This is a genomic window from Micromonospora sp. NPDC047521, assembly GCF_055587305.1.
On the sequence record NZ_JBVJGN010000002.1, the window covers coordinates 689,590 to 745,184 of the forward strand.

Annotated in this window: 56 protein-coding genes (2 of these 56 only partly in view); 19 read left to right on the forward strand and 37 right to left on the reverse strand. The window is 71.8% G+C overall.

The window, feature by feature from the left end:
• The 12 genes from ACZ6N8_RS07155 to ACZ6N8_RS07210 form a co-directional block, all read right to left on the reverse strand.
• On the reverse strand, nucleotides 1-496 hold the 5' portion of the coding sequence (locus tag ACZ6N8_RS07155) for a DUF5926 family protein (protein ID WP_466008182.1). The gene continues 386 nt to the left of window position 1, outside the view; 496 of the gene's 882 nt are visible here — the first part of the coding sequence; the start codon lies at nucleotides 494-496; the stop codon falls past the left edge of the window.
• 61 nt (nucleotides 497-557) lie between these two features.
• Complete coding sequence (locus tag ACZ6N8_RS07160; protein WP_364370829.1) at nucleotides 558-974, reverse strand: ATP-binding protein; 417 nt, start codon at nucleotides 972-974, stop codon at nucleotides 558-560.
• Between the two features lie 61 nt (nucleotides 975-1,035).
• Nucleotides 1,036-2,490 (reverse strand): PAS domain-containing sensor histidine kinase, encoded by a 1,455-nt coding sequence (locus tag ACZ6N8_RS07165; RefSeq protein ID WP_466008184.1) that lies wholly within the window; start codon nucleotides 2,488-2,490, stop codon nucleotides 1,036-1,038.
• Nucleotides 2,491-2,545: 55 nt separating this feature from the next.
• Nucleotides 2,546-3,334 (reverse strand): glycerophosphodiester phosphodiesterase, encoded by a 789-nt coding sequence (locus ACZ6N8_RS07170; protein WP_364370370.1) that lies wholly within the window; start codon nucleotides 3,332-3,334, stop codon nucleotides 2,546-2,548.
• A 10-nt stretch (nucleotides 3,335-3,344) separates the two neighbouring features.
• The gene (locus ACZ6N8_RS07175; protein WP_203174575.1) at nucleotides 3,345-3,680 is read right to left on the reverse strand and encodes a rhodanese-like domain-containing protein; all 336 of its coding nucleotides are present in this window, start codon (nucleotides 3,678-3,680) and stop codon (nucleotides 3,345-3,347) included.
• Between the two features lie 58 nt (nucleotides 3,681-3,738).
• A complete protein-coding gene (locus ACZ6N8_RS07180) occupies nucleotides 3,739-4,806 on the reverse strand; it encodes an LCP family protein (protein ID WP_466008344.1) in 1,068 nt (355 codons plus the stop codon).
• 70 nt (nucleotides 4,807-4,876) lie between these two features.
• Entirely contained in the window at nucleotides 4,877-6,142 is a 1,266-nt protein-coding gene (locus tag ACZ6N8_RS07185) for an LCP family protein (protein WP_466008186.1), read from the reverse strand.
• A 148-nt stretch (nucleotides 6,143-6,290) separates the two neighbouring features.
• Nucleotides 6,291-7,517 carry an LCP family protein gene (locus tag ACZ6N8_RS07190; protein WP_466008188.1) on the reverse strand — a complete coding sequence of 409 codons (1,227 nt, stop codon included), beginning with the start codon at nucleotides 7,515-7,517 and terminating at the stop codon, nucleotides 6,291-6,293.
• Nucleotides 7,518-7,583: 66 nt separating this feature from the next.
• Nucleotides 7,584-8,561: an NAD-dependent epimerase/dehydratase family protein gene (locus ACZ6N8_RS07195; RefSeq protein WP_139582358.1), complete on the reverse strand. Its 978-nt coding sequence runs from the start codon at nucleotides 8,559-8,561 to the stop codon at nucleotides 7,584-7,586.
• 79 nt (nucleotides 8,562-8,640) lie between these two features.
• Entirely contained in the window at nucleotides 8,641-10,332 is a 1,692-nt protein-coding gene (locus ACZ6N8_RS07200; RefSeq protein ID WP_466008190.1) for a solute symporter family protein, read from the reverse strand.
• Nucleotides 10,310-10,675 (reverse strand): DUF485 domain-containing protein, encoded by a 366-nt coding sequence (locus tag ACZ6N8_RS07205; RefSeq protein WP_364370388.1) that lies wholly within the window; start codon nucleotides 10,673-10,675, stop codon nucleotides 10,310-10,312. Before ACZ6N8_RS07205 ends, ACZ6N8_RS07200 begins: the two co-directional genes overlap by 23 nt.
• Before the next feature lie 169 nt (nucleotides 10,676-10,844).
• On the reverse strand, nucleotides 10,845-11,597 hold the full coding sequence (locus ACZ6N8_RS07210) for a flavin reductase family protein (RefSeq protein WP_466008191.1): 753 nt from the start codon (nucleotides 11,595-11,597) through the stop codon (nucleotides 10,845-10,847).
• A gap of 588 nt (nucleotides 11,598-12,185) precedes the next feature.
• Between ACZ6N8_RS07210 and ACZ6N8_RS07215 the strand changes: the two genes are divergently transcribed.
• Together ACZ6N8_RS07215 and ACZ6N8_RS07220 are read left to right on the forward strand one after the other, a co-directional pair.
• A complete protein-coding gene (locus ACZ6N8_RS07215) occupies nucleotides 12,186-12,971 on the forward strand; it encodes a helix-turn-helix domain-containing protein (RefSeq protein ID WP_466008193.1) in 786 nt (261 codons plus the stop codon).
• Nucleotides 12,968-13,174 (forward strand): DUF397 domain-containing protein, encoded by a 207-nt coding sequence (locus ACZ6N8_RS07220; RefSeq protein ID WP_466008195.1) that lies wholly within the window; start codon nucleotides 12,968-12,970, stop codon nucleotides 13,172-13,174. The genes ACZ6N8_RS07215 and ACZ6N8_RS07220 overlap by 4 nt, the downstream gene beginning before the upstream one ends.
• Here the strand turns inward: ACZ6N8_RS07220 and ACZ6N8_RS07225 are convergent.
• Nucleotides 13,171-14,859: an ABC transporter permease gene (locus ACZ6N8_RS07225; RefSeq protein WP_466008197.1), complete on the reverse strand. Its 1,689-nt coding sequence runs from the start codon at nucleotides 14,857-14,859 to the stop codon at nucleotides 13,171-13,173. The genes ACZ6N8_RS07220 and ACZ6N8_RS07225 overlap by 4 nt on opposite strands.
• Nucleotides 14,844-15,608: an ABC transporter ATP-binding protein gene (locus ACZ6N8_RS07230; protein ID WP_357984549.1), complete on the reverse strand. Its 765-nt coding sequence runs from the start codon at nucleotides 15,606-15,608 to the stop codon at nucleotides 14,844-14,846. The genes ACZ6N8_RS07225 and ACZ6N8_RS07230 overlap by 16 nt, the downstream gene beginning before the upstream one ends.
• 157 nt (nucleotides 15,609-15,765) lie before the next feature.
• Between ACZ6N8_RS07230 and ACZ6N8_RS07235 the strand changes: the two genes are divergently transcribed.
• Nucleotides 15,766-16,266, forward strand: a complete 501-nt coding sequence (locus tag ACZ6N8_RS07235) for a SigE family RNA polymerase sigma factor (RefSeq protein ID WP_466008199.1) — start codon at nucleotides 15,766-15,768, stop codon at nucleotides 16,264-16,266.
• Nucleotides 16,259-17,119: a hypothetical protein gene (locus ACZ6N8_RS07240; RefSeq protein WP_466008201.1), complete on the forward strand. Its 861-nt coding sequence runs from the start codon at nucleotides 16,259-16,261 to the stop codon at nucleotides 17,117-17,119. The genes ACZ6N8_RS07235 and ACZ6N8_RS07240 overlap by 8 nt, the downstream gene beginning before the upstream one ends.
• A 24-nt stretch (nucleotides 17,120-17,143) precedes the next feature.
• On the opposite strand, the gene ACZ6N8_RS07245 is transcribed toward ACZ6N8_RS07240, so the two are convergent.
• The 11 genes from ACZ6N8_RS07245 to ACZ6N8_RS07295 form a co-directional block, all read right to left on the reverse strand.
• Entirely contained in the window at nucleotides 17,144-18,784 is a 1,641-nt protein-coding gene (locus tag ACZ6N8_RS07245) for a sodium/solute symporter (RefSeq protein ID WP_466008203.1), read from the reverse strand.
• A 1-nt stretch (nucleotide 18,785) separates the two neighbouring features.
• Nucleotides 18,786-19,193, reverse strand: coding sequence for a DUF485 domain-containing protein (locus ACZ6N8_RS07250; protein ID WP_466008346.1), 408 nt, complete (start codon nucleotides 19,191-19,193; stop codon nucleotides 18,786-18,788).
• A 50-nt stretch (nucleotides 19,194-19,243) separates the two neighbouring features.
• The gene (locus tag ACZ6N8_RS07255) at nucleotides 19,244-21,115 is read right to left on the reverse strand and encodes a DUF4153 domain-containing protein (RefSeq protein ID WP_466008205.1); all 1,872 of its coding nucleotides are present in this window, start codon (nucleotides 21,113-21,115) and stop codon (nucleotides 19,244-19,246) included.
• Nucleotides 21,112-22,185: a HAMP domain-containing sensor histidine kinase gene (locus ACZ6N8_RS07260; RefSeq protein WP_466008206.1), complete on the reverse strand. Its 1,074-nt coding sequence runs from the start codon at nucleotides 22,183-22,185 to the stop codon at nucleotides 21,112-21,114. The genes ACZ6N8_RS07255 and ACZ6N8_RS07260 overlap by 4 nt, the downstream gene beginning before the upstream one ends.
• Entirely contained in the window at nucleotides 22,182-22,859 is a 678-nt protein-coding gene (locus ACZ6N8_RS07265) for a response regulator transcription factor (protein ID WP_466008208.1), read from the reverse strand. The genes ACZ6N8_RS07260 and ACZ6N8_RS07265 overlap by 4 nt, the downstream gene beginning before the upstream one ends.
• Before the next feature lie 167 nt (nucleotides 22,860-23,026).
• Nucleotides 23,027-25,102, reverse strand: a complete 2,076-nt coding sequence (locus tag ACZ6N8_RS07270; RefSeq protein WP_466008209.1) for a carboxypeptidase regulatory-like domain-containing protein — start codon at nucleotides 25,100-25,102, stop codon at nucleotides 23,027-23,029.
• A 143-nt stretch (nucleotides 25,103-25,245) separates the two neighbouring features.
• Complete coding sequence (locus ACZ6N8_RS07275; RefSeq protein WP_466008211.1) at nucleotides 25,246-25,908, reverse strand: DUF5701 family protein; 663 nt, start codon at nucleotides 25,906-25,908, stop codon at nucleotides 25,246-25,248.
• Nucleotides 25,909-25,973: 65 nt separating this feature from the next.
• Nucleotides 25,974-26,732, reverse strand: a complete 759-nt coding sequence (locus tag ACZ6N8_RS07280; protein ID WP_354814853.1) for a LytR/AlgR family response regulator transcription factor — start codon at nucleotides 26,730-26,732, stop codon at nucleotides 25,974-25,976.
• Nucleotides 26,729-27,955, reverse strand: a complete 1,227-nt coding sequence (locus ACZ6N8_RS07285; RefSeq protein ID WP_364370427.1) for a sensor histidine kinase — start codon at nucleotides 27,953-27,955, stop codon at nucleotides 26,729-26,731. The genes ACZ6N8_RS07280 and ACZ6N8_RS07285 overlap by 4 nt, the downstream gene beginning before the upstream one ends.
• Before the next feature lie 38 nt (nucleotides 27,956-27,993).
• The gene (locus ACZ6N8_RS07290) at nucleotides 27,994-29,565 is read right to left on the reverse strand and encodes a sugar transferase (protein WP_387117708.1); all 1,572 of its coding nucleotides are present in this window, start codon (nucleotides 29,563-29,565) and stop codon (nucleotides 27,994-27,996) included.
• A gap of 264 nt (nucleotides 29,566-29,829) precedes the next feature.
• Entirely contained in the window at nucleotides 29,830-30,690 is an 861-nt protein-coding gene (locus tag ACZ6N8_RS07295; RefSeq protein ID WP_387117477.1) for an Fpg/Nei family DNA glycosylase, read from the reverse strand.
• 135 nt (nucleotides 30,691-30,825) lie between these two features.
• Between ACZ6N8_RS07295 and ACZ6N8_RS07300 the strand changes: the two genes are divergently transcribed.
• Nucleotides 30,826-32,094 (forward strand): glycosyltransferase, encoded by a 1,269-nt coding sequence (locus ACZ6N8_RS07300; protein ID WP_466008214.1) that lies wholly within the window; start codon nucleotides 30,826-30,828, stop codon nucleotides 32,092-32,094.
• A gap of 304 nt (nucleotides 32,095-32,398) precedes the next feature.
• Here the strand turns inward: ACZ6N8_RS07300 and ACZ6N8_RS07305 are convergent, their stop codons facing one another.
• From ACZ6N8_RS07305 to ACZ6N8_RS07325, 5 genes are all read right to left on the reverse strand, one after another.
• Nucleotides 32,399-33,121, reverse strand: coding sequence for a CDP-alcohol phosphatidyltransferase family protein (locus ACZ6N8_RS07305; protein WP_466008216.1), 723 nt, complete (start codon nucleotides 33,119-33,121; stop codon nucleotides 32,399-32,401).
• A complete protein-coding gene (locus tag ACZ6N8_RS07310; RefSeq protein WP_466008218.1) occupies nucleotides 33,096-34,163 on the reverse strand; it encodes an iron-containing alcohol dehydrogenase family protein in 1,068 nt (355 codons plus the stop codon). Before ACZ6N8_RS07310 ends, ACZ6N8_RS07305 begins: the two co-directional genes overlap by 26 nt.
• The gene (locus ACZ6N8_RS07315; RefSeq protein ID WP_466008348.1) at nucleotides 34,151-34,882 is read right to left on the reverse strand and encodes a phosphocholine cytidylyltransferase family protein; all 732 of its coding nucleotides are present in this window, start codon (nucleotides 34,880-34,882) and stop codon (nucleotides 34,151-34,153) included. Before ACZ6N8_RS07315 ends, ACZ6N8_RS07310 begins: the two co-directional genes overlap by 13 nt.
• Nucleotides 34,883-34,960: 78 nt before the next feature.
• Nucleotides 34,961-35,728, reverse strand: coding sequence for a hypothetical protein (locus ACZ6N8_RS07320; protein WP_466008220.1), 768 nt, complete (start codon nucleotides 35,726-35,728; stop codon nucleotides 34,961-34,963).
• Nucleotides 35,725-36,063, reverse strand: coding sequence for an NUDIX hydrolase (locus ACZ6N8_RS07325; protein ID WP_466008350.1), 339 nt, complete (start codon nucleotides 36,061-36,063; stop codon nucleotides 35,725-35,727). Before ACZ6N8_RS07325 ends, ACZ6N8_RS07320 begins: the two co-directional genes overlap by 4 nt.
• 224 nt (nucleotides 36,064-36,287) lie before the next feature.
• Here ACZ6N8_RS07325 and ACZ6N8_RS07330 point away from each other — a divergent pair, with 224 nt between their 5' ends.
• The 4 genes from ACZ6N8_RS07330 (at nucleotide 36,288) to corA (ending at nucleotide 39,880) form a co-directional block, all read left to right on the forward strand.
• Entirely contained in the window at nucleotides 36,288-36,680 is a 393-nt protein-coding gene (locus ACZ6N8_RS07330) for a CBS domain-containing protein (protein ID WP_364370448.1), read from the forward strand.
• A gap of 81 nt (nucleotides 36,681-36,761) precedes the next feature.
• Nucleotides 36,762-37,220, forward strand: coding sequence for an ester cyclase (locus ACZ6N8_RS07335; protein ID WP_466008222.1), 459 nt, complete (start codon nucleotides 36,762-36,764; stop codon nucleotides 37,218-37,220).
• Nucleotides 37,221-37,326: 106 nt separating this feature from the next.
• A complete protein-coding gene (locus tag ACZ6N8_RS07340) occupies nucleotides 37,327-38,421 on the forward strand; it encodes an aminotransferase-like domain-containing protein (RefSeq protein ID WP_466008224.1) in 1,095 nt (364 codons plus the stop codon).
• A 310-nt stretch (nucleotides 38,422-38,731) separates the two neighbouring features.
• Nucleotides 38,732-39,880, forward strand: a complete 1,149-nt coding sequence (gene corA, locus ACZ6N8_RS07345; protein ID WP_357994263.1) for a magnesium/cobalt transporter CorA — start codon at nucleotides 38,732-38,734, stop codon at nucleotides 39,878-39,880.
• A 64-nt stretch (nucleotides 39,881-39,944) separates the two neighbouring features.
• Here the strand turns inward: corA and ACZ6N8_RS07350 are convergent, their stop codons facing one another.
• A complete protein-coding gene (locus tag ACZ6N8_RS07350) occupies nucleotides 39,945-40,712 on the reverse strand; it encodes a hypothetical protein (protein ID WP_364370461.1) in 768 nt (255 codons plus the stop codon).
• 84 nt (nucleotides 40,713-40,796) lie between these two features.
• On the opposite strand from ACZ6N8_RS07350, the gene ACZ6N8_RS07355 reads away from it, so the two are divergent.
• A complete protein-coding gene (locus tag ACZ6N8_RS07355) occupies nucleotides 40,797-41,327 on the forward strand; it encodes a peptidylprolyl isomerase (protein ID WP_466008226.1) in 531 nt (176 codons plus the stop codon).
• A 94-nt stretch (nucleotides 41,328-41,421) separates the two neighbouring features.
• Nucleotides 41,422-42,333, forward strand: a complete 912-nt coding sequence (locus ACZ6N8_RS07360) for a rhomboid family intramembrane serine protease (RefSeq protein WP_466008228.1) — start codon at nucleotides 41,422-41,424, stop codon at nucleotides 42,331-42,333.
• 4 nt (nucleotides 42,334-42,337) lie between these two features.
• Here the strand turns inward: ACZ6N8_RS07360 and ACZ6N8_RS07365 are convergent, their stop codons facing one another.
• A complete protein-coding gene (locus ACZ6N8_RS07365) occupies nucleotides 42,338-42,766 on the reverse strand; it encodes a PH domain-containing protein (protein ID WP_466008230.1) in 429 nt (142 codons plus the stop codon).
• A 97-nt stretch (nucleotides 42,767-42,863) separates the two neighbouring features.
• Here ACZ6N8_RS07365 and ACZ6N8_RS07370 point away from each other — a divergent pair, with 97 nt between their 5' ends.
• From ACZ6N8_RS07370 to ACZ6N8_RS07395, 6 genes are all read left to right on the forward strand, one after another.
• The gene (locus ACZ6N8_RS07370; protein WP_466008232.1) at nucleotides 42,864-44,036 is read left to right on the forward strand and encodes a thiolase family protein; all 1,173 of its coding nucleotides are present in this window, start codon (nucleotides 42,864-42,866) and stop codon (nucleotides 44,034-44,036) included.
• Between the two features lie 46 nt (nucleotides 44,037-44,082).
• On the forward strand, nucleotides 44,083-45,090 hold the full coding sequence (locus tag ACZ6N8_RS07375) for a protein kinase family protein (protein WP_377602062.1): 1,008 nt from the start codon (nucleotides 44,083-44,085) through the stop codon (nucleotides 45,088-45,090).
• Between the two features lie 111 nt (nucleotides 45,091-45,201).
• Complete coding sequence (locus tag ACZ6N8_RS07380; protein WP_364370844.1) at nucleotides 45,202-45,714, forward strand: hypothetical protein; 513 nt, start codon at nucleotides 45,202-45,204, stop codon at nucleotides 45,712-45,714.
• Between the two features lie 78 nt (nucleotides 45,715-45,792).
• Complete coding sequence (locus ACZ6N8_RS07385; RefSeq protein WP_466008234.1) at nucleotides 45,793-46,485, forward strand: response regulator transcription factor; 693 nt, start codon at nucleotides 45,793-45,795, stop codon at nucleotides 46,483-46,485.
• Nucleotides 46,478-47,944: a sensor histidine kinase gene (locus ACZ6N8_RS07390; RefSeq protein WP_466008235.1), complete on the forward strand. Its 1,467-nt coding sequence runs from the start codon at nucleotides 46,478-46,480 to the stop codon at nucleotides 47,942-47,944. The genes ACZ6N8_RS07385 and ACZ6N8_RS07390 overlap by 8 nt, the downstream gene beginning before the upstream one ends.
• 56 nt (nucleotides 47,945-48,000) lie before the next feature.
• Nucleotides 48,001-48,600 carry a hypothetical protein gene (locus tag ACZ6N8_RS07395; protein WP_466008237.1) on the forward strand — a complete coding sequence of 200 codons (600 nt, stop codon included), beginning with the start codon at nucleotides 48,001-48,003 and terminating at the stop codon, nucleotides 48,598-48,600.
• Nucleotides 48,601-48,643: 43 nt separating this feature from the next.
• On the opposite strand, the gene ACZ6N8_RS07400 is transcribed toward ACZ6N8_RS07395, so the two are convergent.
• Entirely contained in the window at nucleotides 48,644-50,245 is a 1,602-nt protein-coding gene (locus ACZ6N8_RS07400; protein ID WP_466008239.1) for a ricin-type beta-trefoil lectin domain protein, read from the reverse strand.
• Nucleotides 50,246-50,409: 164 nt separating this feature from the next.
• Nucleotides 50,410-52,563, reverse strand: a complete 2,154-nt coding sequence (locus ACZ6N8_RS07405) for a hypothetical protein (protein WP_466008241.1) — start codon at nucleotides 52,561-52,563, stop codon at nucleotides 50,410-50,412.
• 124 nt (nucleotides 52,564-52,687) lie between these two features.
• On the opposite strand from ACZ6N8_RS07405, the gene ACZ6N8_RS07410 reads away from it, so the two are divergent.
• Complete coding sequence (locus ACZ6N8_RS07410) at nucleotides 52,688-53,395, forward strand: glycosyltransferase family 2 protein (RefSeq protein ID WP_139587811.1); 708 nt, start codon at nucleotides 52,688-52,690, stop codon at nucleotides 53,393-53,395.
• Here ACZ6N8_RS07410 and ACZ6N8_RS07415 read toward each other — a convergent pair.
• Nucleotides 53,381-54,274 carry a transketolase family protein gene (locus ACZ6N8_RS07415; protein ID WP_466008243.1) on the reverse strand — a complete coding sequence of 298 codons (894 nt, stop codon included), beginning with the start codon at nucleotides 54,272-54,274 and terminating at the stop codon, nucleotides 53,381-53,383. The genes ACZ6N8_RS07410 and ACZ6N8_RS07415 overlap by 15 nt on opposite strands.
• Before the next feature lie 4 nt (nucleotides 54,275-54,278).
• Nucleotides 54,279-54,974 carry a transketolase gene (locus ACZ6N8_RS07420; RefSeq protein WP_466008245.1) on the reverse strand — a complete coding sequence of 232 codons (696 nt, stop codon included), beginning with the start codon at nucleotides 54,972-54,974 and terminating at the stop codon, nucleotides 54,279-54,281.
• 47 nt (nucleotides 54,975-55,021) lie between these two features.
• Between ACZ6N8_RS07420 and soxR the strand changes: the two genes are divergently transcribed.
• A complete protein-coding gene (gene soxR, locus ACZ6N8_RS07425) occupies nucleotides 55,022-55,480 on the forward strand; it encodes a redox-sensitive transcriptional activator SoxR (protein WP_466008247.1) in 459 nt (152 codons plus the stop codon).
• Here soxR and ACZ6N8_RS07430 read toward each other — a convergent pair.
• Nucleotides 55,463-55,595, reverse strand: the final stretch of a protein-coding gene (locus tag ACZ6N8_RS07430; RefSeq protein WP_466008249.1) for an NAD(P)H-quinone oxidoreductase. Its footprint extends 845 nt past the window's final position; only the last 133 of its 978 coding nucleotides appear in the window; its start codon lies off the right edge, out of view — the gene reads right to left on this strand; the stop codon is at nucleotides 55,463-55,465. The genes soxR and ACZ6N8_RS07430 overlap by 18 nt on opposite strands.

Consider the following 55,595-nt stretch of genomic DNA (forward strand, 5'->3'; position numbering starts at 1 on the left):
GGGACGCCTGGACGGTCGGGTCGTCCGCCGCGCCGGGGTCGAGCCAGAACTCGAACCCCTCGTGCATGCTGATCTCCAGCGGGCCGTCCACCAGGATGTCCTGGAGGCGGGGGCCGGGGCCGGGCAGCGGAGGAACGGCCACCTCGTCACCCGGCTCGGTCCGCAACGCGCACAGCAGCGCCTCGGCCAGGTCCCGCGAGACGTCGCCGGACTGCTGGTGGCGTTGCAGACCGATCAGCACCCGGCCGTCCGGCTTGGTGATCGCCGGGGCGGCCATCGGCAGCACGGTGGCCACCGTGGCCGGCCGGTCCCCGAATTCGTCGATCAGGGCGGGCGTCAGCCGCAGCGGCGCCGACGCGGCGGGCACCAGCTCGCGCAGGGCGATCCACTCGGGCTCGTCGACCAGCCCCTCGAACGGTCGCGGGACGAAGATGTCCCGCACCTTGTCCCGGCGGGGGGCGGTGTCGGCGCGCTGGCTCTTTCGACGCTTGCTCACGGCGTCACAGCCTAGAGGCCCAACCGGGCCGTCGTGGGCCGGACCCGTCCCGACGCGTCGTTCAGCCCGCCGCCACGAGGTCGGACCGGGTCGTTGGCGTCGGGTCGAACTCCGCCCAGACGCGCTGGCCCATGCCGTCGCGCTCCACGCCCCAGCGGGTGGCCAGGCCGGCCACGATGTGCAGGCCGCGCCCGTCCGCCGCCTCCAGGCTGGCCGTGCGCAGCCGCGGACCGCCGGCCGCGCCGCCGTCGGTCACCCGCAACTGGATCCGCGGACCCTCAAGCGAGGGCCGCAACCGCCAGGCCACCCGGACCACGCCGCCCGGCAGCGGCCGGGCGTGCCGCACCGCGTTGCCCACCAGTTCGGCGAGGACCGCGATCAGATCCGCGAGGAGAGCCGGGGGTACGACCTCACCCAGCTCGTCGGCGAGCCGGTGCCGGGCCAGCCGCGCCCCGGCGGGGTGGTGCGGGACCACCACACACCACGCCCGTTCCCTCGCTGCCGTCGCCACCGTCGCCTCCACGTCGCGCCACCGTCGGTCAACCGCGCGGTAGCCGCACCTCTGCGACCGTACCGCCGCCGGTCCTCGGACGTAGGGATACCCATCCATTCTGCTGTTCAACGATCCGGCGGACGAGATAGAGCCCGAGCCCGGCACCCGGGTAGCCGCGCCGGTCGCCGGACTCCCCCTGCCAGAACCGGTCGAAGGCCCGCTCCACGTGGTCGGGGCGGATGCCGATGCCCCGGTCGCTGACCCGGAACGCCACCAGCTGACCGTCCACCCCCGCGGTGATCTCGATTGGTGAGTCCGGGGGCGAGTACTTGCCCGCGTTCGTCGTCAGTTCGGTAAGCACGGTGGCCAGGCTGGCGCGATGGCCCAGCGCCTTGGGCAGGCCGGACGGGAGACGCAGCACCAGCCGGCGGCGCAGCTCGGCCGGCAGGTCGCCGACCGCGGCGCGCAGCGCCTCACCGAGGTCGAACGGGGTGGGCGGGTCGTCCCCGGGCCCAGCCTCGGCGGCCGAGGAGAGCAGCCTGTCGACGAGCCGGGCCAGCTCGTTGGCCCGCTGGCCGATCACCCGCGCCGCCTGTCGTCGGTCCGCGTCGGTGAGCGACTCCCAGTGGTCGGTGAGGGTGTCCGCGTACCCCTTGATCACGGTGACCGGCGTCCGCAGCTCGTGGCTGGTCACCGCGACGAACAGGTCGCGGTCGTGGTCCCGGCGCTGCTGGTCGGTGATGTCGCGGAAGGTCACCACCCGCAGGGCGCCGGGGCCGGGCAGCTCGCCGGAGGTGATCCGCAGCCAGCGCCCGTCCGGCAGCCGGTGGTCCCGGACCTGGCCGGACGGCGGCAGCGGGAACGGAAGCGGACGGCTCAACGCCTGTTCGGCCTCCCGGCCGGTGACCTGCGCGGCGGCCGGGTTCCAGAGGCGGACGTGACCGTCCCTGTCGACAACGGCAAGCCCGTCGGCGAGCGCCGCCACGACCGGCCCGTCGCCGTGCACCGGGAGCCCGCTCTGATCGCCGTACATGTGCCCCACGCAGGAGGCGAGGTAGGCGACCACCCCCTGCCGCTCGGCCCCCTGCTCGTCGTCGTCCGGGTAGAGGGCGTGCAGGCTGCCGACCGTGTGCCCGCCGATCTCCGCGCGGGACACCACCATCCGGCGCAGGCCGCTGCCGGCCAGTTCGCCGCCGAGTTTGCCGTTGAGGTCCGCCACCCGGACCTGACGTACCCGTGGGCCGGAGAGCAGGCAGACGGTGTCCGGGTCGTCGACGGCCAGCGGACGGCCGAGGGCCCACTCCGCCGCGCCGGTCGCGGCGATCACCCGGCCGCCTGTCGGGCCGAACTCGACGAAGGCCATCCCTGTCGCGCCGAGCGCCGGCTGGGCCACCCGGAGCAGCTGGGTGAGGACCGGCAGCCCGGCATCACCAGAATTGATCATCTCGATGACGACTGTGTGGCCGGCGATGAGAGCGGGGAAGTCGATTCGCTCCGGCATGGGCCGAGTCTGCCCGGTCGGCAGGCGTTTGGGCACCCCCGCCGGTCGGTGCCGGTCACCGGTCCAGCCGGGCCAGGGCGTGCGCCGGCCGGTCGGTGATGATCCCGTCCACCCCGGCGGCCAGCACCAGCTCCAGGTCGGCAGGCTCGTTCACCGTCCAGACGTACACCTGGTTGCCGGCCGCGCGCAGCGCGGGCAGCAACTGCGGACGGGCCCGGACCAGGCCGATGCCCGGCCCCGCGATACGGGCGCCGAACGGCAGACGACCGGGCCGCACCAGACGCGGGAGCACCTCCAGCAACAGCACCGTGGGCAGCGTCGGGGCCAGCTCGCGGATCCGCCGGATCGCCAGCGGGGAGAACGACATCACCGTCACCTGGACCGGGTCGTCAGGCGCCGGGTCGGCCAGCCCGTACCGGCGCAGCAGGTCGACCAGGCGGCGCTCCACGGCCGAGCCGTAGCGGGACGGGTGCTTCGTCTCCACCAGCAGCCGGACCGGCCGGCCGGCGGCGAGCACCGCGTCGAGCAGCCGGGCCAGGGTCAGCAGCCTGGTGTGCGAATCGTCAGGTGGCAGGTCGCCGTCCGCCGCGCTGCCCGGATGCCAGGAGCCGAAGTCCAGTGCCTCCAACTCGGCGAGGGTACGCGCGCTGACCAGACCGCGACCGTTGCTGGTGCGATCCAGCCGCCGGTCGTGGACGCAGACCAGGTGCCCGTCCCGGGTCAGCCGGACGTCGCACTCCAGGCCGTCGGCGCCCTCGTCGAGGGCGCGCAGGTACGCGGCGAGGGTGTGCTCCGGAAGGTCGTACGAGGCGCCGCGGTGCGCGAAGACCAGAGGTCCGCCCATTCCGGCCGCCTCAGATGACCTGGCCGGGCTGCCCGTTCGCGTCGACCACCGGACGGCCGACGGCGGCCCACTGGCGCATCCCGCCGTCGGCGTTCCGCACCTGCTCCCAGCCGTTGTTCACCAGGTAGGCGACGACCTGGGCGGACCGCCCGCCGGAACGGCAGATGACCGCCACGTCCCGGTCGGTGGGCACCTCGGCCAGTCGGGCCGGCAGCTCCATCATCGGCAGGTGGTGGGCGGTGGGGGCATGGCCGGCCGCCCACTCGTCGTCCTCCCGCACGTCCAGCAGGTAGGTGTCGTCGGCGATCTCGGTCACGGGCACGGTGGGAACCTGGGGTCCGAACACAGGAAGCAACACTAGATCCTCGCCGGCCGGATCGACACCGACCGGGCCGTCGACACCGTCACAACCGGGACACCCAGCGCGGGTTGGCCTGTGCCCAGGCGGGCACCCGTGTCCCGCGTACGGCCTCGAAGAGCCCGTTGCCGCCGTTGTCCAGCACCACGTACGACACCTCGTCGATGGTCTGCGGCGACGACGGCACCTGGACGCCGCGCAGCCCGTCGGGCGGCAGCGCGCGCAGCGCGAGGAGCAGGTCCTCCAGGGGTACGCCGTTGGTGTCGACTGTCAACGAGCCGCCCACGGCCCGCAGCACCTGGTCCAGTTTGATCGGGTTGCTGCGCAGGTCCGCCTTACCGGCGCTGTCCAGCATCGCCCGTAGGAGCTGCTGCTGGTGGTGCTGCCTGTCGTAGTCGCCGCCGGGCAGGTCGTAGCGCTGCCGTACGTAGTCCAGCGCCTGCGCGCCGTTCATCTGCTGGCAGCCGGTGGGGAAGACCCGGTTGGTGTGGATCGAACGGACTTCGGTGTCCACGCACATCCGTACCCCGCCGAGCAGGTCGATGACCTTCCGGAAGCCGGAGAAGTCGATGAGCGCGGCACCGTCGAACCGGATGCCGGTGAGCCGGTTCAGGGTGGTGGAGAGCAGTCTCGTGCCGGCCTCCCCGCCGCCGCCGTGCTCGTACGCGGCATTGATCTTGTCCGGTCCGCCGGCGAAGCCGTTCGCGGGCGGGATGGCGACCAGCAGGTCACGAGGGATGGAGACCAGGTACGCCTCCCGCTGCCCGGCGGGTACGTGCACGATGAGGATGGTGTCGGAGCGCTGGTCGGGCCCGCTGTCACCGGGGCGGCGGTCGGAGCCGACCAGCAGGTAGTTGAGCGGCCCGTCCAGGTCGGTCCGGCCGGTGCGGGCACCGGAGTCGAGCAGTTGCTCCTTGGTGACGGTGCGGTCGTACCTGTTGCTGAGTGTCTTGAGGCCGACCAGGGTGAGCCCGGCCAGCAGGGCGAGGGCCAGGCCGATGCCGAGCAGGATCCGTGGGCCCCGGGCGCGACGGGACCGGGCGGGTACGGCCGAGCCGGCCGGACCTGCCGCGTTGCGTCCGGACCTGGACGTGACCGCCTCCCCGCAGCCGATACGTGAAACCTGCTCACGTCAGACTACGGACGGTGACCGACCGGTCGCGGCGTTTCCGCGACTTCGGCAGTCACTTGCGGGTGGAGATCACCTCGGGGTGGTTGAAGATGAACTCGGCCAGCTTGTCCTGCTTGATCGCCTGGAACATCGCCATGGTCTCCGGGCTCAGCGCCTCGGCGCCCGCGCCGTTGCTGTTGAAGGTGCCGTTGTTGGTCTTCAACATGGTCAGCTCGTTCGCGGTCACCCCGCGCATGGTGAAGATCAGGTCCTCGATCTTGGCGCCACCGGTGTCCAGCACGAACGCCTTGCCCGCCGCCTTGATCAGCTGGTTCAGCTTCGCCGGGTTGGTGAGCATGCCCCCGTCGGTGGCCTTGCGGGCCATCGCCTTGATCAGCTGCTGCTGGTTCTGCTGGCGGTCGTAGTCGCCACCGGGAAGACCGTAGCGCTGCCGGGCGTAGTCGAGCGCCGCCCAGCCCTCCATCTCCTGGCAGCCCTTCTTGTGCACCACGGGGGTCATCCGCTTGCCGGTCTTCTTGGCGTCGGCGTTCCACATCGGCTTGCCGTCGACGAACGACATGTGCTTGGACTTGACCTCGTGGCTCACGCAGATCTTCACGGTGCCGAGGGTGTCGATGACGTTCTTGAACCCGCCGAAGTTGATGATCGCCGCGCCGTCGAAGCTGACGCCTGTGAGTCGCTTGATGGTCTGCGCCATCAGCTGGGCGCCGCCCTCCCATCCGCCGCCGTTGCGGGCGCCGGCCTGGAACGCTGCGTTGATCTTGTCGGTGCCGCCGGTGAAGCCGCTCGCCTTGAACGGGGGGATCTGTGCCTGCGTGTCCCGCGGGATGGAGATCAGGTACGCCTGGTCGTGCGAGGCCGGGATGTGCAGGATGATGATGCTGTCCGAGCGGACGTCGTCGGCGGCCCAGCGCTCCCGCGCGTCCACGCCGAGCAGCAGCATGTCGATCGGGCCGTCCAGGCTCGCCCCGCCCTCGGCGTCGGACTTGCCTGCCTCACCGAGCAGGTTGCGCTGGGCGATGTCGCCTGTCGCCTGCCCGATCAGCACCTTGCCGCCGACGATCGCCACGCCGCTGCTGAGCATCAGCACGGCACCGAAGATCACGGTCAGTCGGGCCCAGAGGGGATCCTTGCGTCGGGTCCGCTTCTTCGCCGGCCCGCTGCCGCCCGACCGGCCCGCGCCACCACCGTCACCGGGCGGCCGCCCGCCCGACCCGCCGCCTGAGCGGCCCGGCTGCACGGGGATGGACGCGGCGATCCGCCCGCTGGGGGCGGCGGACCCGGTGGACGAAGGGCGACGACTGGCCTGAACCGGCATTCGTGCTCCAGCTCGTGATCAGGAGGGGGCGGCACCACTGTACGTACATCGATTCGACTTGGCGAGTTCATCACTGGTCCATCCGGACGGCATTTTGCGCGATTCGGTCTATCGTCGCTATTCGATGGACCAGGCGGTGGGCGTCTGATTACCCGCCGTCGCTGCCCTTCGGCGGGTTGGCCTTGACCCAGTCCGCCATGGTGTCCGCCGCCATGGCCCGGTACATCGCCAACGCCTTCTCCCGGTCGGAGACCACCACCGACTCGCCGTTGATCGTGTCGCTGCCCGAGTTCGGGCTGGTCACGAAGGTGAGGTTCTGGCCGCGCAGATTTCGGAACTGCAGCGCCATGTCTGTAACCGAGAAACCCTGGTCAACGGTTACGGCCTTGGTCACCGACTGGAGGAAGTCGTTGAGCTTCTTCGGGTTCGCCAGCGTGCCGGTGCTCGCCGCCTTGTCCATCAGCGCGCGGAGGAACTCCTGCTGGTGCCGCATGCGGGCGAAGTCGCCGTCCGGGAACTGCTTGCGCTGCCGGATCCAGTCGAGCGCCTCCGCGCCGTCCATGTGGTTGGTGCCCTTGGTGAACGTCCGGTACGGCTTGTGGATCGAGGTGATGGTCCGCTCCACCTTCAGGTCGACCCCGCCGAGAGCGTCGGTGACCTCCTTGAAGCCACCGAAGTCGATAGCCATCACGTGGTCGATCCGGACGTCGGTGAAGCACTCCACGGTGCGCACCGCAAGCGGCAGCCCACCGAACGCGAACGCCGCGTTGATCTTCGCGCGTTGGCCGGAGCCGCAGTCCGCGCCGGCGCTCTCCGGGATCGGCACGTACAGGTCACGCGGGATGGAGACCAGGTACGCCTCCTGGTGGTCGGCCGGAATGTGCATCACGATGACCGTGTCGGCCCGCCACTGGCTCTTGCTGTCGACAGGGGCGTCCGGGTCCCGGGAGTCGCTGCCGACCAGCAGGATGTTCAGCGCGCCCTCGACGGGCTTGGCCGGACGACCCCCGGTGATCTCCGCGAACGGGTCGGTGCGGGCCAGGTCGCCGTCGAGGTTGCGGGCGTACAGCCACGCGCCGAGGCCGCCGAGCAGCGCCAGGACCAGCACCGTCACGCCGGCCACCAGGCCGATCCGCCCCCAGCGTGGCCGGGGCCCGCGCCTACCCGACCCACCGGAGCCGCCGGTCCGGCCGGGGTCCTTCGGCCCGCCGGGACCGCCGGGACCGGGCTGCTCATCCTCGGGCGACGGGTACCAGCGTGCCTCGGTCGGGCGGGCACGCCCGGAGGCGCCCCGGTCGGGGCCGGGCACCGAGGCGCGCCCGGCGCTGCGGTGCAGGTACGGGTGCGGAACGCCGGCAGACGATGTCGCTGACATGTAACTCAGGGTACGGAGTGCGAGCCACCGCCGCCTTCAGGCGACACTCAGCGATCGGCCGGGCGGTTACCCTAGCCGCGCCCGGAAGTACTCGATCGTGCGTCGCAGGCCGTCCTCGGGCGCCACTGTCGGCTCGTATCCGAGCAGTTCCCGGGCGAGAGTCAGGTCCGGGCGGCGCATCTCCGGGTCGTCCGCGCTGCGGGTGATGTAGGTCACCTGCGAGCTGCTGTCGGAGAGCGACACGATCAACTCGGCGAGTTGCCGCATGGTCAGCTCGTGCTCGGTGCCGCAGTTGACCGGGCCGGTCTCGGTCGAGTCGAGCAGCAGCAGGATGCCGCGCACCAGATCCTCGACGAAGCAGATGGACCGGGTCTGGTTGCCGGTGCCGTGCACGGTGAGCGGCTCGCCGCGCAGTGCCTGGGAGATGAAGGTGGGGATGGCCCGACCGTCGTCCGGGCGCATCCGCGGGCCGTACGTGTTGAAGATCCGGACGATGGCGGCGTCGAGCCCGCGGTAGCGGTGGTACGCCATCGTGGCCGCCTCGGAGAAGCGCTTCGCCTCGTCGTAGACGCTGCGCACCCCGATCGGGTTGACGTTGCCCCAGTAGGTCTCGCGCTGCGGGTGCTCCTTCGGGTCCCCGTACGCCTCGGAGGTGGAGGCCATCAGGAACCGGGCGCCGTCGGCGACCGCGCGGTCCAGCAGGTGCAGGGTGCCCACCGAGCCGACCCGCAGGATCTCCACCGGAAGCTGGGCGAAGTCGGTGGGACTGGCCGGCGAGGCCATGTGCAGGATCGCGTCGAACCGCTCGGCGAGCGCCGGGTGGTGGGTCGGCAGGCCGTCGGAGATGTCCGCCTCGACCAGCGTGAAGGTGGGGCGGTCGAGCAGGTGGGCGACGTTCTCCTTGGAGCCGGTGACGAAGTTGTCCAGGGCCACCACCGTGCAACCGCGGGCGATCAGGGCGTCCACCAGGTGCGACGGGACGAAACCGGCGCCGCCGGTGACGAGGACGCGGTGACCGGGACCGAAGCGCTCAGCAACCTTCATGCCGGTCAGCCTACCGATCGCCGGATACGGGGACGGGCCCCCGCTGACGCGTGGCGTCGGCGGGAGCCCGTCGGGAGTGTCAGTGGGCGCCCGAACCGGTGAGGGCGCGCACCTCCAGCTCCGCGTACTTCGCCTCGTCGTTCTCCTTCGAAATCAACGTGCCGATCCATCCGCAGAGGAAGCCGAACGGGATGGAGAGGATGCCCGGGTTGGACAGCGGGAACCACTGCCAGTCGTGGTCCGGGAACATCGAGGTCGCCGCGCCCGAGACCACAGGCGAGAAGAACACCAGCAGTACGGCCGAGAGCAGGCCACCGTAGATCGCCCACACCGCTCCGGAGGTGTTGAACCGCCGCCAGAACAGGCTGTAGAGGATCGCCGGCAGGTTGCCCGAGGCGGCGACCGCGAAGGCCAGCGCCACGAGGAACGCCACGTTCAGGTTCTGCGCGTAGATCGACAGCAGGATGGAGATCGCGCCGATCACCAGGGCGGAGATCCGGGCGACCCGTACCTCCTGACGCTCCGACGCCTCGCCCCTCTTCATGACGTTCGCGTAGAAGTCGTGCGCCAGGCTGGACGAGGAGGCCAGGGTCAACCCGGCGACCACCGCCAGGATGGTGGCGAAGGCGACCGCCGCGATGACCGCCAACAGGGCGGCACCGCCCAGGTCGCCGCCGAAGAAGTCGATACCGAGCGCCTCGGCCAGCTGCGGCGCCGCCGTGTTGCCGGCCTTGTCCTGCTCGGTGATCGCCTTGCTGCCGACCAGCGCCGCCGCACCGAAGCCGAGGGCCAGGGTGAGCAGGTAGAAGGTGCCGATGATGCCGATCGCCCAGAGCACGCTCTTGCGGGCCGCCTTGGCGGTCGGCACGGTGTAGAAGCGGATCAGGATGTGCGGCAGGCCGGCGGTGCCGAGCACCAGGGCGATGCCCAGTGACAGCAGGTCGACCTTGTTGTAGAAGGTCTGTGTCGCGTTGCCTGCCACTTCGACGCCGTACCGCAACCCCGGTTCGAGGAAGGCGCTGCCCTTGCCGGAGGAGGCGGCGGCGTCGCCGAGCAGCGACGACAGGTTGAACTTGTACTTCGCCAGCACCAGCAGGGTCATCAGCAGCGCGCCGCCCATCAGCAGGAACGCCTTGACGATCTGCACGTAGGTGGTGCCCTTCATGCCACCCACGGTCACGTAGATGATCATCAGGGCGCCGACCATGATGATGGTGGCCACCTTGGCGGTCGCCGCGTCCATCCCGAGGAAGGTCGTCCCCGGCTTGATGCCGAGCAGCAGCGCGACGAGCGCGCCCGCGCCCACCATCTGGGCCAGCAGGTAGAAGATCGAAACGGTGATGGTGGAGACGGCGGCCGCCGTACGCACCGGACGCTGGCGCATCCGGAAGGCGAGCACGTCGGCCATCGTGTACCGGCCGGAGTTACGCAGCAGCTCCGCCACCAGCAGCAGGGCCACCAGCCAGGCGACCAGGAAGCCGATCGAGTAGAGGAAGCCGTCGTAGCCGTAGAGCGCGATGATGCCGGCGATGCCGAGGAACGAGGCGGCCGACATGTAGTCGCCGCCGATCGCCATGCCGTTCTGGAAGCCGGAGAACGACCGGCCGCCCGCGTAGAAGTCGGTAGCCGTCTTCGTCTGCCGGCTGGCCCAGATGGTGATGGCCAGGGTGACCGCCACGAACACCAGGAACAGCGTGATGGTCAGGTTGCGGGCGGTGTGGTTGCCCGCCTCGGCAGCGAGGATCAGGTCAGCCGCGTGGACCGTTTTCATGGGTCACCTCCCCGATCTCGGCACGGATCCGGTCGGCGACCGGGTCGATCTTCCGGTCCGCGAACCGGGAGTACAGCCAGGCGATCAGGAACGTGGAGACGAACTGGAGCAGGCCGAAGACGAGCGCGACGTTGATGTTGCTGCCGAACAGCTTCGTGCCCATGAAGTCCCGGGCGTACGCGGAGAGAATGACGTAGAGCGCATACCACAGGAAGAACGCGACGGTCATCGGGAAGACGAAGCCGCGCAACGCTCGCCGCAGCCCGGCGAACTCGTCCGACCGTTGTACGGCCAGGTACTTGTCCGACTGGGAAGCGGCCGGAGCGGGTGTGTCCGTGGACATTTGTGGATCACCACCTTCACAGGCGTCAGAGGAGTTTCGCGCACCGTAGAGAGCGCACTCCTCGGCGGGGAAGGCTGAGATCGACACCGGTCGCCGAGTGCGCCGAACGGTTGGCTCACTGCGCCAAGTGACCCAGATCACCCCGGTGACCGGTCGATCCGGTGGGCCCTCAGCCCGGCAGTTCGTGGTAGCGACCCCTGTAGTGCAGCAGTGGAGACGTGTCCTCGGCCAGGTCGACCGCCTCGATGGTGGCCTCCACAAGCAACGCCCACCCGTACTCCCGGGCGCTGTCCAGCCGGCATCCCACCCAGCCGCCGGCGTCCCCCGGCACCGGCCCGTACGGCGTGTCGGTCCACGTCCCGGTGGCGAAGAGGCCGCCCGGGGAGGGGAACAGCCCGGCGAACCGGTCGGCGAGCTGCCGGTGCGGCGGACCCAACGGCGCGACCGCGAACCGTCCCGCGTCCTCGGCCGCCGCCCACAGGTCGGACTCCGCGTCGATCAGGCCGAGCAGCCGGTCCGGCTCGCCCTCGGCGACAAGGGTGGACGAGACGGTCAGCCCCGCCGGACCCGGTGCCGTCCAGAGCGTGACAGGTGCGGCGAGACGGCCGCGCAGCCGTCGTACCGGTGACCGCTGCCCGGTCGGCACCGCGAACGGATCGGTGTGGTGGATCTCGGCACCCGGCTCATGATTCACGTGAAACATTGTGCCGCCCCGGCCGCGTGCCCAGCCCAGGAAGCGCTCGTGCAGATCGGCGGGTCTCCCGTTGAGCCGGGCGAGCTGGTCACCGGCCTCCGCCATCAGAGTGCCCAGGTAGACAAGCAGCCCCACGCGGTCGTGCCGGTACTCGGCGAGCAACGCCAGCCGCGCCGGCTGGCACGGCCAGGGCGCGGCGCAACTCCGGCACCGCCACAGAGGCCGCATCGGCAGGTGGGTCCGGCTCACCAGCGCCGTCCGGCCGGGCGGCGTGGCGGGGTTGGCCGGCGTGGCGCGGTCGGCTGGCCGCTTCCGGCTGCCGGAGGGCACCATGCCTGCGGGCGGTATGACGGTGAGTCATATTTATGCCTCTGAGTCATACGGCTTGTGCGGTTGCGCGTCACCACCGCCCGCCGTTCGCACGCCAGGTCTTTGCCGGAGTGAGCCGGCCGGCCCGACCCGGACGCGGCAGGGCCACCGTCGGCCCGTCCGCCCACGCGGGAGGCCGAGCCGGCCCATCCTGCGGCCTCTCCGCGCCCGGCACGGCCGCCGGCACCGCCTGCTTCCTTCTCCGGTACGACCACCGCGCTGCGTTCCTGCCCCGGACGAACCCGAACATCGTTGATCTCCTCCCGGTCGACGAGGGCCGCCCCGATCGGGGGATGACCGGGGCGGCCCGACGCAGGACCCGGTCGCCGGGACGTCGCCTCCACCGGCCGGGCCGCGCGTCCTCCACCCTGGACGGGAGAGCGCGAAGAAGGGAGGATTCCAGGGCTTACTACGCAACGCGGTCACGTACTTACCGGAGAGGTAAGGATGAACGTCGAAATGTGGGTACGGGCGTTGAAGGCCGCCCGGGCCGGTGCCGACATGTCCCAGGAGGCGTTGGCGACGGCCACCCGGTGGAGTCCCTCCACGGTGGCGGCGATCGAAACCGGCCGCCGCCGGCCGACAATGGAATTCGCCGTCGCCGCCGACGAAGCCCTCGCCACCGGCGGCCTCCTCGCCGAACTGTTGAGGGCCGCCGATCGCCAGCGGCTGCCGACCTGGTTCGTGCCGTGGCGCGCCTATGAAGAGCAGGCGATCCGGCTCTGCGAATTCGAGCCGTGCCTCATTCCGGGGCTCCTGCAAACCGAGGACTATGCCCGAGCGGTCATTTCCGCCGGTGGCCTGAATCCGACCACTGTGGTGGACGAGTTGGTCGCGGTTCGGATGGATCGGCAGCAGTTGTGGCAGCGGACAGAGTCGCCGCAATGCGTGTTCGTCCTGGACGAGACGGCCCTACGTCGCCCGGTCGGTGGGCCGGCGGTGTTGGACGCCCAGCTTGGTCGGCTGATGGAACTCGCCGCGCTGCCGAGCGTCAGATTGCACGTCGTGCCGCTCGACGCCGGAGCCCATGTCGGGTTGACCGGCGGCTTTCTGCTCGCTGAACTGCCGGACGGTGAACGGGTCACCTATGTCGAGGATGTTGCTCGCGGACACGTCATCGACGACCCGGACGTCGTGCGTCTGATTGGTCGGAAATGGGATAGCCTGCTCGGCGAGGCGCTGTCCACGGGCGCCTCGCTGGATCTGATCCGGAAGCTGAAGGTGACGCCATGACCGTTCCTCAACCACGCTGGCGGACGTCGACCAGGTCCGGCGACACGGGCGGCGCCTGCGTCGAGGTGGCGGACAACCTGCCTGGTGTGGTGCTGGTCCGGGACAGCAAGGACCGCTCCGGCCCGATCCTCACCTTCGCTGCGGCGGCGTGGCGCGGCTTCGTCGCCGACGCCGGCAGTGCCCGGAGCCGCCGCGCCGGCTAGCGGCGCGGGGTGACGGTGGCCAGCAGCTCCGGCTGGCGTCGGTCCAGTACGTCGCCGGCCAGGTACGCGCCGAGCAGCGCCGCGCCCAGCCCGTACGCGGCGCCGACCGGCAGGGCCAGCCAGAGCCAGGCAGTATCGAGCAGACCGGCGGCCACCACCATCGGCACCGCCGCGACCGCCGAGGCGAGCATGGTCAACAGGGTGAGCAGCCCCTTCGTGAGGCCCGCGCCGCTGTTCATCGCGAACGGGTTGCTCGTCTCCGGCAGCGAGTACGCCCCGAGCACCGAGACCAGGCTGTTCACCGCCAGCCCGGCGCCGTAGGTGGCGACCAGGCTGCCGAAGGTGAGCCCCATCCAGCCCGGTCGACTGAGCAGCACCGACAGCACCACCGATACGAACGCCAGCATCGGCAGTACGTACAGCGAGAAGGCCGTCATCCGCGCCCGCAGCTCCACCCGACCGGGCACCCCGGCCACCACGTTCGCGGCGTACGCGCTGCCGTCGAAGCCGAACTGGTTGGCCAGGGTGGCGGCGGCGAGCACACCCACGAGGACCATGGAGATGGTGACCACGACCGGTGAGCTGTCGCTGGCAGCCCCCGTCAACCCCCCGCTCTCCATGGCTGCGAAGTCCCCGCCCGTGACGTTGATGAACACGGGTACGAAGATGCCGACCACCGCGATGGTGATCAGGTTGGCCCGGCGGCGAGCGTCCCGCCACCAGTAACGGGACTCCCGGGCGACCAGGGCGCCGAACCGGTCCCGGCGCGCCCACCCAGTGACCCGGGGGAACAGTTGGGCGACCGCGCCGCCGGTCACCCCGCGCCGAGCGGGGGCCTTACCGGCGCTCGCCGCACCCACCATGGCCGACTCGAGCGACCGCGACCACCAGGCCAGCAGGGCGCCGAGTGCCACCAGCGTGATCAGCAACTTGACCGGTGCCGCCCACACCCGTCCCTGGGCCACGTCGATGCCGGCCGTCCACGGCGCGCCGAGCGGCGTCCAGCCGATCACGGTCGCCGCGCCGGTCAGCCGGGTCAGGTCCGCCTCCCGCAGCGCGGCGAGACCGAAGACCTGCAACGGGCCGAGAAGTGCGGCCACCACCGCCAGCAGCACGGCCGCCAGGTCCCGAACCCGCCGGGACCGCAGCATGGTGGCGAAGGCGCTGGTCACCGCCCGGCTGGCGGCCACGCAGAGCAGCAGCCCCGCGACCACACCGACCACGGCCACCAACCCCGCCGACCAACCGCCCAGCGACCAGGAGGTGAGCACCAGCCCGAACGTCGCGATCAGCACCGCCAGCACCGGCACGCTGAGCAGAGCCGCCGCGAACAGGCCGGTCACCAACGTGCGCCGGGGCAACGGCAGCAGCGCGAACCGGGCCGGGTCCAGCGTCTCGTCCACACCGAAGAAGACCAGCGGCAGCAGTAGCCAGCCGAGCACCAGCAGGCCGCCGCCCGCCGCCCCGACCAGCACCGCGTACTGGCCGTCGCCGGTCAGGCCGGGCAGGGCGAAGAGGAAGAAGCCACTGGCGGCGAACCAGAGCCCGAGCAGCGCACCACCGATGAACAGGGCGATGCGCCAGCCCTGACCCCGGAAGCTGTTGCCCAACACCCGCAGCTTGAGCCGTACGAAGTGCCGGGCGGACACCTGCCGCTGCGGCGCCGCGCTCACCGGGAGAGCCACGACAGCTCCTCACCAGTCGCCGTCCGCCCGCCGACTACCTCGACGAAGACCTGCTCCAGCGAACGCTCACCCCGCACCTCGGCGAGGGTGCCGACCCGCTTGATCGTGCCCCCGGCGAGGATCGCCACGTGCGAGCAGAGCCGCTCGACGACCTCCATCACGTGACTGGAGAAGACCACGGTGCCGCCGCCCGCCGCATACCTCGTGAGGATGTCGCGGATCAGCGCGGCCGAGACCGGGTCGACCGCCTCGAACGGCTCGTCCAGCACCAGCAGCCGAGGGCCGTGCAGCAGCGCGCAGGCCAGGCCGATCTTCTTCTTCATACCCGCCGAGTAGTCCACCACCAGCGTCCGGCCGGCGTCGCCGAGGGCCAGCACGTCCAGCAGCTCAGCGGCCCGCTGGTCGACCACCGCCGGGTCCATCCCCCGCAACAACCCGTGGTACGCCAGCAGTTCGGCACCGGTCAGCCGGTCGAACAGTCGTACCCCGTCGGGCATCACGCCGAGCAGCCGCTTGGCGGTCAGCGGGTCCTGCCACACGTCGTGCCCGAGCACCCAGGCCGAGCCCGCGTCCGGCCGCAGCAAGCCGACAGCCATCGACAGGGTGGTCGTCTTGCCGGCGCCGTTCGGGCCGAGCAGGCCGTAGAAGGAGCCGGCGGGGACGTCCAGGTCGACGCCCGCCACCGCGATCGTGCCGTCGAACCGTTTGGCCAGGCCACGCAGTGCGAGCGCGGGGTGCTCAACAGTCATGAGGCGACGTTATCCGCCAGCCGCCAGTTCCGCCGTCCGGCGGCAGGCGGAGGCGTGGTCATCCCCAGGAGGGACCAGCGCTTCGCCATGCGCGACCGATGCAACCGGCCGTTGGCCTCGCGGGTGACAGTGGCAGGAGCGACACGGGGGAGGAACGTTGGACAGGGACGACGGCTTCGAGGAGTTCTACCGGGCGACCAGACACCGAGCCGTCACCGTGCTGTACGCGCTCGGTGGCGACATCCATGAGGCACAGGACGCCGCGCAGGAGGCGTACGTGCGCGCCTGGCAGCGCTGGCAGCGCATCAGCGGGTACGACGATCCGGAAGCGTGGGTACACACGGTGGGATACCGCCTCCTCCAGAACCGCTGGCGGAAGATTCGCAACGGAATCGCCGCCCAACGGCGCGACCGCCCGACAACCGCGGCCGGTCCGCCATCGGAGAACACGGTGGCACTGGTCGCGGCGTTACGGCAGTTGCCGAAGGATCAGCGCGAGGCCGTCGTACTGCACCACCTCGCTGATCTCTCCGTCGCGGACATCGCGACCCGGACGGCCGTTCCGATCGGCACCGTCAAGGCCCGCCTCACCCGAGGGCGCAGGGCTCTCGCACCTCTGCTCGGCACCACCCTCCCCGAGGAGGTCAGCAATGCCTGATCAGCCCTTCATCGACCTGTTCCACGACACCGAGCACCTGACCTGGGCCCCGACCGACCAGGTGCGGGAGCGCGGCCGGCGGCGTACCCGTCGGACGAGGATCGCGGCGTCGCTCGCCGGCGTGGTGGCCGTGGGCGTGGTGGCCACCGGGGCGGTGGCGCTGGCCGGCGGCCGGGAGGGAGCACCGACGCCGGTACTGCCGGCCACCGGATCACCCACCCCGACACCCTCGTCGTCGCCCACCCCGAGCCCCTCACCGTCCGCGACGCCGTCGACCCGCAACACCCCAGGCGCGCCACCGTCGAGCCCATCGGCGACAAGCGGTGCAGCGACGAAGGGCCCCGTCAGCGCGGACATTCCTGCGCAGGCGCTCCTGCGTGCGTCGGACCTGCCGTCCGGTTACCGGGCGGGCGGGAGTGACCTGCTGGATGGTGAATGGTCCTTCGGCTATATCGTCAGCATCACCTGCGCGGCCACGCCGGACCGGTCGCCGAAGGAACGCGCCGAGCGCAGTGCTGGGTTCAGCAAGCCCGGCGGGTCGTCGGTCATCGAGCGCGTCCAGCGATACTCCCTCGAGGGCGCGAAGGCCACGATGACCTTCTGGGCACGAAGGGTGACGCAGTGCGAGCCGGAGGATGAGCGGTACTCGCTGTCGACCGTCGACTCCGGATTCGCCGGGGACGGTTCGCTCCTGATCAGATCCGACGGACCAGCTATGGTCGATTACACGCTCTTTGTCCGGCAGGGCGATCTGGTCGCGGAGATCCGGCTGGGCAACCTGACCGAATCGGAGGCCCGACGGCTGGCACAGCGGGCAGCCGACCGGTTGTGCACCGGGACCGACGCCTGCTGACCTCGTCGCCGGGGCTGTTGGTCCTCACATGCGGAGGGCTTCCGGGGTGTGCAGGCGGAGCATGGTGGCGGCGACGTCGGCGGGAGCCCGGCGGCGGGTGGCCATCGACACGGCGACCATCACGGTGAAGGCAAGCGGCACCGTCCAGGCGGCCGGCTGCGCGATGAGCGTGGCCGGCCAGCCGGACAGCGGTGGGCCGAGCACTGTGACAAGCACCGCGCCGATGGCAGCGCCGCCGCCGACCACGACGCCTGCGGCGGCGCCCACGTCGGTCAGGCCGCGCCACCAGATGCCGAGCACCAGCAGCGGGCAGAAGCTCGACGCGGCGACCGCGAAGGCCAGCCCGACCACCTGCGACACGTCGAGCCCGGAGACGTGCAGGGCCAGCACCGTCGGCACGGCGCCGGCGATCACCGTGGCCAGCCGGAAGCCGCGTACCGAGCCGCGACCCAGCACATCCGTGGAGATCACCCCGGCGACGCTCGTCAGCAGCCCGGACGAGGTGGAGAGGAAGGCGGCGAACGCGCCCGCCGCGATAAGCGCGGCGAGCAGTTGCCCGATCAGCCCGTCGCCGAGGACCGCGCCGGGCAGCAGCACCACCACCGCGTCCGTCTGCCCACTGAGCAGCAGTTGCGGCGTGTAGATCCGGCCGAGCACCCCGTACAGGGTGGGCAGCAGGTAGAAGACGCCGACAAGCGCCAGCACCACAAGCGTGGTCCGGCGGGCCGCCGCGCCGTCCGGGTTGGTGTAGAAGCGCACAAGCACGTGCGGCAACCCCATGGTGCCCAGGAAGGTGGCAAGGATCAGCGAGTACGTGCCGAACAGGCCCCGGTCGTCGTCACCGGCGGCGCTGGGCAGCAGCCAGTCACCGGCCTCGGTGGCCACCCCTGACACGTCAGGCACCGGGTCGCCCGCGGCGAAGGACAGCTCGTCGCCGGGGCGTACCTCCCGAACCTCACCGTCGGGAAGCGTGAGGGTCGCGCGGTGCTCGACCACGACTGTGGTCGCGGTCCGGAACGTCGGCCCGTCGGGCGGGGTCACCGCCGGGCGGCCGTCGGCCTGCCACTGCAACGCCAGGAAGATCACCGGTACGGCGAGAGCGGTCAGCTTCAGCCAGTACTGGAACGCCTGGACGAAGGTGATGGCCCGCATCCCGCCCAACGCCACGTTCGCGGTGACCACGGCGGCCACCAGCAGGGCGCCTACCGGGTACGGGGAGCCGGCCACAGTGGCCAGGGTGAGACCGGCGCCCTGGAGCTGCGGCACCAGGTACAACCAACCGATGAAGATCACAAAGGCGGTGGCGAGGATGCGCAGCCGACGGGACCCCAGTCGCAGCTCGCAGAAGTCCGGCAGGGTGAACGCGCCGGAGCGCCGCAGCGGCGCCGCCACGAACAGCAGCAGGGCCAAATAGCCGGCGGCGAACCCGACCGGATACCAGAGCACGTCCACGCCGTACTTGAGGACCAGGCCGGCGACGCCGAGGAAACTCGCCGCCGACAGGTACTCCCCGCCGATGGCGGCAGCGTTCCACGTCGGGCTGATCGCCCGCGACGCCACCAGGAAGTCGGAGGTGGTCCGGGCCAGCCGCAGCCCGTAGAAGCCGATCCCGACTGTCACCAGGGTGACCGCGACGATGGCCGGGACCACGAAGTCGTTGGCCACCTCAGCGCTCCGGCCGCTGCACCAGGTCGGTGAAGTCCTGCTCGTTACGTTCGGCCAGCCGCACGTACGCCCAGCCCACCCCGATCAGGAACGGGAACGACACCACACCGAGCAGCAGCCACGGCAGGTTGACGCCGGCGACAGTGGTCCGGCCCAGCGATGGCGCGATGGCGAACAGCCAGGGCAGCCCGCCCAGCCCGATGGCGACCACCAGGGAGAGCCGCAGCGCCAACGCGAGCTGGGCCCGAACCAGGCCGCGGACCAGCGCCTCACCGACCTGGGTCTGCTGCGCCAGCTCGGCGCGGGTCCGCTCGGCGCGGCTGTCCTGCCTGGTGATGTCGGCCAACACGATCCGGGCCCGCCGGGATGGCGGGACCGCACCGCCCGACCCCACGTCAGGGAGTTGCATGGCCACCCCGGCAGTCTTGCCCGCACGGCGCGATTGTCAAGCGTTGCCGCTCACCAGCGGCTCAGGCCGAGACAGCTCGCCGACCAACTGGCCCCCCGGATCTCGTCGAGGACCGGCCGGGCTCGTTCCCGGCCGAGGTTCGTCGCCCAGAAGCCGTCCCGGGGCAGCCCGTAGGCGATCTCCCGCAGCGCGCAGGTCCGCATCGGCTCGGGCAACCGGTTCAGAGCCGGTACGGCGTCCTCGGAGAGCCCCGACAGGTAGCTGACGTCCAGGCGGCCGGTGTCGAGATAGCGGTCCACGTTCCGGTCGGCGATCAGCCGGTCCGGGTTGACCAGCGCCAACCCGAGCAGCGCCAGCACCGCAGTGCCGATCACCAACCGGGGCAGCCACTCGGCCCGCAGCCGCACCACGGCCACCCCGACGAGGACGAAGAGCAGCCCGAGCCACAACTCGGTGGTCGCCACGAGGAGTCGCAGCCGGGTGGCGCCGTACGCGTCGGCGTAGACCTGCATCCGGTAGAGCGCCGAGGCGACGATCACCAGGCTGAGAGCGGTGAGCGTGCCGAGCAGCACCCGGACCAGCAGCCGGTCCGCCCGGCTGGCCTTCGGTGCCCGACGGGCGGCGATGGCGATCACCAGCAGCGTGAGCCCGGTGACGGCGAGCAGTTGCCAGAACCCGCCTCGGGCGTACTCGGCGTAGGTCAGCCCGGCCGTACGCAGCACGTGCCCGGCCCCGCCGAACAGCACGGTCAACTGGACAAGCACGAACACAGCGAACAGGGCGTCGAGCAGCACCAGCGGAATCGTCCACTCCAGCCGGTGTGCCGGTCGGCCCGGTTCCGGCCGCAGGCCCTCCAGGTCGGGCGGGCGACTCACCAGGTACGCGGCACCGAGCAGGCCACCGCCGATAAGCGCCAGGCGGAACACCCAACCGATCATCCCGGGCGGCGAGATGTCGGGCAGCAGGCCGGTGACCAGGTCGGCGAACACCGCGTCGGCGGAGGAGAAGAGCAGCCCGAACAGCACAAGCAGGCCAGCGGAGATCGCCAGGCTGCTGACGACACGCCCGACCTCGATCCCCGACCCCGCCGCACGGCGGCTGCGCAGCCCACGTGCCGCCCACGGGAGCGCCCGTACCGTCGCGGCCGGCGGCAGCGTCGCGGCGAGCAGCATCCCGAGCGGACTCCGGCCGCCGGTCACCGCGAGCGTCCCGGTCACCACGGCGCCGAGCAGGCAGAGGGCGAAGAGCCAGCCGGCGGCCCGGACGGTGCCGACGCCGACCAACGCGACAGTCGCGGCGGCCCAGGCGGCCTGCGCCACCCGCCCCGGTGCCCCCGTGGCATCGGGACGGGCGGCGGCAGTCGTTCCCGGTGCCCCCGTGGCATCGGGACGGGCGGTGGCCGCCGGGCCTGGCGCCTCCGGCTTATCCGGACGGTCGGTCGCTGCCCTTCCCGGTGCCCCCGTGGCATCGGGACGGACGGTGGCCGCCGGGCCTGGCGCCTCCGGCTTGTCCGGACGGTCGGTCGCCGCCCTTCCCGGTGCCCCCGCGGCATCGGGAAGGGCGGTGGCCGCCGTGGCCGGGGACGGAGTCCCGGAACTGACGACGCCGGCGGTCACGAGGGCGGCGACGGCGGCCAGCGCGGCCGCCAGCCAGCCGAGGCCGGGACGGACCATCGTGAGCGTCGACGCGCCGACGACCGCCGCCGCCGTCAACGCCGCCAGGGCCAGCGGACGGGCGGCCCCGGGTGGCCCCGGCCAGCGACGCTCGAGCAGCGACGGTGGCCTCGGCAGAGCCGGTGCGAGCGGCCCCGGGTGCGGAGGGGCGGCGGCCGGCGGGGCAGCCGGACCCGGTCGGGCAGGCGGGGTGGCCTGCGGGCCGGTCGGCCCGGTGGCCGGGACGGGATTGCTGCCGGGGCTGGTCATGCGGCCTCTCTTCGGTGTGACGAGTCACCGGGGATGGTGACCTGGATGCGGCAGCCGGGCCGGTCGCCCCGGTGCGGCCCGGCCGGATCCAGGACAGCGATCCGACCGCCGTGCAACTCGACGACCCAGCGGGCGATGGCCAGGCCCAGCCCGGTTCCGCCGCCCGCCGACCGGTCGCCCCGGGTGAACCGCTCGAACACGCGGGAACGCTCGGCCGGCGGGATGCCCTGGCCCTCGTCGCTCACCTCGAAGCGGAGCTGGTCGCCGTGCTCCTCGGCGCTGACCCGCACGGTGCCGCCGGGTGGGCTGTGCCGCGCCGCGTTGTCGAGCAGGTTCGCGAAGACCTGGTGCAGCCGCCACGGGTCCGCGCGTACCGTCAGGGGCTCCGGCAGGTCACGAAGCTCGAAGCGCACGTCCAGGCCGGCGCCGGACGCGCTGGCTGTGGCGTGCTCGACCGCCTCGTCGAGGAAGTCCCCCACGTCGATGTGTACCCGTCGCAGCGGCACCACCCCGGCGTCGAGGCGGGACAGGTCCAGCAGGTCGGCGACGAGATGCCCGAGCCGTTCGGTCTGGGACAGCGCCGCGCGCAGGGCGGCGGGCTCGGGCTCGGCCACCCCGTCCACCATGTTCTCCAGGACGCCCTGCAACGCCGTGATCGGCGTCCGCAGCTCGTGCGACACGTTCGCGATCAGTTCGCGTCGGCGCTGGTCGGCGGCGTGCAGATCCTCGGCCATCTTGTTGAACGCCTGGGCCAGTTCACCGACCTCGTCCCGGGACGTGGCGCGTACCCGACGGGTGTAGTCGCCCCGGGCCATCGCCCCGGCGGCGGCCGTCATCTCCCGCAGCGGTGAGGTCATCCCGTGGGCGAGCACCTGTGAGGTGACCAGCGCGATGCAGATGACCGTGATCGACGTGCCCGGCGGGAGCCAGCCGATGCCGTACCAGAAGTAGCCGATGGCCACGGCCCACGAGGCGACCAGCAGGACGCCGAGCTTCATCTTGATCGAGCGGACCGGGTCGAGTGGGCGGGGCAGCACCCGGTCCAGCCAGTCCGCCAGTTGGTGGATCACGCGGGCACCTCCAGGGCGTACCCGACGCCGTGCACGGTCCGGATGAGATCGGCGCCGAGCTTGCGCCGCAGGGCCTTGACGTGGCTGTCCACGGTGCGGGTGCCGGTGCCCTCGGCCCAGCCCCACACGTCGGCGAGCAGCCGCTCCCGGGGCAGCACAGTGCGGGGCCGCCCGGCGAGGTGGATCAGAAGGTCGAACTCCGTCGGGGTGAGGTGCACGTCCGCGCCGGCCCGGCGTACCCGCCGCTCGGCCTCGTTGATCTCGATGTCGCCGAGGCGGATGGCGGGTGGGGCGGGGGTCGCGGCCCGTTCCATCCGGCGCAGCAGCACGTGTACGCGGGCGGCCAGCTCGCGCATCGAGAACGGCTTGGTGAGGTAGTCGTCCGCGCCGACCGCGAGCCCGACCAGCAGATCGGTCTCGTCGTCGCGGGCCGTGAGCATCAGCACCGGCACCGGCCGGACCGCCTGGATCCGCCGGCACACCTCCAGCCCGTCGAAGCCGGGCAGCATCACGTCCAGGACGACGAGATCCGGCTGCCCGGTCCGGAACCGCTCGACGGCGCTGGGGCCGTCCGTGGCGATCTCCACCACGAAACCCTCGGCGCGGAGTCGGGCGGCTACCGACTCGGCGATGGTGCGCTCGTCCTCGACGACCAGGACCCGGCGTTCCTTCATGGGGCCTGACTGTATTGAGCCGCCGTGGAGATCAGTGGGTGACGTTGTGAACAACCTGTGGAGAACAGTTCAAGCCTGTGGATAACGCCGGTGGACACGGGCGCGTCTCCGGCCACCCGACGAAACGGGGCCGGTGGCAACGCCACCGGCCCCGCTCCACCGCATCGTCAGCCGATCGGTACGACCAGGTCCACGGACATGCTGCCGCTGGCCGGGACGGTGAACCGCTCCAGCTTGCGGGTGCCGTCCGGCTGGGTCACCAGGTAGCGACCGTCGACCTGCTGCTCCTCGTTGAGGTACGCGTTGTAGGTGAAGAAGATCCGCTGCGGGCCCTTGAGCCGGATGTCGAACCGCCCGTCAGTGATCCAGCCGTTGCCCGCGATGTCGCCGGTGTCGACGCTGCGCGCGATCACGTACCCGCCGGCGAAGGGGGTGCCGTCGGGCGTGCGGAAGGTGCCGGTCAGAGCGACGCCCTGGTCGAGCTGGGCGTCCTGGGTGGCGCTCGCACCGGCGGTGACGGTCACCGGGGTGGCGGTGAAGCGGCTCGTCGCGTCGCCGGACCATTCGCTGGCCCACGGGTGGCCACTGAAGATCAGCGGCCACGCGTACGGGCCGAGCCTGTCGATGGTGTAGACGCCGCGCTCGTCGGTGCTGGCGTCCTGCACTCCGAGCCCGGGGTGACCGGTGAGCACGGAGATGTCGACGCTGTTCAGCGGCTTGCCGGTCGAGTCGGTGACGGTGCCGGTGACCGTGCCGGCCCGGTCCAAGCGGACCGTCGGGCCGGTCGTCACCTGTCCCACGGTGGCGACCACGTCGACGGCCTGCCGCTCGTCACCGGTGCCGCCCTCGGCACCCACCCACTGACGACCGTAGACATCCTCCTGGGGCAGCGCGAAGAGCTTGTAGGTGCCGCCGACCAGCGGGCCGACCTGGATCCGGCCGTTGCGGTCGCTGCACTCGCCGTAGCCGTCCCGCATCGAGGCCTGCTTGGGCAGGTACGCGTCGAGGCACACGTCCCGCACCGGCGCGCCGGTCTGCCTGTCCACGATGGTGGAGGTGATGACCGCGCCCGGCCGCATCTTCACGGTGAGTTTGGTGGTGCCGTTGGCCGTCACGCGTACCCCGGTGACGTCGCGGGAGAAGTGCAGCTTGTCCGGCGCGTACAGGAAGAGGTCGTGGCGGCCCTGCGGCAGGCCGGTGACGGTGACCGTGCCGCTGCCGTTGCTGCACGCCGAGTCGACGCAGAAGTTGGCGACGGGCGCGCCGGTGACCGAGTTGACGGCGGTGATGGCGACCGAGCCCGTGCCGAGCAGGCTGTCCGCGATTGTCGTCTGCTGCCCGCCCCGGACCTGGACGATGTTGGCCTCTTCGGCGGTCAGCTTGCCCCGGTAGTACTGCTGCCGCTCGCCGACGACCACACCGACCTTGTACGAGCCCTGGATCACCTGGACGCTGAACTCGCCGTTCGCGTCGGTCTCCGTCCAGGCCCCGCCGTACATGTTGGCGGTGGTGATGTCGACCTGGGCGTTCGCGAGCGGCGCGCCGGTCGCGGTGGTGAACCGTCCGGAGAGGCCGCCCACCGGCAGCATCGTCTCGTTGACCTCGACTGCCGTGTCCGCCGCGACCTGGAAGACGGTGGCGCCCTCCTCGTCGAGGCTGCCCGGCACGTACTGGGTCTGGTAGGAGCCCTCGATCGGGTTGAAGTTCACCCGGTAGCGGCCGGGCAGCGCGGTGATGGTGAACCGGCCGTCCTCGTCGGTACGCGAACCCGCCCAGTTGTACGTGTCGACCTCGTTGGCGTTGATGCCCAGGTCGGGCACCGGCCGCCCGGCGCTGTCGACGATCCGGCCGCTGATGGTGCCGGTGCCGAAGAGTTGTTCGTCGACGGTGGTGGTGCCGCCGGCGGTGACTGTCACCGGGTCGGCGTCCCACATCATCGCCCTGCGGTGGTGGTACTGCTCGGGCTGCGTCCAGGGGAAGTAGCCGACCGTGTACGAGCCGGCGGGCAGCCCGGAGACCGTGTAGTTGCCGTCGGCGTCGGTGTTGGTCTGACCGACGCTCTCGTACCCGTCGGCCGGGTAGACCTGTACGAGAACCTCGGCGGCGGCGGTGCCGGCGTTGGTGGTCAGTCGTCCGCTGACCGCGCCCGTGTCGGCGGCCTGGGCCGGGGTGGCGCCGGGCAGCACGAGTGCCGCCACGACGCCACCGGCCAGCAGGGCGCGGCGGGCTGGGGATAGCTGCATCGATGTCCCAATGTGAGGGTGGTGGGGCGGCCTGAGCAGGCTGCGCCCGCACCGACCCTGCGCCCCGTACGGGATCGGCACACGGAGGATAGGTCACCGGCGATGCGCGTGGAACCGGCCGACCATCCGCTGTGGACCGACGATCAGTCCAGGCCGAGGCGTTCCGGCCGGGCCGACGCGGAGCCCAGCCAGGTGTGCGGGTTGCCGTACCAGCACCAGCCGAGCTTCGGTGCGCCCTGGCTGATCCAGAGTGCCGGCACCCGCTTGTCGCCGCACCGGGAGCCGACAAGCGAGAAGCACCTGTTGCTGGCAAGCGCGGCGGGGTGCAGCGTGACGAAGGCGATCCCCTCGTCGATGGTGAGTGGCAGCCGGTCCTGGGCGGTCATGCCCTCCATGGCCGTGGCCGGCGGCAGGTTGCGGAACTCCTCGCCGCGGTCGACGTCGAACAGCAGGTACGCCGGCCCGGCCGGCACCTCCAGCTCCTTGATCGGGTCGAAGCGCGGCAGGTCGTCCGCCGGGTAGTTCCGGTCGAGGACGCCCGGCTTGCGCTTGCCGGCAAGCGTGGTCAGCCCCAGTCGTTCCTGCACCCCGACCAGGTCACGGGTGATCACCAGCAGGAACGGCACCCGCGCGTCGGTGGGCGCGGGCAGGTCGGCGGCACCCTGGACCGCCCTGGCGCGCAGCGGCGCGACCAGGTCGCGGAAGGCGGTCTCGGTCAGCCCGGCGAGGGCCGGGTAGCCCAACCGCACCAGCTGGTCCAGCTGGCGGTCGAACTCGGTCGCGGCGTCGAAGGGGGTTTCGGACACGGTGGCCTCCCGGTTGTCGTACGGACTAGCGTACAACGTACGACAGCGGTCGGCTCATTCCCGGCTCAACGGTTCCAGTCCTGTTTCGCGGCCCTGACCAGCTTGTCCTTCAGCTCCCGGGTGTGCCGGCGACTCACCGGCAGCTCGGTTGAGTCGATCACCACCACGTATCCGGAGTTCACCAGCCGCAACTCCGCGATCAACTTCAACTGCACCAGGTACGACCTGTGCACCCGGACGAAACCGGCGTCGGCCCACCGCTCCGCGAGTGTCGCCAGGGACACCCGCACCAGGTGCGAGCCCTCGGCGGTGTGCAGGCGTGCGTAGTCGCCCTGCGCCTCCACCCACCGCACCGCCGACCGGGGCAGCATCCGGGTGGTGCCGGCCAACTCGATGGGGATTGTCGGGTCCTCCTCGGCCCGGGCCAGCGCCGCCGGATGCGACGGCACCACCCGGGAGCCGATCACCCGGCGCAGCGACTCGGCCAGCCGGTCCGCGCGGACCGGCTTGCGGACGTAGTCCGTGGCGCCCAGGTCGAACGCGTCCACCGCGCCGTCGTCGTACGCGGTGACGAACACGATCGCCGGTGGTCGCGCGAAGCGGCGCAGCACCCGGGCCAGCTCCATGCCGTCCAGGCCGGGCATCCGGATGTCCAGGAAGACCACGTCCACGTCGCCGTCGCGCAGCAGCCGCAGCGCCTCGGTGGCGTCCCCGGCCGTGTGCAGCCGGGCCACCCGGGGGTCGGCACGCAGGTGGTACGCCAACTCGTCGAGCGCGGGCGGCTCGTCGTCCACCGCCAGCACCCGGAGGAACCCCGTGGTCACGAGCCCGCCCGCACACCTGGGTGGAACTTCGGCACCCGCATGCTCACCCTCGTACCCGACCCCAGCCCCGTCTCGACGACCAGGCCGAACCGGTCACCGAAGACCGACCGCAGCCGCTCGTCGACGTTCGAGAGGCCGACGTGCTGGCCCGTGTCGTCGCCCGGGTCACCGGCGCCGCGCGCCAGCTCGGCGATGCCGGCGGTCAACGTGGTCGGGTCCATTCCCACTCCGTCGTCCTCCACGGTGATGTGGCATTCGGCGCCCGCGTCCCGGGCCTCGATGCTCACCATGCCCGTGCCCGGCTTGCGGGACAACCCGTGCCGGACGGCGTTCTCCACGAGCGGCTGGAGGCAGAGGAACGGCAGCGTCACCGGCAGCACCTCCGGGGCGATCTGCAACCGCACCTGCAACCTGTCACCGAACCGCGCGCGCTCGATCGTCAGGTACCTGTCGATCGACCGCAGCTCCTCGGCGAGTGTGGTGAACTCCCCGTGCGCCCGGAACGAGTACCGCGTGAACTCCGCGAACTCCAGGATCAACTCCCGGGCCCGCTCCGGGTCGGTGCGGACGAACGAGCCGATCGCGGTAAGCGCGTTGTAGATGAAGTGCGGGCTGATCTGCGCCCGCAACGCCCGGATCTCCGCCCGGGCCAGCCGCTCCCGCGACGAGTCCAGCTCGGCAAGGGCGAGCTGGTTACCGGCCCAGTGCGCCGTCTCCAGGGTGGCCTGCACCAGCCCCGGCGCCGGAGCGCTGTCGGCGATCGCCACAAGCGCGCCGACCACCCGGCCGTCCGCACCCTGCAACGGCGCCACCACGGCCCCCCGGATCGGACAGTCGACCCGGTCGCAGCGCAACTCGTGCTCGCCGAGCACAGTCGAACGCCCCGATGCCACCGTCCGCCCGGCCGCCGCGAGCAGTTGCTCGCCGTGGTGGGTGCCGCGCCCGTCGAGGGCGAGCAGCCGGTCGGCGTCGGTGAGCGCCAGCCCGACCGCGCCCACCAGGGCCCGCAGATGGCGTACGGCCTTCGCCGCGCCCGCCTCGCTCAACCCGGCGCGCAGCGGCTCGGCGGCCAGGCCCGCGGTGTGCAGCACCTCGTAGGTGGCCCGCTGGGTGGCCGTGGCGATGCCCCGGCGGGCGCGCAACCGCAGCACCGCCCACAGAGCCGCGGCCAACGCGGTGACAAGTGAGACGACGCCTACCACTGCCGAAAGGTTGCCACCCACGCAGCGATCCTCGCCGGTGCGGGCCCGCGCGCCAACCCCTAGTACGCGCCCTTGCGGGCGAGCACCACCCCGACGGTGCGCCACAGGATGCTCAGGTCGTACGCGAGCGACCAGTTGTCGACGTAGTAGAGGTCCAGTCGCACCGACTCGTCCCAGGACAGGTCGGAGCGGCCGGAGACCTGCCACAGGCCGGTCATGCCGGGGCGCACCAGCAGCCGGCGGCGTACGTCGCCGAGGAAGTCGCCGTCGTCGGCAGGCAGCGGGCGCGGCCCGACCAGCGACATCTCGCCCCACAGCACGTTGATCAACTGGGGCAGCTCGTCCAGCGACGAGGCCCGCAGGAAGCGGCCGACCGGGAAGACCCGCGGGTCCTGCTTCATCTTGAACAGCATGCCGTCGGTCTCGTTCCGGTCGACCAGGCTGGCCAGCCGGTCCTCGGCGTCGACGTACATGGTCCGGAACTTCCACACCCGGAACGTGCGCCCCTCGTGCCCCACCCGGGGCTGCCGGAAGAAGACCGGCCCGGGATCGGAGATCCGGATCGCCACGCCGATGGCCAGGAAGAGCGGGATCAGCAGCAGCAGGCCCAGGCCCGCCGCCACCCGGTCCATCAGGTTCTTGGCCAGCAACGCCGGCCCGGAGAGGGTCGGCTCCTCGACGTGCAGCAGAGGCAGGCCCTCGATCGGCCGGATGTGCACCCGGGGGCCGGCGATGTCGGTCAACTGCGGTGCGACCACCAGGTCGACGCCGGAGCCCTCCAGCTGCCAGGCCAGCCGGCGCAGCTCGCCCGGCTCCGCGCTGGCCGACCCGCAGACGGCGATGGTGTCCCCGCCGACCTCACGGACCAGGGCCAGGACGTCGCGGCCGGCGTACACCGGCACCGGCGTCGGCATGCCCCGCGCCGCCGCGTACCCGTCGGTGATGTGGATGGCGACAGGCACCAGCCCGGCGGCCGGGCTGCGGGTGACCGCCGCGTACACCTCCAGGCACTCCGGCAGGGTGCCGACCAGCACCATCCGGTGCGCGGCCTGGCCGGCCCGGCGGCGGATGTAGTGCAGCGCCCAGCGGGCCACGAACCGGCCCCACAGGATCAGCACCGTGGCGCCGACCAGCGCCGTGCCGACGGTGTACCGGGAAAGCTGGGTCACGGTGGCGAACGCGAGGAAGGAGACGCTCGCCGCGACCGTCACCGACGCCCGGATCACCCGCTTGAACTCGTCCGGGCCGAGCCCCAGGTAGCGCCTGTCGTACGCCCGGTTGCTCCAGAGGATGACCACCCAGCCCAGTGGGAGCAGCAGGTACGAGATGGTGTGGAACCACGTCGGATCCTGCTTGGTGCCGGAGAAGCCGGAGGCGGCCTGGTCGAAGAGCTGGATCGCGATCCAGCTGGCGAACGCCGCCGCGCCGAAGTCGAGCACGAGCAGGATGGCGATGTAGGGGCGGTGCCAGCGGGAGACACGGCGACGCGCCCTGGCCCACGCCGACCGGGGGACGCCGTTGTGCGTCGGCGGCGTCGGCGGCTGGATCTCGAAGCTGTCGACGTGCCGCACGAGTCTGCTCCGGCCTTCGTTGGATACCGGGCGCTGGAGGCTTGCCGTCACCTCACCCATGTCCTCCCGCATGACACGTGCCGCTCACTCGCAGTGAGGGCCCGGGTCGCCCACCGTCCCAGTCTCCCACGCGGGCTCCGACCGGTCGCCGCCCCGAAGGAGATTGGCGACTGATGGTGCCGGCGGGATCTGGCCGGCTCCGCACCATTTCAGAAGCCGGGGACCGGGCCACTATACCGATGGATACGCCTGTGGCGAGAACGGTGGACCGGAGCTTCGGCTCAGTCGGGTCGATTCCGCTCTGTAGTCGGCACGTGGTGTCACTCACCGTACGAGTCGGGACAACCGTCGGTCAGCCAGCGGCTTGCCGCCGGTCTGACACGTCGGGCAGTACTGGAGGCTGGAGTCGGCGAACGACACCTCCCGCACCGTGTCCCCGCACACCGGGCAGGGCAGCCCGGTCCGGGCGTGCACCTTCAGCCCCGAGCGCTTCTCACCCTTCAGCTCCGCCGCCCGCTGACCGACGGACCGTTCCACGGCGTCGCCGAGGATCTGCCGGGTCGCCGCGTGCAGGGCCGCGAGCTGCCCGTCGGTGAGCCGGTCGGTGATCGCGAACGGGGACAGCTTCGCGGCGTGCAGGATTTCGTCCGAGTACGCGTTGCCCACCCCGGACAGCACCGACTGGTCGGTCAACACCCCCTTGACCTGCCCCCGCCGGCTGCGCAGCCGCTCCGCGAACGTCGGCAGGTCCGCGGCGAACGCGTCAGGCCCCAGCTTGGCCACCCCGGGCACCGCCGCCACGTCGCTGACCAGGTACGCGGCCAGCTTCTTCTGCGTACCGGCCTCGGTCAGGTCGAAGCCGGACCCGTCGTCGAGACGTACGCGCAGCGCGATCGGCCCCTTACCGGGACGAAGTGGGGTGCCGGACGGGAAGGCCTCCCGGTAGTGCAGCCAGCCGGCCCGAGCCAGGTGGACCACCAGGTGCAGATCCCCCTCGAACACCACGTCCAGGAACTTGCCGTGCCGGCGGGCGTCGACCACCGCCCGACCCGCGACCTCGGTCGGTGCCGGGTCGTACGTCTTCAGGGCGCTGATCGCGGCGACCTCCAACCGGTCGACACGCCGGCCCACCGCGCGCTGGCGCAGGTAACCCGCGAGCGCCTCAACCTCCGGTAGTTCGGGCACGACACAACGGTAGCCTTCTTTCCGGTGAGCGCGAGGAATGAGCTTGCGAGTCCCACCGCGAGCGCGAGGAGTGAGCTTGCGAGCCGCGCAGTCGCGAGCAACAGTCGGCACAGTCGCGAACGAAAGGTCCGCTCGTTGAGAATCGTGGTGGCGCACAATCGGTACCGGGAAGCCCAGCCCTCCGGCGAGAACACGATCGTCGACTCGGAGATCGCTCAGCTCACCGCTGCGGGTGTCGAGGTGCTGCCGTTCATCCGCAGCTCGGACGAGATCCCGTCGATGTCGAAGGCGGCCAAGGCGCTGCTGCCGATCTCCCCGATCTGGGCGCCCCGCGCCCAGCACGACCTGAGCCGGCTCCTCACCGAGCACCGACCGGACGCCCTGCACCTGCACAACCCGTACCCCCTGCTGTCGCCCTGGGTGGTGCGGACCGCGCACCGGCACGGCGTGCCGGTGGTGCAGACGGTGCACAACTACCGGCAGGTCTGCTCCTCCGGGATCTACTTCCGCGACGGCGTGATCTGCCAGGACTGCAAGGGCCGGGCGCTTGGCGTACCGGCGATCAAGCACCGCTGCTACCGCGACTCGGCCGCGCAGAGCGCGCTGATGGCGACCACCCTGGCCGTACACCGGGGAACCTGGCGGTCGGTGGACCGGTACGTCGCGCTCACCACCGCGATCGCGGACCACCTCCGCGAGTACGGCATTCCGGACGACCGGATCGTCGTGAAGCCGAACGCCGTACCCGACCCCGGCCGGCCCGCGCCGCTCGGCGGCGGCTTCCTCTACATGGCCCGGCTCTCCCCGGAGAAGGGCGCCGACCTGCTGCTGGACGCCTGGCGCCGGCACCCCGTGGGCACACTGGGCACGCTGCGGATCGCCGGCGACGGGGAGCTGCGCCCGCTGGTGGAGGCCGCAGCCGCCGAGCGGCCCGACGTGGTCTACCTCGGCCAGCTCGACCGGGCCGGCGTACGCGCCGCCGTCGAGGCCAGCGCCGTCGTGATCGCCGCCTCCATGTGGCACGACGTACTGCCAACCGTGATCATCGAGGCGCTGGCCAGCGGCCGGCCGGTCCTCGGCACCGCCCTGGGCGGCATCCCGTACCTCGTCGGAGCGGACGCCCCACACGAACCCGCCGGCACCGGCCCCGCCGAGACCGCCTCGGCCGTCGCCGGGCGTGACGGGTCGGCCATGCCCGCCGGCATCGGCTCCGGTGAAGCCGGCTGGGTGGTCGCCCCCGAACCTGCCGCGCTGGCCGCCGCCCTGCCGGTGGCCCGGGCCGGCGCGTCGGGGCTGAGCCTGGCCGCCCGCGCCCGCTACGAGCGGACCTTCCACCCCGACGTGGTCACCAAGCAGCTCATCGACATCTACGCCGGCATGGCTCGCACACCCAACCCCGCCTGACCCCCGCCGCGCGACGCCGTTCCCCTGGGCGTGGCCGTTCCGCCCTGCGGGGTCGCGTCGCGAAGATCGCGCTGGATCCAGGAAGTAGTGGCCTCGGGGCGGCGGGAAGGCCCTCTTTCCTGGATCGAGCGCGATCTTGATCGCGCGACGTCCCCTGCCGCCCGCCGGAGCGGCCCGACCGGGCGTCGGTCGACAAGATCCGCACAACATCAGGGATGTTGTCGCCTCCGGCACCTCGAAGGCAGCAACTTCGGAGAAGTTGTGCGGATCTTGCGCGCCGTGGGGCGGCGCGCCGTGGGGCAGGTCAGCGCAGGGAGGCGCGGGCGGAGAAGGCGATGCTCGCGAGCAGGAAGCCGCCGTTGACGATCGTGAACGCGACAAGCACCCAGAGGACCAGCGCGGGGGCCACCGCGAGCACCACCGCGGCAACGAAGATCACGGCACCGTAGTCGCGGACCAGCTTCACGAGGCGTACCGGCAGCGACGTCGAGGTGACCATGCTGGCGGCGTTGGGGCCGGACTGCATCACGGAGGTGACCAGGTTGACCATCCAGGTGCCGGCGAAGGTCGCCACCAGCCAGGTCGGGGTGGACGGCTCCTGCGCCACGGCGGTGGCGGCGAGCGCGGCCACGAGGGCGATCTGCGCGGCCACGTCGCAGAGGATGTCGATCCGCGCGCCTGCCGCGCTGCCCTGGCCGGTCACCCGGGCGAGCTGCCCGTCGGCGCAGTCCAGGGAGTACGCGATCTGCCAGCCGAGCAGGGCGAGCAGGCCGACCACCCAGGCCGGTACGTCGCCAGCGGCGACGGGCCCGGCGAGCGCCACGACGCTGACCGAGGTGGCCAGGCCGAGCACGAGGTTGGTGATGGTCAGCGCGGTGGGCGGCAGCCCGAGTCGCTGGGCGACGAGCGCGAAGACGGCGCCGAGCCACTGGCTGATGGACTCGCTGAACAGGCCTCCGCCCCGGTTCACCCGGTGGAAGTCGGCGACGGTGGGACGGCTGTCAGCCAAGCTGGTCGCGGATTGCACCGGCGTAGTCTGCCAGCCGCTCCCGCGTCTCGGTAGGCGACAGGTCGAGGTGTTCGAGGATGGTGTACCGGTCCGGTCGGGTACGCGGCGCGAACTGCACAGCCTCCACGAACTGGTGGTCGGTGAGCCCCACCTCGGCGGGGAGCCGGGGCAGTCCGTGTCGGGCGAGGCAGGCCGACATCTCCCCGAAGCGGCGCAGGTCTCCGCGTAGCCAGGTGCAGAACAGCGCGCCCAGCCCGGCCAGCTCGCCGTGTGAGGCGGTGCCGGGGAAGAGCGAGTCGACGGCGTGCATGATCTCGTGGCAGCCGCCGCTGGACGGTCGGCTGGTGCCGCAGACCGCCATGGCCAGGCCGCTGGAGATCAGCGCCTCGGCGAGCACCGTGACGAACGCGTCGTCGGTCATGTCGCCGGGGTGGTTGAGCACCGCTTCGGCGCCGGCCCGGGCCAGCGACGCGGCCAGCCCGTCGATCGGCTCGCCGCGTACCTGCCGGGACAGCTCCCAGTCGGCGAGCGCGCTGATGTTGCTGATCACGTCGCCGATGCCGGCCCGGTTGTGCCGGTCCGGGCCGCTCTCCACGAAGTCCAGGTCGACGATCACCGCGATGGGGATGTGCACCCCGTAGGAGCCCTTGATCCCGTCGGTGATGAGGCTGGCCACCGGTGAGCCGATCCCGTCGTTGGCGAGGCTGGTGGCCACCGACACCATGGGGAGCCCTCGGCGGGTCGCCGCGTACTTGGCCACGTCGATGGTCTTGCCGCCGCCGATTCCGACCACCGCGTCGTACGAGCGGGCGCGGAGTTTGCCGCCCAGGTCGTCGGCGGCGTCCAGGGTCGCCCCGGCGACTGTGAAGACGTCGGCCGAGCGCAGGGACGGTCGGATCAGCTCGGCGATCTGGGCGCCCTGACCGGGGCCGACAACCACCGCGACGTCACCGCCGGCGGAGATCCGCCCGTCGGCCAGGATCGCGGCCAGGTCGGCGACCGCCCCCCGCCGTACGTCGATGTGCAGCGGGGTGAGGATGCTCCGCGCTAGTAGCGGCACGCGATCTCCCGGGCGCGGGCCAGGTCGGCGTGGTTGTCGACCTCCACCCAGGGGACGTCGCCGATCGGAGCTGCCCGCACCTCGCCACCCCGGTCGGCGAACTCCTGGTAGCCGTCCTCGTAGTAGAGGTTGGGGTCCCGCCGCCAGGTCGCCTCCAGGGCGTCGGCGAGCGCGTCGGCGACCTGCGGCTCGATGAGCGTGGCGCCGATGTACTCCCCGTACGCCTCGCCCGGGTCCATGATCTTGGTGATGCGGGTGAGCTGGCCGGCGGCGTCGAAGATGGTCTTCATCTCCTCCTCGGCGAGCGGCTTGAGGGTGTCCACCGCGAGCAGGATGCCCGGGCCACGCTCGGCGAGCAGGGTCTTCTCCACGCTCACCGGGTGCACGGTGTCCCCGTTGACCAGGAGCACCCCGCGGGCGAAGTACTCGCGGGCCAGCCAGAGGGAGTAGGCGTTGTTCCACTCCTCGGCCTTGTCGTTGTGCACCAGGGTGAGCGTGACCCCGTACTTCTTCTCCAGGTCGGCCTGCCGCTCGCGGACGGCGTCCGCCGCGTAGCCGACGACGATCACGATGTCGGTGAGCCCGACCTCGGCGAGGTTGCCGAGCGCGATGTCCAGGATCGTGGTGTCCCCGTCGACAGGCACCAGCGCCTTGGGCAGGGTGTCGGTGTACGGGCGCAGCCGGCGCCCCGCCCCGGCCGCAAGGACCATTCCGATCATCGCGACATCCTCCTTGGTCCGACTCCCCGTCACCGCTGGAGGATAGCCCCGGGTGCCCGGGCGGCTCTGGCCAACCGGTCAGCCGGGCAGCGCGGCCAGGTCGGCGAGCATCGTCAGCCGCTCGTCGGCGCTGAGCACGGTGTACGGCCCGGCGGCCCGACGGTCGGTCTCCAGCTCGATGGCGAGCCGTTCGGGGCCGACCGGCAGCGCGGCGACGCTCGACGCGGTGTGCCCGGCGGCGGTCCAGGCGGCGGCGTGCGCGTCGGCCCGGTGGTGGCGCAGCGCGCCCAGGCGGTTGAGCAGCAGCACGCCCGGGCCGGTGCCGTCCGGCTCGTACGGGGGTGCCAGCGCGGTGAAGGCCGAGCCGTCCGGGGTGCCCGACTCGTCGGCAAGCACCAGGGCGTACGCCAGCACCCGGCCGAGCGACGCCACCAACCGCGCCACCCGCTCGTCGTGGCCCGCCCACAGTTCCTCGGTGACCTCGGCGTGCACCTGGTACAGCTCGGCGAGGAAGGCGGCACCGCGTTCGGTGGCGGAGAGCGCGCCGTCCGGCCGGCGGTGGATCATGCCGTGCGCCACGTGTTTGTCCATGGCGCGTCGGGCGCTGACCGGGTCGACGTACCTGGTGATCGCGGCGAAACCCGGCCCGTCGACGGTGCCGCCCGGTGCGGCGAGCCGGGTACGCAGGTCCACCAGGAAGCCGGTCGCGCTCGGCCCGCCGTACCGCTGGCTCAGTTCGGCGCCGCCTCCGTCGCGGCCGGCAAGCATGCCGGCGCGGAACGTCCGGTCCACGGCCGGGGTGAGCAGGCCGGCGAACCGGTGCGGCGTCAGCTCGACGGTGTTCACAGACCGATCGACCGCAGGACGGCGAAGCCCTCCTCCGCGATCCGCCGGATCAGGCCGTCGTTGATGTCGCGGTTCTCGTCGAGCATTGTCACCTCGTGCTCGGCGAGCCAGCGGTACTCGGTGTGCTTGCCGGCTTCCAGCCTCGGGTGGCCGAGGTCGCCGTCGACGCGTACGAGGAAGTCGTGTTCGGTCCGGGCCAGCCCGTCGTCGCCGACGTAGTGGTACTCGCCCACCTGGCCGAGGACGTGGGAGAGGACCCAGCCGGTCTCCTCGGTGATCTCCCGGGCCAGCGCGTCGTCGATCTCCTCGCCCGGCTCCAGGTGCCCGCCGACGATGTCCCAGCAGTTGGGAAAGAGGCGCCGGTGTGGTGAGGCGCTGGAAGAAGATGCGGCCGTCGTGGTCGACGATCAGCGCGCCGGCACAGCGCAGGGGCTCGGTGGACACCGTTCGACAGTAGCGAGCGCTACGGCGTCGCGACGATGCCCGGTCTTGTCCCGGAAACATCCACAGACCACGATGTCGGTACCGAATGCCCACCGTCCCAAAGGGGTGATGTGTGATGCAGGTACGGGAAGCCATGTCCAGCCAGGTCCTCGTCGTCGGCCCGGAGCACACGCTCCGCCAGGCGGCCCGGATGATGTCGGCCCGCGGTGTCGGGTCGGCGGTCGTGATCGACCCGGATTCCGAGGGAGTCGGGATCATGACCGAACGCGACGTGTTGAAGGCCATCGGCGCCGGCCTGGACTGCGACGTGGAACGCACAGGCGCCCACCTGACCTGGGATGTGGTCTACGCCGGGCCGGACTGGACGGTGGCCGAGGCGGCCGCCGCGATGGCCCGGGGCGGGTTCCGGCACCTGGTGGTCCTGGACGGCCGTGAGGTCGCCGGGGTGATCTCGGTGCGGGACATCATGCGGGTGTGGGCGGAGGACCAGGCGGTCGCCACCGGCTGACCGGGTGGTGTGCCGGGGCGGATCGACGGGTAGGTATCCCTCACGGGCATGGAGATGCCGTGGCCCGTGGGGGAGGGTCCGATGCGTGACGCGGAGCGCCTGGTCGAGCAGCAGTACGCCATGCTCCTGCACCGGGACGTGGCCCGACTGCCGGATCTCTACGCCCCGGAGGCGTTCTACTCGATGCCGGGGGTGACGGTCCGGCCGATCGAGTTGCCCGCGCTCCTGCGTACCTGGACCGGCGCCTTTGCGGACCTGCGGGTCGATCCGCTGGGTGCGGTGCGTACGGGCGGCGGCGCGGCTGTGGAGGTGCGGTGGAGCGGCACCCACACCGGCACGCTGCACTCGCCGTTCGGCACCGTCGCGCCCACCGGCCTTCAGGTGAGCTGGGAGGTGGCCGAGGTGGTGCGGGCCCGCCGGGGGCGGATCGTCTCCTGGCGGTCCTACTTCGACTGGAGCCAGCTCCTGGACGCGTTCGGCGTGCGGTTGGACGGGCTTTCCCGGGCTTCGCAGCACGACTCGCTCGCCCTTCCGGTCTGATCTGTCGCCGTCCGGCCAGGGCGGGTCACCCGACCCGGTGGCTCAGGATGCGGACATCGCCGTGCCGTCCGCGCGCCCCCCGCCGCCGCCCGTACGCTCAACATCCATGACCGCCGAGCAGCTGATCTCCTTCGCCCGTGGGGCTCCCTCGCTGGACATCGTCGATGTCGAGGGGCTCAAGGCCGCCGCCGTCCGCGCCTTCGACGCCGACCCCGCCGGGGTCACGGCGTACGGCACCTCCGTCGGCTACGTTCCGCTGCGCAGGTGGATCGCCGAGAAGCACGGAGTCGACGCCAACCAGGTGCTTGTGACAAACGGGTCGCTCCAGGCCGACGCGTTCCTCTTCGACCACCTGGTCCGGCCGGGTGACGCGGTGGTGGTGGAACGCCCGACGTACGACCGGACGCTGCTCAACCTCCAGCGGATGGGCAGCGAGCTGCACGGCATCTCGGTCCAGCCCGACGGTCTGGACACGGCCGAGCTGCGCAAGTTGCTGGAGTCCGGGGTCCGTCCCAGGCTCGCGCACGTCATCCCGAACTACCAGAACCCGGCCGGTATGACGCTGTCGTTGGAGAAGCGGCGGGAGCTGCTCGACCTGGCCGCCGAGTACGAGTTCACGATCTTCGAGGACGACCCGTACGCGGACATCCGTTTCCGTGGCGAGGCGCTGCCGTCGATGCTCTCGCTGGACACCCGCAACGTGGTGGTGCACGCGTCGAGCTTCACCAAGACGGTCTGCCCGGGTGTGCGGGTCGGTTACCTGGTCGGCCCGGCCGATCTGATCGCCGACATCGCGAAGAACGCCACGAGCCTCTACATCTCGCCGGGCATGGTGTCCCAGGCGATCGTGCACCAGTTCTGCGTCTCGGGCGACATCGACAGGTCGATCGAGACCGTCCGGAAGGCGCTGGGCGAGCGCGCCCGGGTGCTCGCCGAGTCGCTGCGCCGGCACCTGCCGCAGGCCCGGTTCGTGGAGCCCGACGGTGGCTACTTCCTCTGGGTGGAGTTCCCGGAGGACGTCCTGGTCGACCGGCTCGCCCCGGCGGCGGCGGAGCGTGGCGTCGCGGTGGTGAAGGGCAGCGACTTCGTCCTGGACGGTGGGCGGCACGCGCTGCGGCTGGCGTTCTCGGCGGTGACCGCCGACCGGATCGATGAGGGTGTCCGTCGCCTCGCGGAGGCCGTCGAGGCGGTCCGTAGCTGAACTTCTGTCGGGTTTCCGACAGAACGACGATGCCGGCCGTCCCGGGACTCCCGCCCGGGCGGCCGGCGGCCCACAATGCTGCGAGCGTCACCGTCCGGCGCAGCGGAGGTCCGTCCGGCCATTCCGCGCCAGGGTGACGCGTGCAGCACAACCCCCCGCCCCCACGGGCGCCGGGTGGGCCGTGTCGTCCCCGCACCCCCCGATGCGGCCCGGCCCGCCCGGCGCCGCCCCGAGCGACGGCCGTCACACGGGCCTCCGGCCGCGAGCGGCGTAGCCTGCAAGCCGCAGTCGAGCGCGGGGAGGTGACACGATGACAGATCGGACCGGGCAGGGCCGGACCACACCGTCGCACACCGGTCGGGTCCTCCGACCCAGGGCGTGGCCGTCGCCGGTACGCGCGATGACCCGCATCCTCAACGCCGACGGTTCGCCACCCGTGCCCACCCCCGCCGGCAGCGGGCGCAGTGGCGTGGTCGACTGCGCGCTCTACATCGACGGCAAGCGGCAGCCCGGCGACTGGGGGTACGCGGACGCGCTGGAGGCGGCCCGCCGGGAGGAGCACGGCTTCGTCTGGATCGGCCTGCACCAGCCGGAGTTGGCCGAGATGACAGCCATCGCGGAGACCTACGGCCTGCACGAGCTGGCCGTCGAGGACGCGGTGAAGGCCGAGCAGCGGCCCAAGCTGGAGCGCTTCGGCGAGGTGAGCTTCCTGGTGCTGCGTACCGCCCGGTACTGCGAGCACACGGAGCTGACCGAGACCTCCGAGGTCGTGGAGACCGGCCAGGTGATGCTCTTCATCGGCCCGAACTTCCTGATCAGCGTCCGGCACGGGGACGCCTGCCGGCTCTCGCCTGTGCGTGCCGACCTGGAGACCAAGCAGGAGTTGCTGCTCCAGGGCCCGTGGGCGGTCGCGTACGGGGTGACCGACCGGGTGGTCGACCTCTACCTCGAGGTGGCCGAGCAGCTTGAGGACGACCTGGACCAGCTGGAGGCCGAGGTTTTCGACCGCAACAGCCACGGGCGCATCCAGCGGATCTACCAGATGAAGCGGGAGCTTGTGGAGTTCAAGCGGGCGGTGGTCCCGTTGCAGCGGCCGTTGATGACGCTGACCTCGCAGATGAACCGGGAGGTGCCCAAGGAGATCCGGCGGTACTTCCGGGACGTGCAGGACCACCTGAGCCGCACCGTCGAGCAGGTCAACTCGTACGACGATCTGCTGAACTCGATCCTCCAGGCGCGGCTGGCCCAGGTCACCGTCGACCAGAACAACGACATGCGCAAGATCGCCGCGTGGGCGGCAATCGCCGCGTTCTGGACGGGTGTCGCCGGCATCTACGGCATGAACTTCGAGAACATGCCCGAGCTGAAGATGACGTACGGCTATCCGGTGGTGCTGGCCCTGATGCTCGGCGTCTCGCTGGCGTTGTACCGCTGGTTCCGGCGCAACGGCTGGCTCTGACACGCGAAGGCGCCGGCGAGGCGGGAATCCCGCGTCGCCGGCGCTCGACGCGCTGCCGCTGAGGTCAGCGGCGACCGTTGGTGCGGGCCGTGTCCTTGCCCAGCGCCTTGGTGAGGTCGTCGGCCGGACGGCCGGAGACGTCCGTGGCGCCCTCGGCGACGGCCGGGACCTTGTCGGTGGGACGGACACCCGTCGGCTTGGCCGTGCCGGTGGTGCTGGCGCTGTCGCCGCCGGCGACCGCCGAGCTGCCGGCACCGGTCATCCCGGAGATGGCGGAACCATCGCTGCCCTTGGCGGTGGACGGGGTGCGGACCTCGATGGAGTCCACCTCGTCGCGCATCGGCTCCAGGGTGCGGGTCGGGTCGTACTCGGCCCACTCCTGCTGCTCCCGGCGGCGACGCAGGGCGACCGCGCCGGCCAGGCCGGCGATGGCACCCGCGGCCAGCAGGCCCGTCATCATCGAGCCGCGACGGCGCGGCTGCTTCTTCTTACCGGTGATCCGCATGGTCTTCGACTTGGCCTTCCTGGTCAGCGGCCCTGCCTGCGCGGCGCCGTCACGGGCCGCCGCGGCCAGCGGTGCCAACGTGGTGAGTGTCGTCCCCCAGCCGGTCGACGCGCGGTCACGCACCTTCATCGCGGCCGGTCCGACGTAGCCCCGGGCCACCTGGACCCGCGGGCTGACGGTCGCGCCGGCGCCCTTCGCGGCGTGGTTGGCTGCCTGCATCAGGTGGCTGATGCTCTGGTTCAGCTCGGCCTTGGCCAGCTGCCCCTGGGACTTACGCCGCCCGAATCCAAACACGGTCCTACCTCCTGGGAGTTGTTCCTTCGTCATCCTCCACCTTCGGATGCCTCCGCGATGCCAGATCGGGCACATGGGAGGATCCGCATGGAACTGACCAACGAGTGAGGAGTACCCGTGGCCGAGGCTGTCTACGCCACCCTGCACACCAACGCTGGCCCGATCCGGCTGGAGCTCTTCCCGAACCACGCTCCGAAGACGGTCCGCAACTTCATCGACCTGGCCGAGGGCAACCGGGAGTACACCGACCCGCGCACCGGTCAGCCGGGCAGTGGGCCGTACTACGACGGCACCATCTCGCACCGCGTGATCAGCGGTTTCATGATTCAGATGGGCGACCCGACCGGCACCGGCCGGGGTGGGCCGGGCTACAAGTTCGCCGACGAGTTCCACCCGGAGCTGCGCTTCGACCGGCCGTACCTGCTGGCCATGGCGAACGCCGGACCGGGCACCAACGGTTCGCAGTTCTTCATCACCGTGTCGCCGACGCCACACCTGAACAACAGGCACACGATCTTCGGGCAAATCGCCGACGAGCAGTCGGTGAAGGTCGTCGACTCGATCGCGAGCACCCCGACCGGCCCGAGCGACCGTCCGTTGCAGGACGTCGTCATCGAGCGGGTCGAGATCGAGCGATCTGCCTCCTGACCGACAGGCGAGGTACCTTTGCTCGCATGATTGAGCGCTCCGGAGCACGGCCGGTGCCGGTGGACCGCGCGGTGGCGGGCGGAGGGTCGGCCCGGTGAGTGAGTCCCCGCCGACCACCCCGGTCTGCTACCGGCACCCCGGTCGGGAGACCTACGTCCGGTGCACCCGCTGTGACCGGCCGATCTGTCCGGACTGCATGCGGGACGCGTCCGTCGGGCACCAGTGCCCGGAGTGCGTCAACGAGGGTCGTCGCAGTGTGCGGCCGGCGCGTACCGCCTTCGGTGGCGGTACCGCCGGCCGGCACGGCTACGTCACCAAGGCGATCATCGCGCTGAACGTGCTGCTCATGCTGCTGTCCATCGCCTCGGACCGGGGTGGGGACGCGGCGGTTGGCGGTTCCGGCTTCGGCGGGCTGATGGGCGGCAGCACCCCGCTGACCAACTGGGGTTCGGTACTGGGGCTTGCGGTCTTCCCCGACGGCACGCTCGGTGGCATCGCCGACGGCGAGTGGTACCGGCTGGTCACCGCGATGTTCCTGCACTACGGCGTGATCCACCTGCTGCTGAACATGTGGGCGCTGTGGGTGCTCGGCCGGTCGTTGGAGGCCAACCTCGGGCCGCTGCGCTTCGGCGCGCTCTACCTGATCGCGGGCCTGGGCGGTAACGTCGCCGCCTACCTGTTCAGCGCACAGAACTCGGCCACGGCCGGCGCGTCGACGGCGGTCTTCGGCCTCTTCGCCGCGCTGATCATCATCGAACGCAAGTTGGGCCGGGACATCTCCCAGGTGATCCCGATCCTGGTGATCAACCTGGTGTTCACGCTGACCGTGCCGGGCATCTCCATTCCGGGTCACCTGGGTGGCCTGGCGGTCGGCGCGCTGATGGCGCTCGTACTCGCGTACGCGCCACGTGGCCGGCGCACGTTGGTGCAGGTCGCGGGCGGTGTGGTCATCCTGCTGATCCTGCTCGCCCTGGTCCTTTTCCGGACGGCGCAACTGCTCGGCTGACAGGTCAGGGGTTCGGGCGGGCGGCGCGCAGCTCGGCGGCGACCTCTTCCGGGTTGGCACCCAGGTCGTACCTGCCGAACAGGTGCAGCGAGTCGCCGGCGTCGATCTCCAGGGTCTCGCTGGTGAGGCCGAACCGGGGTCGGCGGTCCACGGCGATCGCCTCGACCGCCGACCACTGCAGCAGCCGCTGGCCGGCGAAGCCCCGGATGACTGTGAGGCCGTCGGGGGCCACGGCCAACCGGACCGGCGCGACCAGGTCGCGTACCGCCCAGCCGGCCACCGCGGCGGCGGCCAGGGCGGCCACCGCCACCCGCACCGGGTCGCCGTCGGCGAAGAGCAGACCGAGCGCGACGAGCAGGACCGCGCCGGCCAGCTTCGCCGCCGGCAGGCTCGCCGGTACGCGCCACGTCCGGCCCGGGGTGATCTCATCCACCCGCCCAGCATGCCAGCGGCCGCCGCGTGTCGCCTGGGCGGACGACCGGTCGATGGACGACGTAGGATCGGGACACGCAAGTTACCGAGGGGTAAACATGAGTGACGCGGTAATCGTCGGCGCGGTACGCACCCCGGTCGGGCGGCGCAAGGGCAGTCTCGCAGGCGTCCACCCGGTCGACCTCTCGGCGCACGTGCTGCGCGCCCTCGCCGAACGCACAGGGCTCGACCCGGCGCAGGTCGACGACGTCTTCTGGGGCTGTGTGTCCCAGGTGGGCGAGCAGTCCTGGAACATCGCCCGCAACGCGGTGCTCGCGGCCGGCTGGCCGGAGACCGTTCCCGGCACCACCCTGGACCGGCAGTGCGGCTCCAGCCAGCAGGCGCTGCACTTCGCCGCCGCCACAGTCCTCTCCGGCCAGGCCGACCTCGTGGTCGCCGGCGGGGTGGAGTCGATGACCCGGGTGCCGATGGGTTCCAGCGTGGCCGGCGGGATGCCGTTCAGCGACCAGATCCGCGACCGCTACCGGGGTGTCGAGGGCTTCGCCGACGACGCGCCGCTGCCGTTCAACCAGGGCGTCGGCGCCGAGCTGATCGCCCGCCGCTGGCGCTTCTCGCGTACCCAGCTGGACGAGTACGCGCTTGCCAGCCACGAGAAGGCCGCCGCCGCGCAGGACGCCGGGGCGTTCGACCCGGAGCTGGCACCGGTACCGCTCGGCGACGGCGGCAAGTTCGCCGCCGACGAGGGCATCCGGCGCGACACCTCGCTGGAGAAGCTCGGCGAGCTGGCCACCCCGTTCCGCGCCGACGGCGTGGTGACGGCGGGCTCCGCGTCCCAGATCTCCGACGGCGCCGCCGCCCTCGCGGTGACCACCTCCGAGTGGGCCAGCCGGCACGGCCTGCGCCCGCTGGCCCGCATCCACACCGCCGTGGTCGCCGCCGACGACCCGGTCACCATGCTCACCGCGCCCATCCCGGCCACCGCGAAGGCGCTGCGCCGCGCGGGGCTGGGCATCGAGGAGATCGGGGTGTACGAGGTGAACGAGGCGTTCGCCCCGGTGCCGCTGGCCTGGTTGGCGGAGACCGAGGCGGACCCGGAGCGGCTCAACCCGCGCGGCGGCGCGATCGCCCTCGGGCACCCGCTCGGCGGCTCCGGCGCCCGGATCATGACCACGATGCTCCAGCACATGCGCGACAACGAGATCCGCTACGGGCTCCAGACCATGTGCGAGGGCGGCGGCATGGCCAACGCCACGATCGTCGAGCTGGTCTGAGGAAAACGTCTCGCCGGACCCGGCCGGGCCGCCTAGGGTCCCCTTCGTGACGACGATCGATCGCGCCCCCGAGAGTTCCTGCGAGGAGTGGCGGACGCGGGCCCGGCTCTGGGTCGACGAGCAGCTGACCCGGGTCGGCAGGCGGGTGACCGGGCCTGTCGAACCCCGGGTACGCCCCTGGTCACTGGTGTGGCGGGTGCCCACCGACGACGGCCCGGTCTGGTTCAAGGCGAACAATCCGGGGACGGTGCACGAGGCGTTCCTGATCGCGGCGCTCGCCGAGCTGACGCCCGACCGGGTGCTTACCCCGATCGCGGTGGACCCGGAGCAGGGCTGGTCACTGCTGCCCGACGGCGGCGAGTCGTTGCGTGACGTGCTGGCGCGCGACCCCGACCCGGCGCACTGGGAGCGGGCACTGCCCGGGTACGCGGCACTGCAACTGGCCAGCGCGTCGCGCGCCGACGGGCTGGTCGCCGGTGGCGTGCCGGACCACCGACCCGAGGTGCTCGCCGGTCTGTTCGCCGAACTGCTCGACGACCACGGGTCGCTGCTGATCGGAGCCGAGGGCGGGCTCACCCCCGACCAGCACGAGCGGCTGCGCGCCGAGGTGCCGTCGTACGCCGAGCGGTGCCGGCGGCTCGCCGACATCGGCATTCCGGCCACCGTGCAGCACGACGACCTGCACGACGGCAACGTCTTCGCCGGTGACGCCGGCTACCGCTACTTCGACTGGGGCGACGCCTCGGTGGCGCACCCGTTCGGCACGCTGCTGGTGACCCTGCGTTCCATCCGGTACGCCAGCAGCCGGTCGGCCGAGAACGCCCAGTTGACGCGGCTGCGCGACGCGTACCTGGAGGCGTGGACCGACAGGTACGACCGCCGTACCCTGGTCGAGGCCGCCGACCTCGCGATCGGCCTGGCCCCGGTCAGCCGGGCGCTCTCCTGGCGGCGGGCGTTGGACACCGTGGACGAGTCCCGCACCGACTACGCCGACGCGGTGCCGGGATGGCTCGAGGAGTTGTTCGCGGGCGATCCGCTCCGGTCCGACGCCTGACCATGATCTGTCCCGGTCGGAAGTCGGACAGCCAGTGCGACAGGCCGCGTGGAACTTCCAAAAAGTAGGCGTGACCCACGTCACCCCGCCCGGGGCGTCGTTGGGCAGGTCATGGACGTCTTCTCCCGAACGTTCCTCCCGGCCGCCGCCGAGGCCGGCCTGGCAGTGCAGACCCTCAGCCGGCACATGCCTGTCTTCCGTCGCTGCGTCGGCTCCGGTGACGCCACCATCCTGGTCACCAGGTGCAGCCGCCCCGACCGCCCGGTCACCGGGGACTACCTTCTGCTGCTCACCCACCGGCGGCTGGTGGTGACCCAGCAGACCCGCCTGCTGCACAGGCTGCGCCTGCACCTCAACACCGAGCTGCGCGAGCTGAGCAACGTCACCTGGAGCCCCGACCCGCGGCTGCACTCGGTCGAGCTGGCCGCCACCGCGATCGACGGGATCCGGGAACGGTTCCTGATCCGTACGGCCCACCCGAAGCGGGTGTGGCAGCTCGACGCGTTGCTGAACCACGCGTTCCGGACCCGCCTGCGGACACCCCGCGAGCGGGTCGTCGCGACGATCAGCGACACACCGGCGACCGCCCGAGCGGGCGTGTTCCGTCCCGCCGTGGCGCGCTGACGCCACACCGGGCGGGCCTTTACCAAACTCGAACACGTACCGATCGCGTCGACGCGACGGGTCGGCAATCATGGGCCGGTGACAGTCGACCCGCCGCACCGCGGGCTCGTCCTCGTGGTCGAGGACGAGCCGGCCATCGCCGACCTGGTCCGGCTGTACCTCACCAGGGACGGGTTCGGCGTACACCTGGAGCGTGACGGCGCGGCCGGCCTGTCCGCCGCCCGCCGGCTGCGCCCGGTGGCCTGCGTCCTGGACATCGCCCTGCCCGGCCTGCCCGGCACGGAGATCTGCCGGCGGCTGCGGGAGGCCGGCGACTGGACGCCCGTCATCTTCCTCACCGCCCGCGACGACGAGGTCGACCGGATCGTCGGCCTGGAGCTGGGTGCCGACGACTACGTGACCAAGCCGTTCAGCCCTCGTGAGCTGGTCGCCCGGGTGCGTGCGGTGCTGCGCCGCTCCGCCGGCGGCCCGGAGGGCGCGGACCGGCAGCGCGTCGTCGGACCGGTGACGCTCGACCCGGCCCGCCGGACGGTCACCGCCGCCGGCGCGCCGGTGCAGCTCACCTCCACCGAGTTCGACCTGCTGGCGCATCTGATGGCCCGGCCCGGGCGGGTCTTCACCCGTGAGGAGCTGCTGGCCGGGGTTTGGGGTTACGCGGCGCACGCCGGCACCCGCACCGTCGACGTGCACGTCGCCCAGGTACGCGCGAAGCTCGGCCCGGCGAGTGTCATCCGGACCCATCGCGGCGTGGGGTACGCCGTCGATGCCTGAGCACCCCGCCCGCGCCCAGTCCCCGACCATGACCCTGCCCGTGGTCGGTGCCGGCCCGCCGCCCGCGCCCCGGCGCAGCCGGTTCGGCCGGACGTTGACCGCCCGAGCGGTGCTTGTCACCTGCGCGGTGGCGCTGGTGTCGGTGCTGGTCACCGCGATCGTGGCGGTGCCGCTGGCGATCCGTGGCGCGGAGCGCCGCGACCAGGAGGCGCTCGCCGCACAGGCCCGGCTCGCCGCCGAGGTGCTGCGGACCCGGTTGGACCGTGGTCGTACGGCCGACGAGGAGCGGCTCATCCAGCAACTCCGCAACCAGGGCATCGACGCGTACCTGATCCGGCGTGGGGCGGTCGACCGCCCGGGGCTGCCGCCCCGGGTGGTGCAGCGGATCGAGCAGGGGCGCAACGTGTCGGCCCGCCGCGCGGTCAACGGTCGGCGTGCCCTGGTCGAGGGTCGGGCGCTGCCGGGCGGCAACGGCGTGGTGCTCTCCCGCTCGTCGGCGAACGGGCTGTGGGCACAGGTGCTGCGCAGCCTCTGGCTGCCGCTGCTGGCGGGGCTGGCCGCCGGTGTGGTGGCCGGTCTGCTGCTGGCCCGCCGTCTGGCCCGCCCGATCCGCGTCGCGGCGACCGCCGCCGCCCGGCTGCGCGCCGGTGACCGCGCGGTGCGGGTACCGGTCGAGCCGCCGGACGAGGTCGCCGACCTGGCCGAGGCGTTGAACGGCCTGGCCGCGGCCCTGGCCACCAGCGAGGGCCGGCAGCGGGAGTTCCTGCTCTCCGTCTCGCACGAGCTGCGGACCCCGCTCACCGCGATCCGGGGGTACGCGGAGGCGCTCTCCGACGGGGTGCTCGGCCCGGACGACACGGTCGACACCGGCCGGACGATGCTTGCCGAGGCGCAACACCTGGACCGGCTGATCGGTGACCTGCTGGCGCTGGCCCGGCTGGAGGCCGCCGACTTCCCCCTCGAACCGGTGTCGGTGGACCTGACCCGGCTGGCCGTGGACGCCGAGCCGACCTGGGCCGGTCGGTGCGCGGCGGTGGGCGTGCCGTTCCGGGTGGAGACGCCGGGTCAGCCGGTGCCCGCGTACACCGATCCGGGTCGGATCCGGCAGGTGGTGGACGGGCTGCTGGAGAACGCGCTGCGGGTCGTACCCCCTGGTGCGCCTGTGGTGCTCGCGGTCCGGCCGGCCGGTGCGGGCCCGGCCGCCGGAGGTGTGCTGGAGGTCCGCGACGGCGGACCCGGCTTCACCGACGACGACCTGGCGGTGGCGTTCGAGCGAGGCGCGCTGCATGAGCGTTACCGGGGAGTGCGCAAGGTGGGCAGCGGGCTCGGGTTGGCGCTGGCCGCCGGGTTGGTGCGTCGACTCGGCGGGGAGATCGTCGCCGGCCACGCGCCGGAGGGCGGCGCGGCCTTCACGGTCCGGCTGCCCGGTGATCCTTACCTGGCCCGAACATCGGCCTGACGCTCCGCTCGCGGACCGGGGGAAGGCTGAGGACTCCACGGACGAGAGGAACAGTCATGCCACGTTGGGGTTTCGCCACCGGCACCACGGCCCTGCTCGCGGCGGTCGCGCTCGGCGTCAGCGGGTGCGGTGCGGCCGAGGTGGCCAGCCAGCCCGCCCGGGACGCCGCCGTCGACGTCGCCGCGGCGATGGGGGTGGAGGGTCAGGCGTTGGCCGCGATGGGTTTCGACGCCGACGAGCTTGACGTGCGGACCGTCGCCGCGCCGGCCACCCCGACGCCCGGTGCCTCCCCCACCGCGCAGGACAAGGCCAGGCAGAAGCGGGGCGAGGAGTGGCGCAAGCGTCGCCAGGCCCGCGTGCTGCTGCGCAGGAACACCCTGCACGGTGAGGCAGTGGTGAAGACGAAGGACGGCGGTACGCAGACCGTCGCCGTGCAGCGTGGTGAGGTGACCGCGATCGACGGCGACTCGATGACTGTCAAGTCCACCGACGGCTTCACCATGACCTGGACCTTCGGCGACGACCTGCGGGTCGTCGAGCATCGGGCCACCGTGCGGGCCAGCGACGTCAAGGTCGGTACGACGCTCGGTGTCGCCGGGGCGAAGGACGGCGACAAGGGCGCGGCCCGGCTCATCCTCATCCCCCGCGCCAAGTGAGAAAAGGGGGCCCTGGCCGACGCCAGGGCCCCCTTTTTTCGCGTCAGTAGACGCGCGAGCCGATGAAGTCGTCGTGACCGTAGCCGACCGGGTTGGCGGCGGTACGGGCCTCGAACGACCACTGCTGCCGGGTGCTGCTGGAGCATGCGGCCAACCGCAGCCGGGGAGTGCCCGACGACGGGTTGTCGAACGCCACGCAGAGGGTGCTGGCGCTCACCGGCTTGAGCTGGTTGCCGGCGAAGGCGAACTGCTGGGCGGGGGTGCCGTTGCAGTCGTAGATGTTGACAGCCGTGCCTGCCGTCATCGATCCGCCGGCAACGTCGAGGCAGCGGTCGTGCGACAGTTCCGAGTGCAGTGAGCGCCTGGTCGAGTCGTACCAGAAGCCCTGGTTGCGCCCGCCGTGGCAGCCGTACGACTGTTGGGCGGTGCCGTTGCGGGAGTCGTAGCCATTGCCGTCGACGCAGGTGTTTGTGGCCAGGTTGCGCACCTGCTTGAACTGCATCAGGCCGGAGTAGAGCACGCCGGCACCGGTGCTGGCCGGGTCGACGCAGGTGGCCTGCTGCTGTCCCGAGTTCCAGAACTGGGTGATGCACTGGGCGAACATGCCGTGGCCCCGGGCGTTGGGGTGGAACGACTGCCGGGCGGCGTTCTCGTTCCAGATCCCGATCTCGATGTTGAGGCCGCGGACCGAGGTGTTGTCGGTGCACACCTCGTGGCCGTGGAAGAGCCGGCTGGCGTCCAGGTAGCGGGTGCCGGTCTGGGCGGCCGCGGCACGCAGCGCCGACTCGAACAGGGGCACCGCCTTGTTCCTGGCGAACGCGGCGTCGGCGAGGTAGAGCAGGCAGCCGCCCGAGTACCAGCCCGGGAAGTTCGGGTTGTCCTCCACGTCCGGGCTCGCCGGGCTCGGGTACGACATGAGCACCAGTTCGTAGTCGGTACGCAGGTAGCCGGCCCTGGTCATGGTCTGCCGGATGTCGGTGAGGGCGTCGGCAACCGCCCGGCGACTGCCGTCGGTGCGGATCGTCCACTGATCGGTGTAGTCGGGGTAGCAGTTGCCCTGGAGGAAGACCCGGCTGATCGCGCAGTCGGTGGCGACCGGGCCGAACTGGATGGTGCCGTCGCCGTTCGCGCCGACGACGACCCAGATCAGCTTCACGTGCGTGTTGCGGGCCTTGATCCCCAGGTAGTCGCCCTGGTTGAGTTCGTTGTGCTGGGTGGGGCCGCCGGCTATCAGGTTCCACGGAGTCGCGCCGGAGCAGGCGATGTTGTAGCGCGCGTCCGACGGGATGCCGGTGCGGAACACCGCCTGGTCGTACGAGCGGTCGCACCAGTTGCCGTCCTGGTGGGTGCCGGGCACGTAGTTGCCGACCCCCTCCCCGGAGATCTGGCTGTCACCCATGGTGATCAGAGAGGTACGTCGTTGTTCGATCGGGCGGATCGCCGGGCTGCCGTAGAGGGCGGTGGCCTCGGCGGCCCGGATGGCTTCGAGGTTGGCGGGGAGTGGTTGGACGGCTGGTCGGTCGGCGGCGGCAGCGGGGGCTGCCGGTCCGGCGAGCATCGGCAGGACGAGAGCGGCGACGGCCACGGCGACGGTGATGGCCCGTCGTCGGGTCGCGCGTCCGGGCCTGGCGGGGGTAACAGGCATCGACGCACTCCTTTCGGCTCAATCGCGGGACGTCGATTGAGTTACCAGACGGTAACGTGCCGATCAACGGATGTGAATGCGCTTCGGATCCTTGCGCGCGGGATGCGGAACCGCCCGGATCAGACGATCCGGGCGGCGCGGCGGTGCCTTCCTGTCAGGTGCGGTCAGCGGCCGGGCGGCAGCGCGTAGCCGACGTAGTCGCGGAACTCCAGCCGCCAGCCCGCCGGAACGAGCTTGGCGCAGGCCGGCCTGCTGCCGGTGCAGACGATGGCGTCCACCGAGGCCGGGTCGGCCGGAGGTCGTTCCGGCAGCACCGACTGCAACGCCACCAGCTCCGGTGAGCCCCCGTCGGGCTGCCGCAGCAGCAGCCACCACGGGTACTCCCAGTTGTCGTTCTGCTGCACCAGCCCGATCCGGCGGGCGCCGCTGTCGCGTACCGACGCCGCGGCCCACCGGAACTCGTCGGCCCACTGTGGCCGGCGCAGGAACCGGGTGTCCCAGTCCGAGGTGGTGAAGACCGAGCCGGCGCCGACGAGCCGACGCGGGAAGCCGTACGACAGGGCGAGCACCCCGGCCAGCGCCGAGGTGGCCAGCACGGTGACCGCCGCGAGCGTGGCGATCGAGCGTCGCGCCGCCACCCCGGCCGTCGCTGGGGCGTGCCGGCGAAGCAGCGCGTCCAGCCAGAGCCCGGCCAGCGGCACGGCGAGCACGAGGGCGTAGAGGATCAGCCGGTTGCCCCACGGCTGCCACTTGATCATCGCGGTGTGCAGCAGGACCGTGGCAAGCGCCACCACCGCGTACGCGCGCAGCGGCCCGACCTGCCCGGAGTCGATCCGGCGGGGCCGGGCCAGCGCGACGGCCACGCCGATCAACGCCAGCGCCCCGGCGATCGGGAACGCCACCCGGTCCTCGTCCGGATACCAGGCGGGCTCGGGGAAGATCTCCCGACCGAAGGTGATCGCCCGGTCCTGCGGGTCGACGCCTATGGCGTCCGCGCCGCCGATGATCGCCTCCGCGCCGGCGCGACGCAGCGGCGCCAACGGTGTGTCGAACGCGGTGTGCCCGATCCGCAGCGCGTTGACAAGCACCGACGCCGGATCGTGCCGTTCCATCGGGATGGACTCGCGCAACCGGGGCGGCCCCAGCGGGTGCCCGAACTCGGCGGTCACCCGGGCCAGGAACGGGCCGACGACCACCGCGGCGACAAGCAGGATCAGTACCGAACCGCCTACCGTACGGGCCACACCGCCGGCCCGCGCCGGTGCTCGGTCGGCCAGGACCAGGCGGAGCTGGGCCAGCCCCCAGAGGACCAGCAGCGGGCCCACCGCGATCAGGCCGCTTGTCTTCGTCACAGCGGTCAGACCGGTGGCGGCCCCGAGCGCGAGCAGCGTGCCCCAGCCGGTCCGTTGACGCAGGCCGTCCAGCACGAGGGTCGCCGCGCAGGCCACCCACGCCGCGCAGACCAGGTCGGTCTGCGTACTTGTCGCCTGGAGGGCCACCATCGGCGTGCTCGCCAGCACGAACACGGTGAGCAGCTGGGCCCGCCGGCCACCGCCGAGCTGCGCGGTGATCCGCGCGACCACCAGCAGGCAGAGCACCCCGGCGGCCCACTGCACCAGGTTGTGCAGCGCGTCCCCGCCGGTGAGCAGGCGCAGGTGCAGCAGCAGGTATTCGGCGCCCGGCGGGATGGTCACCTGCCGGTGGATGGCGGTGGCCCAGAAGTCCAGGTCACCCTGGGCGACCCAGTGCTCCACCTTTGGCAGGTGGTACGTCTGCGAGTCGAAGTTGTTCGGCTCGGCAAGCAGCGCGATAAGCAGCTCCACCAGGACCAGCCCGGCGATCGCGCCGGCGAGCAGCCGTTCGCCCCGGCCGGCCGTACGCCAGGTGTCGACCGCCACGGCGAGCAACCCGGCGGGTGACCTGTCGGTCCGGGTCGGCGCGGGAGCGCCGTCGGCGACGACCGGGGCGGGTGCGTCGGGTCCACCGCCGGACGCCACGGCGCCGACCGGCACCGGCCGGGGTGCGGCGGTGGGTGGCGGCGCGGATTCGTCAGCCCGGCGCCACCGCAATCCGGCGGCGGTCGCGGCGACCACCAGGAAGAGCAGCCAGGCGATGGTGAACGCCGCCCTGTTCAACGCGTGCAGTGCGCCGAGCGCCTCGACGACGAGCACCGCGTACGCTCCGGTGAGCAGGGCGGCGCGTACCACTGCCAGCCGCAGTGGGGCCACCGCACCGACCCCGCGCGGCCTCGTCGCGACGGTGAGCAGGAGCACCGAGGCGGCGGGAACCGCCGCGAGCAGGGAGCCGGCAGCCGACATGGCCGGAAGTAAACACCATCCGCCTGAGTCCGCCACGCCGACCGCCCGACGATGGCGGCCAGCGTCGAGCTGACCAGCCAGGCTAGGCTATGCCCGACGTGTTGTCGCCACCGTGGAGATTCCCGTGAAGCTCTCGATCCTCATGCCGGTCTACAACGAGGAAGAACGCATCGCGGATGCCCTCAAGCAGGCATTGGCGGTGGACTATCCCTGCGAGATCGAGCTGGTCGTTGTCGACGACGGCAGCCGGGACGGCACCGGTGAGATCCTCGGTCGCGCCGACGACGCTCGCCTGCGCGTCATCACCCACCAGCGCAACGCCGGCAAGGGCGCGGCCATCAAGACCGCGGTGGACAGCGCCGAGGGCGACTACATGGTCATCCTCGACGCCGACCTGGAGTACGACCCGCAGGACATCCCCAAACTGCTCGACCCGGTGCTCGACGGGCGCGCGACAGTGGTCTACGGAAATCGCACCTTCGGCAGCCACAGTGCCTACAGCTTCTGGTACGTGATGGGCAACAAGGGCGTCACGATGGCGGCCAATGTGCTGTTCAACTCGTACATCGGTGATCTGGAGACCTGCTTCAAGCTGATGCCTGTGGCGCTCTACCGGTCGCTGGGGGTGCGCTCGCGCGGCTTCGGCATGGAGGCCGAGGTGACAGGCAAGCTGCTGCGCCGCCGCATCCGCCCGTACGAGGTGCCGATCAGCTACCGGGCCCGTGGCCGCGAAGAGGGCAAGAAGATCACCTGGAAGGACGGCGTCGAGGCGATCTGGATCCTCGGTCGCGAACGCGCCCGCCGCCGTCCCGCTGTCTCATCGTCGAACTGATCCCAGGAACGCGTCGAGCGACCGCCGCAGCCCTTCGGCGTCCAGGCCGTGCCACCGGGCGTGGTCTGCGGGATCGCCGTACCGTCGCAGGTCGGCCCGGCCGACCCCGAGGGTGAGCAGCCGGTGCGGCACGTCCGCGAGCGCTCGGCCGACGACCGCGCTCGACGTCCCCGCGAGGTACGGCTCGACGAGCACCACCTCCGTCCCGGCGAGCGCGCGCAGCCCGGCAACGTCGAACGGGCGGGGTGTGTGGGTGTACGCCACTGTCACGTCCAGCCCCTCGGTCGCCGCCAGCATGGGGTCGAGCATCGGCCCGACGGCCACCACGAGCGGAGCGTCCACCCCGCCCCGCCGCAGCACCCGCAGCCGGTAGGCGTCCGGGTACGCCCGGGCGTTGCGCTGCTCGCCGAGCCGTAGGTAGATCGGGTCGTCGGTGGCCGTGGCGGCCCGGAGCAGCGGCGCCACCTCGTCCGGGTGGCCGGGCACGCGTACCGTCCACGCGCCGCCGAGGGAGTCGAAGAGCGCCACGTCCCCGGGCGACTGGTGGGTCCGGCCCTCCCGCGACCCGTCGTACGACCCGCCGATGCTGACCAGCACCGCGCTGACGCCCTGGTGGTCCAGGTCCAGCTTGATCTGCTCGTACGCCCTGTCGACCAGGAACGTCGCGTACGAGTGCGCGATCGGGCGCAGCCCGGTCAGGGCGAGCCCGCCGGCCACGCCGATCATGAGTTGTTCCCGGATGCCGACGTTGAGCACCCGGTCCGGGTGCCGGGCACCGGCGGGCGCGAACTGGCTGGCCGAGATGTCCGCCAGCACGAGGGCGGTACGGGGGTCCTCGTCGAGCAGGGCCGTGGTGGTGTCGATGAAGGCGGCACGCATGGTGTCATCCCCTGCTCTCGACGCGGGCGACCACGACGTGCGGCCGGCCGGGCCGGTGCCCGGTCAGCGCCACGTACAGGTCGGTGTGGTCCCGGCCGTCGACCGTGTCGGCGGTCCAGCCGTTCACTGTGAACCGGCTGGCGATCCCGCCCGCCCAGCCGTGGGTGGTCGACGAGTTGTCGACGACGATCGCGGTGAGGTTTCCCAGGCCTGTCGCGCCCGCGTACGCGATTGCCTCGTGGTTGGAGCCCTCGTCCAGTTCGGCGTCGCCGAGCAGCACGTACACCCGGGGTTTGAGCAGGCCCTGGGCCCGCAGCCCGAGTGCGGTGCCGACGCCCAGACCGAGACCGTGGCCCAGGGAGCCGGAGCCGATCTCGACCCCCGGCACGAGCGTCCGGTCCGGGTGGTGGCCCAGTCGGCTCCCCGGGCCGGCGAGGTCGTCGAGCCAGTCGTCAGGGATGAAGCCGTGCGCGGCGAGCACCGCGTAGTAGGCGACCGGTCCGTGGCCCTTGGAGAGCAGGAACCGGTCGCGCTCCGGATCGTCGGCGGTGTCCGGGGTGATTCGCAGGACCCGGTCGTAGAGGACCTGGAGCACGTCGACGGTCGAGTGGGCGCTCGGTGCGTGCTTCTCGTCGCCGGTCAGCCGGCGGATCAGCGCGGGGAGCGAGGCGGCGCTGTCGGTGGTGAGTGTGGTTGCCATGCCACTACTCTCTGACTTGAAGTGCGCTTCAACTCAAGGACCGGGTGATGACGGATTTGTTGACGATCGGCGAGTTGTCGGCCCGATCGGGCGTCGCGCCGTCCGCGCTGCGCTACTACGAGCGGCTCGGGCTGATCCGCGCCGACCGCACCGGCGGGAACCAGCGCCGGTACGCCCGCGCCGAGCTGCGGCGGGTCGCCTTCATCCGGATCTCGCAGCAGGTCGGCGTCTCGCTCGACGAGATCCGGGCCGCGCTGGAATCACTGCCCGGGGGCCGTACGCCCAGCCCACAGGACTGGGAACGGCTCTCGGCGAGCTGGCGGGGCCGGCTGGACGAGAGGATCCGGCTGCTCACCAAGCTCCGCGACGACCTGGACGGCTGCATCGGCTGCGGCTGCCTGTCCCTGCAACGCTGCACGCTCAACAACCCGGGGGACACCCTGGCCGGCGAGGGGCCGGGCGCGCGCCTCATGCTGCCCCGGCCGGCGTCACCCGACGGTGAGTAGCACCTTGCCCAGGTGATCGTTCGACTCGACAAGCCGGTGGGCCTGCGCCGCCTCGGCCATCGCCAGCCGCCGGTCCACCACCGGGCGGATCCTGCCGGCTTCGATCAACGGCCAC

Coding starts and splice junctions, on each gene's coding strand:
- ACZ6N8_RS07420 (WP_466008245.1), bottom strand. CDS start 54,974: ATGGCAACCACACTCACCACCGACAGCGCCGCCTCGCTCCCCGCGCTG.
- ACZ6N8_RS07290 (WP_387117708.1), bottom strand. CDS start 29,565: ATGGGTGAGGTGACGGCAAGCCTCCAGCGCCCGGTATCCAACGAAGGC.
- ACZ6N8_RS07415 (WP_466008243.1), bottom strand. CDS start 54,274: ATGCGTGCCGCCTTCATCGACACCACCACGGCCCTGCTCGACGAGGAC.
- ACZ6N8_RS07265 (WP_466008208.1), bottom strand. CDS start 22,859: ATGAAGGAACGCCGGGTCCTGGTCGTCGAGGACGAGCGCACCATCGCC.
- ACZ6N8_RS07215 (WP_466008193.1), top strand. CDS start 12,186: ATGAACGTCGAAATGTGGGTACGGGCGTTGAAGGCCGCCCGGGCCGGT.
- ACZ6N8_RS07350 (WP_364370461.1), bottom strand. CDS start 40,712: ATGACGAAGGAACAACTCCCAGGAGGTAGGACCGTGTTTGGATTCGGG.
- ACZ6N8_RS07230 (WP_357984549.1), bottom strand. CDS start 15,608: ATGACTGTTGAGCACCCCGCGCTCGCACTGCGTGGCCTGGCCAAACGG.
- ACZ6N8_RS07200 (WP_466008190.1), bottom strand. CDS start 10,332: ATGAAAACGGTCCACGCGGCTGACCTGATCCTCGCTGCCGAGGCGGGC.
- ACZ6N8_RS07220 (WP_466008195.1), top strand. CDS start 12,968: ATGACCGTTCCTCAACCACGCTGGCGGACGTCGACCAGGTCCGGCGAC.
- ACZ6N8_RS07330 (WP_364370448.1), top strand. CDS start 36,288: ATGCAGGTACGGGAAGCCATGTCCAGCCAGGTCCTCGTCGTCGGCCCG.
- ACZ6N8_RS07340 (WP_466008224.1), top strand. CDS start 37,327: ATGACCGCCGAGCAGCTGATCTCCTTCGCCCGTGGGGCTCCCTCGCTG.
- ACZ6N8_RS07255 (WP_466008205.1), bottom strand. CDS start 21,115: ATGACCAGCCCCGGCAGCAATCCCGTCCCGGCCACCGGGCCGACCGGC.
- ACZ6N8_RS07240 (WP_466008201.1), top strand. CDS start 16,259: ATGCCTGATCAGCCCTTCATCGACCTGTTCCACGACACCGAGCACCTG.
- ACZ6N8_RS07195 (WP_139582358.1), bottom strand. CDS start 8,561: ATGAAGGTTGCTGAGCGCTTCGGTCCCGGTCACCGCGTCCTCGTCACC.
- ACZ6N8_RS07170 (WP_364370370.1), bottom strand. CDS start 3,334: ATGGGCGGACCTCTGGTCTTCGCGCACCGCGGCGCCTCGTACGACCTT.
- corA (WP_357994263.1), top strand. CDS start 38,732: ATGACAGATCGGACCGGGCAGGGCCGGACCACACCGTCGCACACCGGT.
- soxR (WP_466008247.1), top strand. CDS start 55,022: ATGACGGATTTGTTGACGATCGGCGAGTTGTCGGCCCGATCGGGCGTC.
- ACZ6N8_RS07400 (WP_466008239.1), bottom strand. CDS start 50,245: ATGCCTGTTACCCCCGCCAGGCCCGGACGCGCGACCCGACGACGGGCC.
- ACZ6N8_RS07405 (WP_466008241.1), bottom strand. CDS start 52,563: ATGTCGGCTGCCGGCTCCCTGCTCGCGGCGGTTCCCGCCGCCTCGGTG.
- ACZ6N8_RS07370 (WP_466008232.1), top strand. CDS start 42,864: ATGAGTGACGCGGTAATCGTCGGCGCGGTACGCACCCCGGTCGGGCGG.
- ACZ6N8_RS07210 (WP_466008191.1), bottom strand. CDS start 11,597: ATGCGGCCTCTGTGGCGGTGCCGGAGTTGCGCCGCGCCCTGGCCGTGC.
- ACZ6N8_RS07190 (WP_466008188.1), bottom strand. CDS start 7,517: ATGTCAGCGACATCGTCTGCCGGCGTTCCGCACCCGTACCTGCACCGC.
- ACZ6N8_RS07315 (WP_466008348.1), bottom strand. CDS start 34,882: ATGATCGGAATGGTCCTTGCGGCCGGGGCGGGGCGCCGGCTGCGCCCG.
- ACZ6N8_RS07270 (WP_466008209.1), bottom strand. CDS start 25,102: ATGCAGCTATCCCCAGCCCGCCGCGCCCTGCTGGCCGGTGGCGTCGTG.
- ACZ6N8_RS07395 (WP_466008237.1), top strand. CDS start 48,001: ATGCCACGTTGGGGTTTCGCCACCGGCACCACGGCCCTGCTCGCGGCG.
- ACZ6N8_RS07165 (WP_466008184.1), bottom strand. CDS start 2,490: ATGCCGGAGCGAATCGACTTCCCCGCTCTCATCGCCGGCCACACAGTC.
- ACZ6N8_RS07390 (WP_466008235.1), top strand. CDS start 46,478: ATGCCTGAGCACCCCGCCCGCGCCCAGTCCCCGACCATGACCCTGCCC.
- ACZ6N8_RS07380 (WP_364370844.1), top strand. CDS start 45,202: ATGGACGTCTTCTCCCGAACGTTCCTCCCGGCCGCCGCCGAGGCCGGC.
- ACZ6N8_RS07335 (WP_466008222.1), top strand. CDS start 36,762: ATGCGTGACGCGGAGCGCCTGGTCGAGCAGCAGTACGCCATGCTCCTG.
- ACZ6N8_RS07185 (WP_466008186.1), bottom strand. CDS start 6,142: ATGCCGGTTCAGGCCAGTCGTCGCCCTTCGTCCACCGGGTCCGCCGCC.
- ACZ6N8_RS07205 (WP_364370388.1), bottom strand. CDS start 10,675: ATGTCCACGGACACACCCGCTCCGGCCGCTTCCCAGTCGGACAAGTAC.
- ACZ6N8_RS07250 (WP_466008346.1), bottom strand. CDS start 19,193: ATGCAACTCCCTGACGTGGGGTCGGGCGGTGCGGTCCCGCCATCCCGG.